At 63.8% G+C, this 50530-nt stretch carries 40 protein-coding genes; 11 read left to right on the forward strand and 29 right to left on the reverse strand.

Going from position 1 to position 50530, the window contains the following annotated elements:
• Nucleotides 1-350: 350 nt before the first annotated feature.
• From FFS45_RS34640 to FFS45_RS34685, 10 genes are all read right to left on the reverse strand, one after another.
• Nucleotides 351-1544, reverse strand: a complete 1194-nt coding sequence (locus FFS45_RS34640) for a PLP-dependent aminotransferase family protein (protein WP_137959140.1) — start codon at nucleotides 1542-1544, stop codon at nucleotides 351-353.
• Between the two features lie 169 nt (nucleotides 1545-1713).
• Nucleotides 1714-2886, reverse strand: a complete 1173-nt coding sequence (locus FFS45_RS34645) for an FAD-binding oxidoreductase (protein ID WP_137959141.1) — start codon at nucleotides 2884-2886, stop codon at nucleotides 1714-1716.
• A gap of 78 nt (nucleotides 2887-2964) precedes the next feature.
• Nucleotides 2965-4464, reverse strand: coding sequence for an aldehyde dehydrogenase family protein (locus FFS45_RS34650; protein WP_137959142.1), 1500 nt, complete (start codon nucleotides 4462-4464; stop codon nucleotides 2965-2967).
• A 260-nt stretch (nucleotides 4465-4724) separates the two neighbouring features.
• Nucleotides 4725-5612, reverse strand: coding sequence for a LysR family transcriptional regulator (locus FFS45_RS34655; RefSeq protein ID WP_137959143.1), 888 nt, complete (start codon nucleotides 5610-5612; stop codon nucleotides 4725-4727).
• 226 nt (nucleotides 5613-5838) lie between these two features.
• Nucleotides 5839-7239, reverse strand: a complete 1401-nt coding sequence (locus tag FFS45_RS34660) for an MFS transporter (protein ID WP_137959144.1) — start codon at nucleotides 7237-7239, stop codon at nucleotides 5839-5841.
• 285 nt (nucleotides 7240-7524) lie between these two features.
• A complete protein-coding gene (locus FFS45_RS34665; RefSeq protein WP_137959145.1) occupies nucleotides 7525-8331 on the reverse strand; it encodes a CoA ester lyase in 807 nt (268 codons plus the stop codon).
• On the reverse strand, nucleotides 8328-9704 hold the full coding sequence (locus tag FFS45_RS34670; protein ID WP_137959146.1) for an MmgE/PrpD family protein: 1377 nt from the start codon (nucleotides 9702-9704) through the stop codon (nucleotides 8328-8330). The genes FFS45_RS34665 and FFS45_RS34670 overlap by 4 nt, the downstream gene beginning before the upstream one ends.
• A gap of 64 nt (nucleotides 9705-9768) precedes the next feature.
• Complete coding sequence (locus FFS45_RS34675; RefSeq protein WP_137959147.1) at nucleotides 9769-10947, reverse strand: CaiB/BaiF CoA-transferase family protein; 1179 nt, start codon at nucleotides 10945-10947, stop codon at nucleotides 9769-9771.
• A gap of 19 nt (nucleotides 10948-10966) precedes the next feature.
• Nucleotides 10967-12130, reverse strand: coding sequence for an acyl-CoA dehydrogenase family protein (locus tag FFS45_RS34680; protein WP_137959148.1), 1164 nt, complete (start codon nucleotides 12128-12130; stop codon nucleotides 10967-10969).
• A 48-nt stretch (nucleotides 12131-12178) separates the two neighbouring features.
• A complete protein-coding gene (locus FFS45_RS34685; RefSeq protein ID WP_137959149.1) occupies nucleotides 12179-13021 on the reverse strand; it encodes a MaoC family dehydratase N-terminal domain-containing protein in 843 nt (280 codons plus the stop codon).
• Nucleotides 13022-13260: 239 nt separating this feature from the next.
• On the opposite strand from FFS45_RS34685, the gene FFS45_RS34690 reads away from it, so the two are divergent.
• A complete protein-coding gene (locus FFS45_RS34690) occupies nucleotides 13261-14046 on the forward strand; it encodes a 2OG-Fe(II) oxygenase (protein WP_137959150.1) in 786 nt (261 codons plus the stop codon).
• Here the strand turns inward: FFS45_RS34690 and FFS45_RS34695 are convergent.
• Nucleotides 14031-15011 carry a LysR substrate-binding domain-containing protein gene (locus tag FFS45_RS34695; RefSeq protein WP_137959151.1) on the reverse strand — a complete coding sequence of 327 codons (981 nt, stop codon included), beginning with the start codon at nucleotides 15009-15011 and terminating at the stop codon, nucleotides 14031-14033. The genes FFS45_RS34690 and FFS45_RS34695 overlap by 16 nt on opposite strands.
• Before the next feature lie 186 nt (nucleotides 15012-15197).
• Here FFS45_RS34695 and FFS45_RS34700 point away from each other — a divergent pair, with 186 nt between their 5' ends.
• A complete protein-coding gene (locus FFS45_RS34700) occupies nucleotides 15198-16292 on the forward strand; it encodes a tartrate dehydrogenase (RefSeq protein WP_137959152.1) in 1095 nt (364 codons plus the stop codon).
• Nucleotides 16293-16325: 33 nt separating this feature from the next.
• Here FFS45_RS34700 and FFS45_RS34705 read toward each other — a convergent pair whose 3' ends face one another.
• From FFS45_RS34705 to FFS45_RS34750, 10 genes are all read right to left on the reverse strand, one after another.
• Complete coding sequence (locus FFS45_RS34705) at nucleotides 16326-16754, reverse strand: AraC family transcriptional regulator (RefSeq protein ID WP_137959153.1); 429 nt, start codon at nucleotides 16752-16754, stop codon at nucleotides 16326-16328.
• Between the two features lie 11 nt (nucleotides 16755-16765).
• The gene (locus FFS45_RS34710; protein ID WP_137959154.1) at nucleotides 16766-17920 is read right to left on the reverse strand and encodes an FAD-binding oxidoreductase; all 1155 of its coding nucleotides are present in this window, start codon (nucleotides 17918-17920) and stop codon (nucleotides 16766-16768) included.
• A complete protein-coding gene (locus FFS45_RS34715) occupies nucleotides 17917-19293 on the reverse strand; it encodes an FAD/NAD(P)-binding oxidoreductase (RefSeq protein ID WP_137959155.1) in 1377 nt (458 codons plus the stop codon). The genes FFS45_RS34710 and FFS45_RS34715 overlap by 4 nt, the downstream gene beginning before the upstream one ends.
• Complete coding sequence (locus FFS45_RS34720) at nucleotides 19275-19583, reverse strand: (2Fe-2S)-binding protein (protein ID WP_137959156.1); 309 nt, start codon at nucleotides 19581-19583, stop codon at nucleotides 19275-19277. Before FFS45_RS34720 ends, FFS45_RS34715 begins: the two co-directional genes overlap by 19 nt.
• Nucleotides 19580-20374, reverse strand: coding sequence for an amino acid ABC transporter ATP-binding protein (locus FFS45_RS34725; RefSeq protein ID WP_137959157.1), 795 nt, complete (start codon nucleotides 20372-20374; stop codon nucleotides 19580-19582). The genes FFS45_RS34720 and FFS45_RS34725 overlap by 4 nt, the downstream gene beginning before the upstream one ends.
• Before the next feature lie 76 nt (nucleotides 20375-20450).
• A complete protein-coding gene (locus FFS45_RS34730) occupies nucleotides 20451-21107 on the reverse strand; it encodes an amino acid ABC transporter permease (RefSeq protein ID WP_137959158.1) in 657 nt (218 codons plus the stop codon).
• 171 nt (nucleotides 21108-21278) lie between these two features.
• Nucleotides 21279-22088, reverse strand: coding sequence for an ABC transporter substrate-binding protein (locus FFS45_RS34735; protein WP_137959159.1), 810 nt, complete (start codon nucleotides 22086-22088; stop codon nucleotides 21279-21281).
• Nucleotides 22089-22189: 101 nt separating this feature from the next.
• A complete protein-coding gene (locus tag FFS45_RS34740) occupies nucleotides 22190-23467 on the reverse strand; it encodes an FAD-binding oxidoreductase (RefSeq protein ID WP_137959160.1) in 1278 nt (425 codons plus the stop codon).
• A gap of 59 nt (nucleotides 23468-23526) precedes the next feature.
• Nucleotides 23527-24195, reverse strand: a complete 669-nt coding sequence (locus FFS45_RS34745) for a haloacid dehalogenase type II (protein WP_137959161.1) — start codon at nucleotides 24193-24195, stop codon at nucleotides 23527-23529.
• A gap of 445 nt (nucleotides 24196-24640) precedes the next feature.
• Entirely contained in the window at nucleotides 24641-26122 is a 1482-nt protein-coding gene (locus FFS45_RS34750; RefSeq protein ID WP_137959162.1) for an aldehyde dehydrogenase family protein, read from the reverse strand.
• Between the two features lie 747 nt (nucleotides 26123-26869).
• Between FFS45_RS34750 and FFS45_RS34755 the strand changes: the two genes are divergently transcribed.
• From FFS45_RS34755 to FFS45_RS34780, 6 genes are all read left to right on the forward strand, one after another.
• Entirely contained in the window at nucleotides 26870-27733 is an 864-nt protein-coding gene (locus FFS45_RS34755; RefSeq protein WP_249363039.1) for a GNAT family N-acetyltransferase, read from the forward strand.
• A 65-nt stretch (nucleotides 27734-27798) separates the two neighbouring features.
• Nucleotides 27799-28734: a glyoxylate/hydroxypyruvate reductase A gene (locus tag FFS45_RS34760; protein ID WP_137959163.1), complete on the forward strand. Its 936-nt coding sequence runs from the start codon at nucleotides 27799-27801 to the stop codon at nucleotides 28732-28734.
• Nucleotides 28735-28931: 197 nt separating this feature from the next.
• Complete coding sequence (locus FFS45_RS34765; protein WP_137959164.1) at nucleotides 28932-30311, forward strand: aspartate aminotransferase family protein; 1380 nt, start codon at nucleotides 28932-28934, stop codon at nucleotides 30309-30311.
• Nucleotides 30312-30505: 194 nt separating this feature from the next.
• On the forward strand, nucleotides 30506-30988 hold the full coding sequence (locus FFS45_RS34770) for a winged helix-turn-helix transcriptional regulator (RefSeq protein WP_137959165.1): 483 nt from the start codon (nucleotides 30506-30508) through the stop codon (nucleotides 30986-30988).
• 91 nt (nucleotides 30989-31079) lie between these two features.
• On the forward strand, nucleotides 31080-32561 hold the full coding sequence (locus tag FFS45_RS34775; protein WP_137959166.1) for an NAD-dependent succinate-semialdehyde dehydrogenase: 1482 nt from the start codon (nucleotides 31080-31082) through the stop codon (nucleotides 32559-32561).
• Between the two features lie 45 nt (nucleotides 32562-32606).
• Entirely contained in the window at nucleotides 32607-33587 is a 981-nt protein-coding gene (locus tag FFS45_RS34780; protein WP_137959167.1) for a M14 family metallopeptidase, read from the forward strand.
• 93 nt (nucleotides 33588-33680) lie between these two features.
• Here FFS45_RS34780 and FFS45_RS34785 read toward each other — a convergent pair whose 3' ends face one another.
• The 8 genes from FFS45_RS34785 to FFS45_RS34820 form a co-directional block, all read right to left on the reverse strand.
• Nucleotides 33681-34076, reverse strand: coding sequence for a cupin domain-containing protein (locus tag FFS45_RS34785; RefSeq protein WP_171029835.1), 396 nt, complete (start codon nucleotides 34074-34076; stop codon nucleotides 33681-33683).
• Nucleotides 34077-34208: 132 nt separating this feature from the next.
• Nucleotides 34209-36203 carry a hydantoinase B/oxoprolinase family protein gene (locus FFS45_RS34790; RefSeq protein ID WP_137959169.1) on the reverse strand — a complete coding sequence of 665 codons (1995 nt, stop codon included), beginning with the start codon at nucleotides 36201-36203 and terminating at the stop codon, nucleotides 34209-34211.
• A 13-nt stretch (nucleotides 36204-36216) separates the two neighbouring features.
• Nucleotides 36217-38283 (reverse strand): hydantoinase/oxoprolinase family protein, encoded by a 2067-nt coding sequence (locus FFS45_RS34795; RefSeq protein ID WP_137959170.1) that lies wholly within the window; start codon nucleotides 38281-38283, stop codon nucleotides 36217-36219.
• A gap of 71 nt (nucleotides 38284-38354) precedes the next feature.
• On the reverse strand, nucleotides 38355-40229 hold the full coding sequence (locus tag FFS45_RS34800; RefSeq protein ID WP_137959171.1) for an ABC transporter ATP-binding protein: 1875 nt from the start codon (nucleotides 40227-40229) through the stop codon (nucleotides 38355-38357).
• A gap of 1 nt (nucleotide 40230) precedes the next feature.
• Nucleotides 40231-41148 carry an ABC transporter permease gene (locus FFS45_RS34805; protein WP_349292339.1) on the reverse strand — a complete coding sequence of 306 codons (918 nt, stop codon included), beginning with the start codon at nucleotides 41146-41148 and terminating at the stop codon, nucleotides 40231-40233.
• Between the two features lie 74 nt (nucleotides 41149-41222).
• On the reverse strand, nucleotides 41223-42176 hold the full coding sequence (locus FFS45_RS34810) for an ABC transporter permease (RefSeq protein ID WP_137959173.1): 954 nt from the start codon (nucleotides 42174-42176) through the stop codon (nucleotides 41223-41225).
• 182 nt (nucleotides 42177-42358) lie between these two features.
• Entirely contained in the window at nucleotides 42359-43933 is a 1575-nt protein-coding gene (locus tag FFS45_RS34815) for an ABC transporter substrate-binding protein (protein WP_137959174.1), read from the reverse strand.
• 548 nt (nucleotides 43934-44481) lie between these two features.
• Nucleotides 44482-45630 carry a porin gene (locus tag FFS45_RS34820; RefSeq protein WP_137959175.1) on the reverse strand — a complete coding sequence of 383 codons (1149 nt, stop codon included), beginning with the start codon at nucleotides 45628-45630 and terminating at the stop codon, nucleotides 44482-44484.
• 791 nt (nucleotides 45631-46421) lie between these two features.
• On the opposite strand from FFS45_RS34820, the gene FFS45_RS34825 reads away from it, so the two are divergent.
• The 3 genes from FFS45_RS34825 to FFS45_RS34835 all read left to right on the forward strand — a co-directional run bounded on the left by FFS45_RS34825 (nucleotide 46422) and on the right by FFS45_RS34835 (nucleotide 50386).
• Nucleotides 46422-48383 (forward strand): FUSC family protein, encoded by a 1962-nt coding sequence (locus tag FFS45_RS34825; protein WP_137959176.1) that lies wholly within the window; start codon nucleotides 46422-46424, stop codon nucleotides 48381-48383.
• Nucleotides 48384-48519: 136 nt separating this feature from the next.
• Complete coding sequence (locus tag FFS45_RS34830) at nucleotides 48520-49593, forward strand: Dyp-type peroxidase (RefSeq protein ID WP_171029836.1); 1074 nt, start codon at nucleotides 48520-48522, stop codon at nucleotides 49591-49593.
• Complete coding sequence (locus FFS45_RS34835) at nucleotides 49586-50386, forward strand: family 1 encapsulin nanocompartment shell protein (protein WP_137959177.1); 801 nt, start codon at nucleotides 49586-49588, stop codon at nucleotides 50384-50386. The genes FFS45_RS34830 and FFS45_RS34835 overlap by 8 nt, the downstream gene beginning before the upstream one ends.
• Nucleotides 50387-50530 lie beyond the last annotated feature (144 nt).

Below are 50530 nucleotides of genomic sequence, written 5' to 3' on the forward strand. Positions count from 1 at the left end.
AAGATCACCGGCCATTCTTCTACACTACTGGTCTATATACCAAGGTAAGAATAGAAGGGAACCAGCCACAATCAAGCACTACGTGTCGACTGGTATGTGCACAAGCCTGTGGATATCCTGAGCACGCCTGACACAAGTGCTTGAGCGCATTGAACTTCGTCGCTGTGCACGCCTGGTATCGCCTCTAAGTAGTCGCGTCTGAATAATCCGAAGCGACTTGTGCAGCAAGGGTGTAAAGCGGGAAATTGTTGATGCATTTTCAGGAACCCGGCAGATTATGGGCGATTTCCTGGAAATTCTATCGAGATCTGGATGGGTCCGAAGACAGCGGTGAACGCAGGTAATTTGTTCTACATCTCCAACGCCCGCTTGAGTCGCAGCACACCTTCTTCGATATCGCTCACACCCGGCGCCGCAAACGACAACCGCAGCGACGCCAGGTCGACGTTGTCCTTATAGAACGCGACACCCGGCACGAACATCACGTTCTGCTCAATGCAGGCCTTCAGATACACCGACGCATCCTGTCCGCTGCTCAGCCGGCCCCACACGAACATCCCGCCAGCCGGACGGTGCAACGTGATTGCACCCTTCAGATGAGTGTCGAGCGCGTCGCACAGCGTCGTGCATTTCAGCGCGTAGGCCGCGATGATCTGCGGCAGATGCTGTTCGAGCGCACCGCTCGCGAGATACTCCACGGCGATCGCCTGAGTCCAGGGCGAACTGCACAAATCCACCGTCTGTTTCGCGACGATGCAGCGGCGCAGAATCTCGGCATGCGCGATCGTCCAGCCCACACGCAAGCCCGGCGCCACGATCTTCGAAAGACTGGAGAAATGCACCACCCAGTCCCGCGAGCCAGGCACCTGAGCGCTCAACGCCAGCAGCGACGGCAATGCCTCACCGGCAAAACGCAGATCGCCATAAGGATCGTCCTCAACCACCAGAAATTGATGACGCGCCGCCAGCTTCAGCAAGGCAATGCGCCGCTCGTAGGAGAGCGTCGCGCCGGTCGGGTTCGCAAAGGTCGGCACGGTGTAGAGCAGCTTCGGCGCACGCTTGAGCGTACCGCCTTCGAGCAAAGCCGCCAGCGCGGCCACGTCGAGGCCGTCGTGATCGACCGGCAGCGTCACCACCTCGGCCTGCTGCAGCTTGAGCGCCTGCAAGGTCGCCGGATAAGCGGGCTGCTCGACCAGCACGACATCGCCGGCGCCCACCAGCACGCGCAGCAGCAAATCGAAGCCTTGCTGCGAGCCCGTCGTCACCAGCAATTCCTGCGCTGTACATGGTGTGCCACGACGTGTCATCAGCTTTGCCAGTTCCTCTTTCAGCACCGCCAGGCCGTCGGTTGGTCCGTATTGCAGGCACAGCGTCGTTTGCAGCGATGCGCGGGCGGCCGCCGCGTCGAGGCCGGCCCGGTCGAACAGATCGCTCGCCGGATAGCCACCCGCAAACGAGATCATGCCGGGCTGAGCGAGGTACTTGAACAGCTCACGGATCGGCGAGCCAGTCGGTGCTTCGAACGCGGGCGTGAAGGTGTACATGGTGTGGTGGCTGTGATGCGCCGGCGCTAAGCCGGCAACGGGTGGCGCGGAACTGCCGGATAGCGCGGCAGTCTGGAGAAAAAAACCCGGCACGGGACCGGGTTCAAACTACGTCATCCACCTTGGGGGACCTGGAGGATGGCGGGCAGTGCAGACGCGTCCTGCGCGCCTACACCACATTCTTTTCGACAATCGGCCGGTTTTCGAGCACGCGCTCGAAGTTGAGCGACGACAGATCGAGCGTCGTATAGCGGCCGTGCAAAATCAGTTCGCTGACGCCGCGCCCGGTGGCGGGGCCCTGTTGCAGGCCGTGACCGCTAAAACCGTTGGCGAAGATGCAGTTCTCCACCTCCGGGTGATGCCCGATGATCGCGTTCTGATCCAGCACGTTGTACTCGTAGTAGCCCGACCAGCAGTTCTGCACACGCAGCGCTTCGAATTGCGGCACACGATGCGCGAGCGTCGGCCAGATCACTTCGTCGAACAAGGCGTGATCGACTTCGTCGAGCGGCAGATCGTCCGGGTCGTTATCCGCGGCTGGCGACGTGCCGCAAATAAACGATTTGCCCTCCGGGCGAAAATAGACACCGCTCGGATCGATCAGCAGCGGACAGTGTTCCAGTTGTGCAGGCGAACTGACGTTGAAAATGCTGCGGCGGCGCGCGAACACGGGCAGGTCGATGCCGATCATCTGCGCGAGCTTGCGCGACCAGGCGCCTGCTGCATTGACCAGCACGTCGCAGGATAAGGTCTCGCCGCTGGCAGTCACGACTTGCGTGACGCGCCTGCCGTCACGCTGCAAGGCAGTCACGTCGTCGGCCACGTAGCGCGCTCCGAGCGCCTGCGCTTTCTTGCGCAAGGCCTGCACCAGGCCATAGCCGTCAAACCAGCCCTCCCCGCTTTCGCCATAAGCGCCCGCCACCAGATCCTCGGTATTGAGCCACGGGAAACGCGCCTGCAGTGCTGCCTTGTCGAGCAGACTGATGTCGGCGCCAAGGCTCTTTTGCAACGCATGATTTTCACGCAGCGTCGGTTCGCCGGCGGGCGTGGCAAGAAACAGATAGCCGCCTTCATGCAGATCGATGGAAGGCTTTGCCCCGTCGATCTCAAGACGCTCGCCAATCGAGCGCAGAAACTCGATGCCGAACAGCGACATCTGGATCGAGAGCGGGGTTGAGAACTGCTGACGTATCGACGCCGCTGACAGCGCCGACGACGAGCGCGCATAGGTAGGATCGCGTTCGAGCACGGTGACGCTCACCGTCGGGTCCGAAGCACGCAAAAAATACGCAATCGAGCTGCCGATCACGCCACCGCCGACGATTACGACTTTCGAACTCACGACAAGGCTCCAGCTTAAGCACGTGCTTGCCGCGCGAAACGCGCGGCAAGCTGCGAAGCAGATTGAGGGGGACTGCCTTTAGCCGATATTGAAGTCGATGCCCTGTGCCAACGGCAGCGCCGACGAGTAGTTGACCGTGTTGGTCGCGCGGCGCATATAGGCCTTCCACGAATCCGAACCCGATTCGCGGCCGCCGCCGGTTTCCTTCTCGCCGCCGAATGCGCCGCCGATTTCCGCGCCGCTCGGTCCGATGTTCACGTTGGCAATGCCGCAATCGCTACCGGCTGCGGAGAGGAAGCGCTCCGCTTCGCGCAGGTCCGTGGTGAACACGCACGAAGACAGGCCATGCACTGCGGCGTTGTTCGCTTCAACGGCCTCGGCGAAGTCCGTGTAGCGCAGCACGTAGAGAATCGGTGCGAAGGTTTCCTTCAGCACCACCGCGGTTTGCGCCGGCATTTCCACCAGCGCCGGACGCACATAGTAGCCGCCTTCGTAGCCCTTTACCTCGACGCGCTCGCCGCCGAACACCTTGCCGCCTTCCGCGACCGCTTGCTGCAGCGCCTGCTGCATACGGTCGAACGACGGCTTGTCGATCAGCGGGCCCATCAGCGTGCCCTTTTCCAGCGGGTTGCCGATCGGCACCTTGTTGTAGAGCTGCTTCAGGCGCTCGACGGTCTGTTCATACACGCTGTCGTGCACGAACAGGCGGCGCAGCGACGTGCAGCGCTGGCCGGCGGTACCGACCGCGGAGAACAGGATGCCGCGCAGTGCGAGTTCGTGATCGGCGCTCTGTGCAACGATGCCGGCGTTGTTGCCGCCCAGTTCGAGCAGCGAGCGGCCAAAGCGCTTCGCCACTTCGACACCCACGGCGCGGCCCATTTCGGTGCTGCCGGTGGCGCTGACGATCGAGGCGCGCGGATCGGCCACCAGCTTGGCGCCCACATCGCGGCCGCCATTGACGAGCGCGGTGAGGCCGGCCGGCGCATCGCCGAATTCCTGCAGTGCTTCCGTGAGAATCTGGTTCACGGCCAGGGCGGTCAGCGGAGTCTTTTCCGACGGTTTCCAGATCACCGCGTTGCCGCATACCAGCGCCAGCGCGGCGTTCCACGACCACACGGCGGCCGGAAAGTTGAACGCGGAGATGACCACGCAGGTGCCCACGGGATGCCACGATTCGGCCATGCGGTGACCGGGGCGCTCCGAGGCAATGGTCAGGCCGTACAACTGACGCGACAGGCCGACTGCGAAGTCGCAGATGTCGATCATTTCCTGCACTTCACCCAGGCCTTCCTGGAGGATCTTGCCGGTTTCGAGCGTAATGATGCTGCCGAGCGCCTGCTTTTTCTCGCGCAGACGGTTGCCGAGCAGGCGCACCAATTCGCCACGGCGCGGCGCCGGCACATTGCGCCATACGTTGAAAGCCTGCTTCGCATTGGCGAGCGCCGCATCGACCTCGGTCACCGTGTGGCTGGCCACGCGGCCGATAAGCTCGCCCGTAATCGGCGAATGAACCGCGATGTCGCCGGCTTGCGCCGCCTGGGCGATGCCGAGATCGGCGAGGATGGTCGAAGCGTTCATAAGAAGAATCCCTTTAATTTCCAATGCGAAACAAGAGTAAGTTCGGAAACTATACACGCGGGGTTTTATGGCGGCAAGCGCAATCGCGGCAGGGGTGGCGGCGGACGCCGCCTGGCTGCTGGCCAACTCGCCCCGGAGGCTTGCAGAATATAGGATAGCCGGATTTGGCGGGGTCTGCGTGTGGCGGGGCTGACATCCCTGAACGGGAGGTTTTGTTTCTTATTGGAAAATTTTCAGAACTGGAGTGTCGACAGGAACGCTCAGCTATCCGCCATCAGCCGATCCACCAGCGCCCGGGCGAACGGCGGCAAGTCCTTGACGCTGCGCACGCAGATTTTCAGCTTGCGTTCGGCCCACGCATCGTTCAGACGCACGAGGGCGATCTGCATGGTCTTGCCGTGACGCAGCGCGACGGATTCCGGCACGATGCCAATGCCCACGCCCGCCTCGATCATCCGGCAGGCGGCCTCGAAGTTTCCGACCTGGATGCGCAGCTTGAGCCGCACGCCGAGCGCGTCCGCCGCGCTCGTCACGAATGCGTGAATCGCGCTCGAAGTAGGCAAGCCGACGAAGTTGTCTTCGAGGGTCTGCGCGAAATCGACCGAGGGCTCACGCGAGAGTGCATGGTCCTTCGAGGTCACGAGGATCAGCCGGTCGTCGCGATAGGGCAGCATCTCCAGATGCTCGGCGTGCACGTTGCCGGCGACGATGCCGATATCGGTCGCACTTTCGGCGACGCCCTTGACGATCTCGCCGCTCAGGACTTCGCGCAGGTCGATGTTGACGTCAGGATGATCGCGCAGGAAATGGCTCAGAACCGTAGGCAGAAACTCGCTGATCGCGGTGGTGTTGGCCCAGATCCGCACGTGTCCCTTGATGCCTTCGCCATACTCCTGCATGTCGCCGGCCAGGTGTTCGACCCGTTCGAGTACGAGCCGCGCATGGTGGACGAACGCCTCGCCGGCGGGCGTGGGCGTCACACCCTGGCTGGTCCGATAGAGCAGCTTGAAGCCAAGTTGCTCCTCGAGATTCTTGACGCGGTTGCTCGCCGCCGGCGCCGAGAGGTGCGAACGCTCCGCCGCGCGAGCGAGGTTCTTCGTGTCGGCAATGTTGACGATGAGCCGCAGGTCTACAAAATCGAAATGCATGACAAAAGCCGTGGGGTGAGCGCCGACGCAAAGTTCCATCTTAACCCCCTGACCCCATCTGCGACTGAAGTCACACGGCCTGAAACCAGGCAGTCCCTGGAAAATCTCACCTCAAGCCGCGTGCGACCCACGCCACACGCGGCACAAGCAAGGCAACAGCAAGGCAAAAGCAGGCAGCCCCTGGAAAGTCTCACCTTAAGGTCCGGCGCTCTCCCCTTCTTCACCCTTACGCGGATCGCTGCGCCGCACCGCCCGCCGTCACTTCAACGGTACTCGCCCCATACATCTGCGTATCCGGCGAAATCTCCTCGAGGGTCTGCCGGCTCGTCTCGATACGCAGCGCCAGAATCGCCGCGCTCATCAGCAGCAACACGCCACCGACCATCGCCAGCACACCCGTCACGCCAAAATGCGTATACAACAGCAGCGCGACATAAGGCGTGGTCATCGAGGCCGCCCGGCCGCAGGTTCCGGCCACGCCGGTGCCGCGCAAACGGTGTGCTGTGGGAAACAGCTCCGGGATATACCCAAACAGACCCAGCGTGCAGATCGTATAAATCGAGGTGACGAGCGCAAACCCGACAATCGAAATCGCTGCGGGTGCGCGCATCTGCACATAGATCAAGGCCAGCGCAATCGTCACCGCGGAAAACAGCACGAGGCCGTTGCGGCGGCCCATACGGTCCGTGACGACAAAGCCCACCACCGCGCCGAACGGCGCCCCGAACGACATCAGCAGCACAAAGCCGAGCGATTGCACGATCGTCAGCCCTTCCTTAACGAAGAACGTGGGCAGCCAGGCCACAAAGCCGTACAGCGACATATTGATCGCCATGCAGGTGAGCGCGGCCACCAGCGTGCGGCCGATCATTCCCCGGGCGAACAGCGCCGACAGCGGTGCGGCCGGCACTTCGTGACTCGCCACGCGCGCCACCGGCGGCAGCTTGCCGGCCCGCGCCTCGACCTCCCGCTCGATTGCCGCCACCGTCGCCTCGGCTTCATCGAGGCGCCCCACTGTTTCGAGCCAGCGCGGCGACTCCGGCATGCGATGGCGCAGGAACCACACGATCAGCGCACCGACGCCGGCAATCGCGAACATATAGCGCCAGCCCAGATGTGGAATCACCCAGTAACCGACTGCCGTCGCGCCGAGCAATCCCGAGTTGATGATCAGCGCCAGCAGCGAGGTCCAGCGTCCGCGCGTGGCCGGCGGCACGAATTCGCACAGCGTGCCGGCCGCCACCACCAGTTCCGCGCCGAGTCCGATGCCCATCACGAAGCGCAACAGGATCAGCCAGTAGATGTCCGGAGCGAAGCACGCGGCCAGCGACGCGAGGCCGAAAATCGCCAGGTTCGCCTGGTACGAATAGCGCCGCCCGAAGCGGTCGCCGAGATAGCCCGAGAGGCCCGCGCCGATCATCATGCCCATGAAGGTGGCGGAGATGAAAAACGAGCCGAGCCGCAAATCGGTGAAGCCGGTTTTGACCATCGCGGCAAGCGAGCCGTTGGCGAGATAGATGTCGAACGCGTCGAGAAACGCGCCGGCGCCGATCAGGCCAAGGATTTTCCAGTGAAAACGACTGATAGGCAGGCGGTCGAGCCGCGCGCCGGAATTGACGGTAGCCAAGCTTTGTCTCCTTTAGCGCTTGTTCCGGTCCCATGCAATAGGGTTGCGGATAGTGCCCATGCGGTTGGATCCGCAGGTTCGAAGAAGCGTGCGCGGCTGTCTTGGGTGGGATGACAGCTCTACTGCACGTTCCTGGGTGGCGTGGCTTCGATCGGCCTTCGCCTGAGCAGGCTAAGAGTGCAATAGCCGGCTCGAAGTGGGAATTCGCATTGTTGGAAGCCGGTGTTTTGCTGAGGTTAAGGAGAGGGGCGGCACGCGTCAGCCGCCGTTACGCGGCCCCTCCCTTCAGTTCTGGCCGAGAATCCGCTGCGCTTTGAGGATCACGGGCAGATCGACCATCTTGCCGTCGACGGCCACCGCTGCCCCTTTGCTCTGCGCCACTGCCTGCAGAACCCGCTCGGCCCACGCGAGGTCCGCCTCGCTCCATGCATACGCCCGATGCACCGCTTCAAGCTGCTTCGGATGGATGCACAGCTTGCCGCCGAAGCCGAAGCGGCGGCCGCGCCGGGCCTCGGCCTCGATGGCGGCGGCATCGTCGATCGTGGTCGAGACGCCATCCACCGGCGCGCCGATGCCGGCCAGCCGCGAAGCCAGCACGATCTGCGAGCGGAACAGATGCAGTTCCTCGCCGTCGCCGTCTATGCCCAGATCGATCTGGAAATCGAGCGTCCCAAACACGATGCGGCTCACGCGAGGCGCAGAGCACAAGGCCGTCAGGTTGGCAAAGCCATGCGCCGTTTCGACGATCGGCAGCACGGTCAAACCCGCGTGAGCCTGCGCCAGCACTGCACTCACCTGCTGCTGGGTCTCCGCCTTCGGCAACACCACGCCCGCGATACCCGGATGCCCCGCGAGTGCGGCGATATCGTCGGCAAACCAGGGCGTATCGGAGCCGTTGACCCGCACCCACGCCGGCCGCACCGGGTCTGCGGCGGCAAGCACGGCGGCGCGCGCAGCGGGTTTTTCAGCAGGCTGCACGGCATCTTCGAGGTCGAGGATCACGGCATCCGCACCCGCTGCACGCGCCTTTTCGAAGCGCTCCGGACGGTTGCCCGGCACAAACAGGTACGAGCGCGGCGGCGCGGCCCTCATGCCGTGACCTCGTCTGCAAAAACCGTTTCGACACGCGGCTGCGACGCAATCTGCCATGCGTGTTCCAGCAGCCGCGATGTTTCCTCTTCCGAGGCCGCGCCGGAAAACGCTGCCAGCCGACGCACCTTGCTCGCCAGTTCCGCACGCGTCAGCGTATTGCCAGGGTCGCCCTTAGGTTCGTCCGCACGACCGTGCAACGTGCGGCCATCGCGCGTTTGCACGCTCACCTTGCCGATCCAGCGCGCCGGATAGGCGGCGTCCACTTCGGCGTCGAAGACCATCTCCACCTTGGCGCGGAAGGCCGCAATCGCGTCGGCGTCAAACTCCTCCTCGAACTCGGTCACGCCCGCATAGCCGTGATACGCGACGAGTCCCAGCACGGTGCCCATATTGAACTTCGCCTGATGCACGGTGCGCGGCGTGACAACGGCCCCCAGCACATCGATTGCGCCTTGATGCACGTGAGCGGTGACCTTGACGATCTCCTGCGGCGCGAGCGCATGCTGCTGAACCACCGCGAGCAGCGCGTCGGCGGCCGGATGCGTGTGGCGGCAGGCCGCGTGGTACTTGAACGAGGTCTCGGCGGTGGCCCAACGGCCGCCCAGACGGTCGACGAGGCGCGCAGGATCGGCGTCGCTCGACATGCCCGCGGCCATACCCTGCGCGCCTTCGAGGATGTGCGTCGCGCCCCTGAAACCGTCGGCGGCAAGCTGCGCCGCCATCAGGCCGTTGGCGGCGGCCATCGCGGTATGCAGCTGTTTCGAATCCGCCGCATCGCGCAGAAATTCCCACAGGCCGCTCGCCTGGGTGCCCGCCGAACCGAACGCGTCGAGCATCTGGGTGGGCGTCAGGCCCAGCAGACGCCCTGCGGTGGCAGCCGCAGCGACCGTCCCGGCCGTGCCGGTGGTGTGAAACACCTTGTAGTGCGAGCGGCCAAGGAACTCGCCAATCCGGATGCCCACCTCGTAGCCCGCCACCGCTGCCGCGATAAATTCGCGTCCCGAGGCGCGATTCGCTTGCGCCAGCGCGAGCGCCACCGGAAACACCACGGTCGCCGGGTGAAACACCGAGCCGTTGTGCACGTCGTCCTGCTCGGCGAAGTGCGAGGCCGCGCCGTTCACCATCGCGGCGAAATACGGCGTGGTGCGGCTGCGGTCGATGAGGATTTCGCACGGGTCATCGGCGAGGCCACCGCCCGCCTGGCGCGCGAACCGGGCGATGGTTTCGACCGGTCGCGCGCCCTTGCCGGCCAGCGCCGAGCCTAGCCAGTCCACATACAGATTGACGGTGCGCTCGACCACCGGATGAGGAATGGCGTCGAAGTCCAGTTGCGCAGCGAAAGTCGCCAGCGTGCGGCTTGGATGGTCGGTCATGATGGGAAGGGGCTCGTGTCGAGGGGGTGAGAGTGCCGGTAAGTCTGCCTATGAGTGCGCCGGTTCAGATCGTGCCGGCGGCGCGCAAGGCATCGATCTGCGCGCTGTCGTAACCGAGTTCGCGCAAGATCGCATCGGTGTGTTCGCCGAGTGCCGGTACGGGGTCCATGCGTGGTTCGAAACCGGTGGGCAAGCCTGGCGGCAGCAACGCCGGGATCGTTCCGGCAGGCGTGCGGACTTCCTGCCAACGCTCGCGCGCCGCCAGTTGCGGATGCACCCACACGTCGTTCAGCGTGTTCATCTGCGCGTTGGCAATGCCGGCCGCTTCCAGCCGCTCGATCACTTGCGCGGCGCTCAACGGAGCAAACGCTGCGACGATCACAGCACGCAGCGCGTCGCGCGCCGCCGTGCGCCTGGAATTCGAGGCGAAACGCGGGTCTGCAGCCAGCTCCGGCTGCACCAGCACCTGCTCGCAGAACAGCTTCCATTCACGCTCGTTCTGCAGGCCCAGCATGACCGTCTTGCCGTCGCCGGCGGGGAATGGGCCATAGGGATAAATCGTCGCGTGCGCGGCTCCCGAAAGCGCGGGCGGTGTCTGGCCGTCGATTGCGTAGTAGAGCGGATAGCCCATCCACTCGACCATGCTTTCGAGCATCGACACGTCGATGCGGCAACCGCGCCCCGTGCGCGAGCGCAACAGCAACGCGCTGAGGATGTTGGAATACGCGTACATGCCGGCAGCGATATCGGCGACCGAGCAACCGGCCTTGGCAGGCTCGCCGGGTGAACCGGTAATCGACAGAAAGCCCGATTCGCTCTGGATCAGCAGGTCGTAAGCCTTCTTGTCGCGATACGGGCCATCCGCGCCATAGCCGGAGATATCGCAGACAATCAGCTTCGGATACTTTTCGCTCAAGGCCTCGTAGCCGAGGCCCAGCCGGTCCGCCGCGCCCGGCGCGAGGTTCTGCACCAGCACGTCCGCATCGGCCACCAGCGCATCGAGAATCTTCGCGGCCTCCGTCTGCTTCAGATCGAGCGCCAGGCTCTCCTTCGAGCGGTTGGTCCAGACAAAGTGCGAGGACAGGCCCTGCACCCGCTCATCGTAGCCACGCGCGAAATCGCCGACGCCCGGCCGCTCCACCTTGATCACCCGGGCGCCGAGATCGGCAAGCTGACGCGTACAGAATGGCGCCGCAATGGCATGCTCAAGTGTGATGACCTTGATACCGTCTAGAGGTCTCATCTGCGCTTCACCTTCGGAATCAGAACGAACGCGGCAAGCCGAGAATATGCTCGGCGACATACGAGAGAATCAGGTTCGTCGAAATCGGCGCCACCTGGTACAGCCGCGTTTCGCGGAATTTGCGCTCCACGTCGTATTCGCACGCAAAGCCAAAGCCGCCGTGGAATTGCAGGCAGGCGTTGGCCGCTTCCCATGAGGCATCCGCGGCCAGCAGCTTCGCCATGTTCGCCTGGGCGCCGCAAGGCTCATGCGCATCGAAGCGCCGCGCGGCTTCAAAACGCATCAGGCTCGCGGCTTCAACGTTGACGTAAGAGCGCGCAATCGGAAACTGCACGCCCTGGTTCTGCCCGATCGGGCGGCCGAACACGACCCGCTCCTTCACATAGGCCGACACCTTGTCGACGAACCAGTAACCGTCGCCGATACATTCCGCGGCGATCAGCGTGCGTTCCGCGTTCAGCCCGTCGAGAATGTATTTGAAGCCCTGGCCTTCCTCGCCGATCAGGTTTTCCGCGGGGATTTCGAGGTTGTCGAAGAACAGTTCGTTGGTCTCGTGATTGACCATGTTCAGGATCGGCTGCACGGTCAGGCCGTGGCCGATCGCCTCGCGCAGGTCCACGATAAAGATCGACATGCCCTCGGACTTCTTCTTCACGTCGGCTAGCGGCGTGGTGCGCGCCAGCAGGATCATCAGGTCGGAATGCTGCACACGCGAGATCCACACCTTCTGGCCGTTGATCACATAGCGGTCGCCGCGCCGCTCGGCGGTGGTCTTGATCTTCGTGGTGTCGGTGCCGGTGGTGGGTTCGGTCACGCCCATCGATTGCAGGCGCAATTCACCGCTGGCGATCTTCGGCAGATACTTGCGCTTCTGCTCCGCCGAGCCGTGCCGCAACAGCGTGCCCATGTTGTACATCTGCCCGTGGCAAGCACCCGAGTTGCCGCCGGCCCGGTTGATTTCCTCCATGATGACCGACGCCTCGGTCAGCCCCAAACCCGAGCCGCCATACTCCTGCGGAATCAGCGCGGCGAGCCAGCCCGCCTTGGTCAACGCATCGACAAAGGCTTCGGGATAGCCGCGCGCTTCGTCGATCTTGCGAAAGTATTCGCCGGAGAATTGCTGGCACAGATCGCGCACGGCTTCGCGAATGTCCTGGAAAGAATCGGATTGCGTGGTTTGCATGGGGTATTCAAGAGAAAGCAGTGAAGTTCAGCGGCGCCACGGTATGCCTCAGGCCAGCGCGGCGGTGGCGCGCATGGTCAGGTAGCCCTCGTGATCTTTCGCCCACAGCTCGATGGTCTTGCCGTCCGCGGAAGGCAGGCCGCAGACGGTGAACGGATGGTTCGCATAGGTCGGGCGTAGCGCCTTGAAGGCGAAGCTCTGCAGCGTGGCTTCGGGCAACTCGCGGCGCACGAGATCGACCAGCAAGGTTGCAATCAGCGGGCCATGCACGACCAGGTCCGGATAGCCTTCAACCCCGGTCACGTAGGGATAGTCATAGTGAATGCGGTGGCTGTTGAAAGTCAGCGCGGAATAGCGGAACAGCAGGACGGGATCGGTGTGGATGGTGCGCCGCCATGTTTCGCCTTCGGGCGCGGGTGCTGCTTTGGGCGCAGGCGCATCGGGATGCGGGGCGTCGCGGTAGACGATGTCGTGCTCTTCCTCGATCCTCAGCTCGCCGCCCACCTCAATGCTGTGCTGCACCGTGACGAATACGAGGCGGCCCGAGCGGCCGGTTTTATCCTCGATATTGGCGATGGTCGAGGTGCGCACCGCGCGCTCGCCGACTTTCAGCGGCTCGTGGAACGTCAGGCGCCCGCCAGCCCACATCCGCCGCGGCAACGGTACCGGCGGCAGAAACCCGCCACGCTTCGGATGACCGTCCGGACCCGCCTCCGCCAACGGTGATACCGGCAGGAAATATAGCCAGTGCCACATCGGCGGCACCACATCGCCCGTCTCCGTCCGGTCCAGCGTCGCCGCCAGCGCGTTGAGCGGAAACGCGGTGATGGTGTCCTTGACGACTTCCTGCTTGTCGAGCCAGGCGTCGAGGTTCTGGGGAGAAGCGGACATGGGGCTGCACTCCGGAAAAGCTAAATAGGGTCTTACTATGAACCTTACGGGGCGTTCCGCGAAGTTCGCATTTCGAAAGCGCGTCTTTGCTTTTGCTTAATACCCGGCCTTTCAGATTCATGACTTCTGCTGGCGCGGGGAGTTCCGCCGAATTGGAGAGCAAGACCCGGGGTGTTTGGCGGCACATAGCTTCGTACACTGAGCCCATTGAATATTGAAGCAGAACTCTGGAGCCTCGCATGAGCACCGTCCTGAAGCACGTTCACGAAAGCGCAAATGTCGTGGATACGAGCGCCGTTTCACCTGACTCATCGAGCGAGGGAGTGGCGCGCCGCGTCGACGCGGTGGCGTGGTCAGACGTCGAGCAGAATCTCGACCAGCACGGCAGTGCGCTGATTCGCGGCCTCCTCTCGGCACGGGAATGCGACGCGCTCGTCCACCTTTATCCGCACGACGAGTTTTACCGCAGCCGCGTGGTGATGGCGCGCCACGGTTTTGGCCGCGGCGAATACAAGTACTTTGCCTATCCGCTGCCGGACCCGATCGAAACTCTGCGCCGTACCGTGTACCCGCATCTCGTGCCCGTAGCGAACCGCTGGAACAGCATCATGCACATCGACACGCGCTACCCGTCGCGGCACGCCGAATTCATCCGGCGTTGCCACGACGCCGGCCAGCTAAGGCCAACGCCGCTCATCCTTCAGTACGCCCCGGACGACTACAACTGCCTGCATCAAGACCTGTACGGCGAGCACGTGTTTCCGCTACAGCTCGCCATCCTGCTCTCCGAGCCGGGCCAGGACTTCACAGGCGGCGAGTTCGTGCTGACCGAGCAGCGGCCGCGCATGCAGTCGCGCGTTGAAGTAGTGCCGTTGCGCAAAGGCGATGCCGTGGTGTTCGCGGTGCACCATCGCCCCGTGCAGGGCACGCGGGGGAGTTACCGGGTCAACATGCGGCACGGCGTGAGCCGCCTGCATTCGGGCCACCGGCACACGCTCGGGGTCATCTTTCACGATGCGTTGTGAAGGGCCCGCTTGCTTGTTCCGCTTATTCCGCTTGCCCCGCCTGTTCTGCCTGCGCCAGCCGTTCCACCCTTCCAGCCCTTGAACTCCGCCACCAGAAAGTCCACGCAGGCCCGCACCTTCGCCGAACTCGCGCGGCGCTCCGGATAGACCGCCCATACGTTCGCCGGCTGCGACGCCTGCGGCAACACCTGTACCAGCGTGCCGTCCGCCAGCAGCGGCGCGACGTCCCAGATCGAGCGCAACACGATGCCGTACCCGGCCACCGCCCATTGCACGGCGATTTCGCCATGATTGGTCGACAGCGGCCCGGTCACCTTCAACTGCGACTCCTTACCGTTGACCGTCAGCCGCCACACGCCGAACGGGTGATCGCGCTCCTTGATGACAAGGCAGCGGTGCGCCGCGAGATCCGCCAGCTCGCGCGGCCTGCCATGACGCTCAAGATAGGCCGGCGACGCACACAGCACGCGATGATTCGCCGCCAGCTTGCGCGCGATCAGATGCGGCGCGATCTCGTCGCCGATGCGCACATCCAGATCGAAGCCTTCCGCGGCGACATCGACGATCCGGTCGAACAGATCCAGACGCACGTTCAACTGCGGATGCGCCGCCGACAGGCGCGCCACCGCCGGCGCCACCACATGCCGGCCAAAGCCGAAACTGCTGGAAATGCGCAGCGTGCCGCTCGGCGTGCGCTGCGCCGTGGAGACGTCTTCGACCAGATGCTCGACGTCATCGAGAATCTTCTCGGCCCAGGCGAACACCTGGGCGCCCGCCTCGGTAATCGCGACGCGCCGGGTGGAGCGGTGCAGCAAACGCGTGCCGAGATCGGCTTCGAGCATGGCGACGCGCTTGCTGACGAAGGCCGGCGAGACGCCCAGCAACTCCGCGGTGGCACTAAAGCTGGCGTGCCTTGCGACGGTACAGAACACACGCAGATCGGCGAGATTGGGCGTTTTATTCACGATTCGTGGAAAGTGGATTAACCTGCAAAGGGCTGCCGCGCCCCCGCCAGTATGCATAGAATGGGACAGTCGCGCGGCATGACGGCCGCACTGTGTCACGCTGCGGGTCAGACCGCGGGCCGCACAGTACCAAGCCGCGCATCGTTTTGGCTCCCACGCCCCACGCCATTCTTCTGGACGTTCGACATGACCAGCAAACAGCATCGTATCGCCGTGATCCCCGGCGACGGCATCGGCAAGGAAGTGATGCCGGAAGCCCTCCGCGTCCTCGACGCGGTCAGCCGCCGCTTCGGCATCGAACTCTCGTACAAGCCTATCGACTGGGCCAGTTGCGACTACTACGCGCAGCACGGCCAGATGATGCCCGACGACTGGAAAGCGCAGCTCTCCGATTGCGACGCCATCCTGTTCGGCGCGGTCGGCTGGCCCGACACCGTGCCCGATCATATTTCACTGTGGGGTTCGCTGCTCAAGTTTCGCCGCGAGTTCGACCAGTATGTAAACCTGCGTCCGGCGCGCACCTTCGAAGGCGTGCGTTCGCCGCTCGCCGCCCATAACGCCCAGGGCATCGACTTCTTCATTGTGCGCGAGAACACCGAGGGCGAGTATTCGTCGGTGGGCGGCACCATGTTCGAAGGCACCGAGCGCGAAGTAGTGATGCAGCAGTCCATTTTCACGCGCCACGGCACCAACCGCGTGCTGAAGTTCGCCTTCGATCTCGCGCAGCGCCGCGCCCGCCGTCATGTGACGGTGGCGACCAAGAGCAACGGCATCGCCATCAGCATGCCGTGGTGGGACGCACGCGCGGCGGAGATCGCCGCCACGTACCCGGATATCACGTGGGACAAGCAGCATATCGACATCTTGTGCGCGCGCTTTGTGCTGCAGCCGCAGCGCTTCGACGTGGTAGTCGCCTCCAACCTGTTCGGCGACATTCTCTCGGATCTCGGCCCGGCCTGCACCGGCACGATCGGCATTGCGCCGTCGGCGAACCTGAATCCGGAGCGGCGCTTTCCCTCGCTGTTCGAGCCGGTGCACGGTTCGGCGCCGGATATCGCGGGGCAGCATATTGCCAATCCGGTCGCCATGATCTGGTCGGCGGCCATGATGCTCGACTTCCTCGGTGCCGGGACGGGGGCTGAACACGATGCGCATGAAGCGATCGTGGCGGCAATCTCGGAGGTGCTGAAGCAAGGACCGCATACCCGCGACATGGGCGGCCAGGCATCGACCGAAGAAATTGGCGCGGCGATTGCCGGGCGAATCGCAAGCCACGCGTAGTACATGCAGTGGGCCGCGTAACGCGGCCCAACGCTAACTGCTCGCCGCCAGATACGCGCTAGGCGTCGTACCGACGGTGCGCTTGAAGTGCCGCCCGAGATGGCTCTGATCGAAGAAGCCCACCTCCGTCGCCACGACTGAAGGCGGCAAGCCCCTACGCAGCAGGCGCTGCGCGTGCCGCACGCGAACCATGCACACGTAGCGGTGCGGCGAGATTCCCACTTCCGCGCGAAACAGCGCTGCAAAACGCGACACGCTCAACTCGGCCTGGGCCGCGAGCGTGGCGAGCGTCACCGGCTGGGAGAACGACGCTTCGATAAACTCGATCGCCCGCTCGATGGGCCGCGTCGCGCGACGCGATGCCCCGGGCGTGGCGGCCAGGGTGAGCGATTGGTCGGACTCCTCACTGCCTGCCTCCTCTGCAAACAGGCCTGCGGATTCATCCAGATGAGCGGTCAGCATGATCGCGGTCCCTATGCGGCCTGCGGCGCGTGAGCGGCGACGCTGGCGAAGCGGCGAATATCGAACGGTTCCAGCGGCGTGCTGGTCGCGCCGGTATCGATCAGCTCGGCCATCGTATCGCCGACGCCCGGTCCGAGCTGGAAGCCATGCCCGCAGAAACCGAACGCGTAATACAAGCCGCTGACGTTGCCGCTCGGGCCCATGATCGGACGGTCGTCGGGCATGTAACCTTCAATCCCGCTCCAGACACGGATGATATTGAGCTTCGACAACGCCGGCGCCACCCGGTACAGCTGGCGAAACTGCAGCAGCGTGTTTTGCGGCAGCACGTAGGCGCGCCGCAGGTCCGGATAAGCCGGTCCCCGCGCGCAACCGCCAATCACGATGTTGCCGCGCGCAATTTGCCGGAAGTACGCCACTTCCTCGATCAACGGCGACGAGACACCGACCACAGGGCGAATGCCGTAGGTGGTCGGCTCGGTCACGGCCATCTGCGGACCGTGCACCGCAATCGGCACGGGCTCGCCGAACTGCTCGCTCAGCAGGCTACCCCATGCGCCCGCGGTCACCAGCAGCAGCGGGGCGTGAAAGCTGCGGCCATCGGTGCTGGTGGCGCGGAACTCCGCGCCTTCTTTTTCGATGGTGGCAATCTCGGTGTTCTCGATAACCTGCGCGCCCAGACGCGCAGCGGCACGGCCGAACGCAGGCGCCGCGAGCCGCGGATTGGCATGGCCGTCCTTCTCCGAGTACGAACCTGCCAGCACTTGCGGCCCGAGGAACGGGAAACGCGCCTTCATCTCCGCGCCGCGTACGAGTTCGAGGTTCAGGCCGTAGTGAGCCGCTTCTTTCGCATAGATCTCGAACTGATCCGCCTGCTCCTCGCGATAGCAAACGCGAATATGGCCGGACATCAGAAACTCCGCGTCGTGGCCGATCAGTTCGGGCAGCTTGCCCCAGATCTCTCGCGAGCGGTTGGCGAGCGGCAACTGCGGCAGGAAACGCCCCTGGCGCCGCACATTGCCGAAGTTGGTGCCGCTCGCCTGCTGCCCCACGAGGCCGCGCTCGAGCAGGATCACCGAGCGGCCCCGCCTGCGCAGGAAAAACGCCGTGGCCGCACCCATGATGCCGCCGCCGACAATGATCACATCTGCTTGCGCCCGAGTCATTCGACCTCCTCAACCGTCGCGATGGAAAGCGGCTTGACGGGCGCTTGCCCGCGCAGCCGGCCGACCTGCCCGATCGGCACACTCGCCGCAGCCGCGATGATTTCCGCCGCCGCGTGGCCGCAATAGCGCCCCTGGCAGCGCCCCATGCCGACGCGGCTGAAGGCCTTCGCGCGATTGGCTTCGCAGGCGCCTTCTTCGCGGATCACGCGACGCAATTCGCCCACCGTTACGCCTTCGCAACGGCACACCACGGTGTCGTCCGAGAGATGTGCGGCCTGCGCGGCGGGCCAGGGAAATGCTTCAAGCAGACCGAGGCGGAAACGGTCCATCTTCTGTTGCTGGCGCTTCAGGTCGTCCAGCGTCGCGGTATCGATGGTGTGGCCGAGGTCCTGCAATGCCGCGTAGGCAGCAAGACGGCCAGCCAGCTCAGCGCCATCCGCGCCGAGCACGCGTACGCCGTCGCCTGCCAGATACACGCCGGCTTCCGAGCTGCGGCCCAGTTCGTCGATTTGCGGCAACCACTGGCGCGACGGCTCGTCGAAGCGAAACGCGCAACGCGCGAGATCGGCAAGCTGCGTTTCCGGGCGCAGGTGATAGCCGAGCGCCACCGCATCGCAGCTCACCTGCTGCACCCGTCCTTTGGCGTCGCGATAGTTCACGCCCTGCACGCCTGCCGCATCCGAGCCAATAATTTCCAGCGGTTCAATGCCGTTCTCCACGACGACGCCCGCCTTCTTCAGTGATGAAACAAGCGCGGCGCCCTTTTTCAGCACATCAGGCCGCGCCAGCAGTTTCGGCAGCGCGCGCAGGCGCTGGCCACGCCTCGACGTATCGAGCACCGCCGCCACTTGCGCACCGGCCTGCACGTACTGACTCGCCACCAGATACAGCAGCGGCCCCGAGCCCATGAACACGACCTTGCGGCCAATCGATACCGCTTGCGCCTTCAACGCGATCTGCGACGCACCAAGGCTGTAGGTTCCCGCGAATTGCCAGCCCTTCACCGGCATCAGGCGGTCCGTCGCACCGGGACATAGGATCAATGCGTCATACGGCAGCGCGCTGGCATGGCCGTCACGCACGACATGCAGCTTGCGCTCGGCGACATTCCACGCAAGCGTTTCCGGCCGGTAATCGATCTGTGCGCGCAGACGCTGGAACGTGCCATGCAAGTCCTCTGCGCGTGCAGCCTCGGTCCCATACAACTTCGCATAGGGCCGGGAAAAGTTGTCCGGCTGCCGGCGATAGATCTGTCCGCCATCACGGCGGCCCTCGTCAATGACACTCGGACGGATACCTGCGGCCAGCAACGTCTGCGCGCAGCGCACGCCGGCCGGCCCGGCACCGACAATGATTACGCGAGGTTCGCCCATTGCTCCTCCGCTTGAGTCGTCACAATCTGCAGGCCATCGCTGACCACGGTGGTGCAGGCGCGCAGCCGCTCGCCATCGGTCGTCCGGACCCAGCAGTCCTGGCAGGCACCCATCAGGCAGAAGCCCGCGCGCACCTCGTTGCCGAACTCGGACTGCCGCACGTGGTCCACCGAGCAGAGCATCGCCACCAGCAGCGTGTCGCCCGCCAATGCCTCCACCGCCTTGCCGTCCACGCGGATCGTCACGCTCTTGCGTCCGGTCTCACCGAGCCGGATGAATCGTCCACTCATGCTGTCGCTCCCTGCGCACGGCCATCGTGATGAATGGCCGCACTATCGTTCACCGGATCAATCCTGTTCGTCAGCACATGGCGCAGAAACTCGCGCGTGCGCGCCTCGCGCGGCGAGCACAGAACCTGCTGCGCGCTACCCTCCTCGATAATCTGGCCGCCGTGCAGAAAGCACACGCGGTCGGCCACTTCGCGGGCGAAGCCCATTTCATGCGTGACCACCAGCATCGTCATACCCTCGCGCGCCAGCGTGCGCATCACCGCGAGCACTTCGCCCACCAGTTCAGGATCGAGTGCGGAAGTCGGCTCGTCAAACAGGATCGCTTTGGGCTTCATCGCGAGCGAGCGTGCAATGGCTACCCGTTGCTGCTGCCCGCCCGAGAGTTGATGCGGATACGCATGCAGCTTTTCGCCGAGCCCCACCTTACCGAGCAGTTCAATGGCTTCGCGATGCGCCTCATGCTTCGGCTCGCCCTTCACATGCACGGGGCCTTCCATCACGTTCTCGAGCGCCGTGCGATGCGGAAACAGATTGAAGCGCTGGAACACCATGCCGACTTGCGTGCGCAAGCGGTTGATCTGGCGCGAGCGTTGCTCGACGCGCTGATCCATCAGCTTGATCTCGCCGGTATCGTACGATTCGAGCGCGTTGATACAGCGCAGCAGGGTCGACTTGCCCGAGCCCGACGCGCCGATCAGGCACACCACTTCGCCCTGCTTGATGTTCAATGAAATGCCCTTCAGCACCGGAACGGCGCCAAAGCTCTTGTGCACATCAACGATCTCGATCATGGCATCCTCGCCTGAGGTCCGGCTTGAAGCCTGGCTTGTGGCCTCGTTCAGCGTTCGCATCGCCTTCATATCGTCTTCACTTCGCCTTGTGCTTGCCGAAACGCTTTTCCAGACTGCGTGTCAGGCTCATCAACGGCAGGCTCATCGCCAGATAACCGAGCGCCACCAGCGTATACACGGTGACGTTCTGGAACGTCGAGGCGGCGATCAACTGGCCCTCGCGCGTCATCTCGGCCACGGTGATCGTCGAGGCGAGCGACGAGTCCTTCAACATCATCACCAGCGTGTTCGCATACGGCGGCAGCGCGACGCGCACGGCCTGCGGCAGGATCACGCGGTACATCGTCTTCACGCGGCCCATGCCGATCGACTGGGCCGCTTCAAACTGGCCAGGGTCAACGGCTTCGATGCCCGAGCGGATGATCTCCGCCACATAGGTCGAATAGCCGAAGCCCAGACCGATGATGCTCGCTTCGAGCGCCCCCATCTGAATACCGATATCGGGCAGCACGAAGTAGATATAAAACAGCAGCACGATCATCGGCAGGCCGCGCACCACGTTGATCATCGCGCTGACCACCGTCACGACGCCTGGGTGGCGCGACATTTTCAACAGCGCCCAGACGAGTCCGAGCGCGGTGCTCAATACCAGGCAGCCCAGCGTGATGATGATGCTCATCAGGGCGCCGCTAAACAGGATCGGAACAAAGTCAGTTATATCGCGCCAATGCATGCGGTGTGCTCTTCAGAATCAGGGCCGTCGCTCACTTCATAACGAAGCCGAAACGCGACGGACGGGACGTGAGGAACAACCCGTACACCGGCCAGGCGCGCTTGCCGGCGACGGGTTTTCGTCACACGAGGTTCGCGTTCAGGTCATGAACCGCTCACGCTCAACTCGTGATCAACTCGCGAGATTCCACTTTTTGAGGATCGCGTTCAGCGAGCCGTCGGCCTTCATCTTCGTCAGCGCATCGTTGATCTTGGCGAGCAGAGCGGCGTTGCCCTTCTTCACCGCAATCGCAATGTCGAACTTCTGCATCGGCACGTAATCGTCCACCACGCGTGCACCGCGCAAACCGCCCGAGGCTTCCTGCGCCTTCAGGATCGGATAGTCGCTAAAGCCCGCGGTAATGCGGCCCAGCACCACGTCGCGCGTCATGTCGGCGGGGCTGTCGTACATCTTCACTTCCTTGAAGATGCCGAGCTTGACCAGCTGGTCGCCGTAGTCGGTGCCGGTCGGCGCGCCCACGACGGTGCCCTTCAGGTCCTGCACCGACTTGTAATCCGTCTTGTTCGAATCCTTGACGATGATGCCTTCGCCGAATGCGGTGACCGGCTGCGAGAAGTCGACCACTTCGGCGCGCTTCGGTGTTGGCGTCATGCCGGCCACGATGATGTCGATCTTGCCCGACACTGCCGACTGGATCAGCGCCGAGAACGGCACCGCGTCGAACGACACGTTGAAGCCTTCGCGCTTGCCGATGGCATCCACCACATCGGGCATCAGGCCTTCGATCTTCTGCGTCTTCACGTCCATAAAGGTGGTCGGCGCGCTCGACGGCGGTGAACCGGCGGTGAGCGTCGGCGCGTCGGCAGCATGGCTCAGGCTTGCACCGAGCATCACGGAGAAGGCGACGCCGGCCTGGAGAGCCAGGCGTTGAACGGCTTGCAGGCGTGCTGCGGGGCGAAGCTCACGGGTGAAACGCAACATGGTCATCCTTGGAGTGTGGTGGTGAAAACCATCGCGGCGCCTCGCACCGCAACGGCAAACAACGGGTACTGCTCCTTCTGCACCGGTTCAATGCAACCGGTTCAATGCAGAATGTCCTGCAAACGGTAATAGGCGCCGACCAGCGGCAGGAACCACGCATGACCGAAATGGCCGGGAATCGCGGGCCATTCGAGCGTGCGCCACGGGTTGCGGGCGGCGGCGCCGAACATCACGTCGGCCATCATGCGCCCCATGTGCACCGACATCTGCACACCATGGCCGCTATAGCCCATTGAGTAATACAGGCCCTCATGCTGACCGGCGCGCGGCAGCCGGTCCGCGGTCATGTCGACAAGGCCGCCCCAGCAATAGTCGAGCCGCACGTCGGCCAGTTGCGGAAAGTAGCTGGCAAGGCCGGCACGCAGAATCCGGCCGCTCTTTTCGTCGGAGCGCGGGTTCGACATCGCGAAACGCGCACGGCCGCCGAACAGCAGACGGTTATCCGCGGTGGCCCGAAAATAGTTGCCGATGTTGCGCGTCGTCACATAGGCGCGCCGCTTCGGCACAAGCTCGTCGAGTTGCGCTGTAGTCAACGGCTCGGTCACGACGATAAAGCTGCCCACCGGGGCGATGCGGCGCCGGAACCATTGCAACGGGCCGATCTGCGATGCGCCGGTCGCAACCAGCACGCGCCCCGCCCTGATCGTGCCGAACTCCGTGCTAACCTCATAACGCTCGCCGTCCAGACGCTTCAGCCCCGTCACCGGCGTGTGCTCGAAAATGCGCGCACCGTGTCTGACTGCAGCAGTCGCGAGGCCGACGCCGAACTTGCCCATATGCATCTGCGCACCATTGCGCTGCACGAGGCCGCCGTAAAAACCGTCCGAACCGACCTCTTCGCGAATCCGTTCGGGCGGAATCAGTTCGACCTCGGGATCGACATTACGCACCAGCGAGTCGTAGGTCCTCGCGAGCTTGTCGAAGTGCTGGGGTTTCGCTGCGAGCTTGATCTTGCCGCCGCGAAAAAAGTCGCAGTCGATCTTTTCTTCGCTGACGATCGACGCCACGGTCGCCACCGCGTTCTCATACGCACGATAGAAGTCGCGCGCCTTATCCGCACCGATGCGCTCGGCCAGCGCCGCGTAATCGTGCGCAAGACCGGTGTTGCACTGGCCGCCGTTGCGGCCCGACGCCTCACCGGCAATGCGGCCGGCTTCCAGCACCGTCACCGGAATGCCGCGCCTGCCCAGCTCGAGCGCGGCGGACAGGCCAGTGAAGCCGCCGCCGATCACCACCACTTCGGCACCGCCCTCGAGCGGGCCTTGCTGCCCGTCGAGAAACGGCGGAGCGGTGTCGAGCCAGTACGAATCGAGCTTCATCGGGTTCCTTCACGCATCGGGACTTATCGGGGCTTGAGTTGAGGGCGTCAATCCAGAGCTTAAAGACCGACGACGCCGGCAAGACCGCCGATGTCCTTGATCTCGGTGTAGTTGTAGAACGGTGTCGACGGTTCATGACCACGCGAGACAAACACCTTGTTCTTCACACCGAGATCGTTGGCCGACATCAGGTCATAGCGCAGGCTCGACGACACATGCAGGATGTCTTCCGGGCCGCAGCCGAGGTTGTCCAGCATGTATTCGAACGCGTGCAGACGCGGCTTGTAGGCCTGCGCCATCTGCGCCGTGTACACCGCATGGAACGGTGCGCCGAGCTTGTCGACATTGCTCTGGATCTGATCGTTCGATGCGTTCGACAGAATCACCAGCGGGATTTCCTTTGCGACCTTGGCGAGACCTTCCGGCACATCAGGGTGCGGACCCCAGGTCGGCACGGCGTCGTAGAAGCGCTGCGCTTCGGCGTCGTCGTACGTGAGGTTCCAGCGCTTGAGCGTGCGGCGCACGGCATTCTTCACGACGTCCTGATACGGCTTCCATGCGCCGAGCACTTCGTCGAGGCGGTACGCGGCGAAGTCACGCACGAACTGTTCCATCTGCTCGGCGCCAACGCGGTCGGCGAAGATTTCGCGAGCCATGTCGCCCATACGGAAACGGGTCAGCGTGCCGTAGCAATCGAAGGTGATGTATTTGGGCCTGAAGCGGGTCATGTCTATGTCCTGTAGTCGGCAATAGTCAGCGATAAAGCCGTCATTGCGTGCGCAGCGACGGCTGCTGAAATGAATTACACCACCGCAAAAAATGCGGGTTGTCGTGTTATGAACGCCGCTGAACACACAATCCGCCGTTTTGCGCCGCCCGCGCAGCACACTATGCGGCGGCACTTCGGGGGTGCCGGGGATGCGCGCCGGTGGTGCGGGTATGCCCTGATACAGGCGCTCGCAGCAAGGCCAATCAAGGCTCAGCGGGTTGCGTGACGGGTTGGTGCAAAGTGCCGTGAAAACGGCAACGGCCGCGTCGGAGATCGACGCGGCCGTCTTGTGAAGCTGAAAACACCGCGTTCAGCAGCAGATCGTGCTGTGTGCGGCTGGTTTTATGTCTGAGGTTTGAAGTTTGACCGAGGTGTTTGCGCTTTGGCTTGCTTCCTGTGTGGATTCAGGCGCCCTGATTCAGATCGATCAGCACGCTCTTGAAACGCAGATTGGCCTCGAACGCCTGGCGTCCCAGATCCTTGCCCAGTCCCGACTGCTTGTAGCCACCGGTCGGGATGACGAAATCGGCGGTCCGACCATAGCGGTTGATCCACACCGTGCCCGCTTCGATACTACGCATCGCTCGCAAGGCACGGCTCAGATCCGCAGTGTGCACGCCCGCGGCAAGCCCGTACTTTTCGTGGCCGGCCAGTGCAAGCGCCTCGTCTTCGTCGTCGAAGGTCTGCACTGTCAGCACAGGGCCGAACACCTCTTCGCGCACCGCCTCAGAAGCAGCGTTCACGTTAGTCAGGATGGTGGGCGCATAGAAAGCGCCCTCGCCGGCGACCGGCAGCCGCATGCCGCCTGTGGCAATCTTCGCGCCCTGCTCGACGCTGCGCTCGACAATGGCTTCGATACGTTGCGCCTGCTTCACCGAGATGATCGGCGGCAGCGTCGTGCCGGCGGCCCACGTGTGGCCAGGGCGCAATGCGGCGAACGCCGCGCCGATGCCGTCGATCAGGCGCGGCGCCGCCGAGTGTTCGACGATCAGCCGCGATCCCGCCACGCAGACCTGCCCGGCATTGCCGGCAATCGCGCCGGCGATGCGGCGCGCCACCAGGTCGAGATCCGGCGCATCCGCGAACACCACTTGCGGGCTCTTGCCGCCGAGTTCGAGCGTGACGGGCTTGGTGCCCGTTTGCGCGCAGGCCGCCATGATGGCCGCGCCGGTCTGGCTCGAGCCGGTGAAGGTCACCTTGGCGATCCTCGAATGGCGCACCAGCGCGTCTCCCGTGACGCGCCCATCGCCCTGCACGACGTTGAAGATGCCCGGCGGCATGCCGGCTTCGATGGCGAGTTCGGCGAGCCGCAAAGCCGAAAACGGTGTCATCTCCGAGGGCTTCAGTACCACCGCGTTGCCGGCCGCGAGCGCCGGCGCGATTTTCCACGACGCCATTACCAGCGGGAAATTCCACGGCGCGATGGCGCCGATCACACCATAAGGCTCGGCGACGATCATGCCGAGATGGTCCGGACGGGTTGCTGCGACCTCGCCGCCGATCTTGTCGGCGAACTCGGAGTAGAAGCGAATGCCTTCGGCTGTGAACGGCACGTCCCACGCGGCGGCGTCGCGGATCGGCCGGGTCGAGCCGAGCGACTCCAGACACGCCAGCGTCGCCACGTCTGCTTCGATCAGCTCAGCCCAGCGACGCAGCGTACGCGCGCGTTCGCGCGGCGCACGGCGGGCCCAGTCGCTGGTCTTGAAGGCATGCCACGCGTTCTCGACCGCACGATCCACGAGTTCGGCATCGGCCACGGGCAACTCCGCGTAGACGGCGCCGTCCGAGGGGCGCGTCACATCGAGTGCGGCGGCACCGTCCACATAGCGGCCACCGATAAAGTGCGCGCTGCGCACGGCGATCAGAGCGGGATCGAAGCTATCCATTGGGTCCATTCCAGTTCGCAGACGAGATGCGAATCATGGTACGGGCGATGCCGCAGCATTTGCTGCCATGATGGGCGGGCGCGACCGCCAGAAGTGCGCGTTATGGAGGGGGTGGGCAGTGGAGCATGCGGTGTGGCTCGTGCAACGGGAATGCCTTGACCGCTACGGGTGGAAATTCCGAACTATGGGGCTGTGCGGTGTCGCTTCGCGATATACCGGAACGCCGCAATGTTGCAAAGGAGGACAACACAGCCAGCGAAAAGGACAGATGCAGCCAAAATAGCCGTCATTCCAAGTACTTCGAGGTCGACAGGATTATTGAGCGCGTTGCTCCCTGTCATTGTTATGGCGCTGAGTACCGGATATTCGATGAACGGCGGCACCTCTTCGAACCAGTTATAGATAGCCCTTGCGAGGTACCAGCCGCAAGCCAGGCTTATCACGACATTGAAGCAGATCAGAACAATCCGCGGGACGTATTTCATCACCGTACGGTCACTGTGCCATATGCCCTGAATGTGGCTCCAGGGACGGGTAGATCAGGTTTGTGTGAACGGACAATTGCCACTGCACGGGCAACCCTAACAGCCCAGATACCTGTAAATGTTGAAATGTGTAAAAGCGTCAGCAAGGCCATCTGAGACCTGGGCGGCGGCATTCCGCCGAACGCCTCGCGCAATAAGATCGTCCTAGCCGCCACGAACGACAGATGCGACATTACCCAGGCATACTGAAGAGGAGTGGAAAGTGACCCAACCGCCTGCTGAAGCCTCCGTCCGGTTTCGTCCGTTGACAGCCGGCGATCTGCCCGCCGCACACGAACTGTCGGTAGCGGTCAAATGGCCGCATCGCCGCGAAGACTGGGAATTCGCGCTGAATCTGGGCGCGGGCGTCGGCGCCGAGGACCCAAGCGGACTCCTCGGCACGGCGTTGCACTGGAAATTCGGCGCGGATCACGCCTCGCTCGGCATGGTGATCGTCGCCCCCGAGCAGCAGGGCCGCGGCATTGGCCGCGATCTGATGACCCGGACCATGGACGCGCTCGGTGAGCGCACCACCTTCCTGAACGCCACGCGAGCCGGCCAGCCGCTCTACGAAAAGTTCGGTTTCAAGGCAATCGGCAGCATCCACCAGCACCAGGGCACGGGCGGCGCGCATCCACCGGCCGTACAACTGGCGCCCGGCGAGCGGATTCGCCCGCTCGGCGCCCGCGACCCCGACCGCCTCGCCGCCCTGTTGAACCGGGCGGCCGGTTATGACCGCGCGGCCGTGCTCGCCGCCTTGCTGAACGTCGCCGAGGGCGTCGTACTCGATCGCGACGGCGAACCGGTCGGCTTCGCGCTGCTGCGCCGCTTCGGCCGCGGTCATGTGATCGGACCGCTGGTGGCGCCGCATGTCGAGGGCGCCCAGGCGCTGATCAGCCACCTGGTCGGTTCGAACGAAGGCAAATTCGTCCGTATCGACGTCGACGGCGGCTCTGGTCTGTCCGACTGGCTCGACGGACTCGGACTGCAGCAGGTGGACGCCGTCGTCACCATGGTGCGAGGCGCTGCACCACAGCCGGAAGGCACGGCACGGATATTCGCCATTACCAACCAGGCGCTGGGCTAAACGCCGGCGGCTTTCAACCAGTCCGATCCCGGCAAACCGCAACCCACCCTAACGGACCCCACGAGATGACCTTCCTCTACAAGGCCGACCCCGTGCGCGGCGCGCAATGGGCACGTCTGTTTGCCGAGAAAGCGCCGCAGATTCCCTTCCGCATCTGGCCGGACGGCAGTTCCGGTGACGAAGCCAGCGCAGTTCGCTACCTCGCCGTCTGGGAAGCGCCGCGCGATCTCGCTACGGCCTTCCCGAATCTGGAAGTGGTGTTTTCGGTGGGCGCAGGCATCGATCAGTTCGATCTCTCCGCCATTCCCGCCGATCTGCCGGTAGTCCGAATGATCGAACCGGGCATCGTGGCGGGCATGGTCGAATACGTGACGCTCGCCACGCTCGCACTGCACCGCGACTGGCTGACCTACGCCGCGCAGCAACGCGAGGGCCGCTGGCAGGCGCTGCGCACTCGCGTCGCAAGCGAGCGGCGGGTTGGTGTGCTGGGTCTCGGCGTACTCGGCCAGGCCGTGCTGACGCAGCTTGCCAGTTTCGGTTTTCAGTGTGCGGGCTGGAGCCGTTCGCCACGCACGCTCGATGGCATCGAATGCTTCGCGGGCGCCGAGGCACTGCCGCAATTCCTGGCCCGCACCGACATTCTGGTGTGCCTGCTGCCGCTTACCGGCGCGACGCGTCATATTCTGAACCGCGATCTGTTCGCCCAGTTGCCGCGCGGAGCCGCGTTAATCAACACGGGGCGCGGCGGCCATCTGCAACAGGACGATCTGCTTGAAGCGCTCGATAGCGGGCAACTGAGCGCCGCGGTGCTCGATGTGGCGGACCCCGAACCGCTCCCGGCGGACCATCCGTTGTGGCGGCACCCGCGCGTCATGCTGACGCCGCACGTTGCCAGCATGACCCAGCCGGACAGCGCGGTCGAAGTCGTGCTCGACAATCTGCGCCGTCATCGCGAAGGCGAGCCGCTGGTGGGACTCGTGGATCGCGCGCGCGGATATTGAAGTTTCCGCCGCAGCACAAAATGCTGCGCCGCCCGCAAAAACACAATTCCCGCCTTCCAGCAGCGCCGAATCCCAACGTCTTCGTTGTTTCTGTCCCGCTACCATGGTTTGCATGCGGTTCGCGCCCGCGGCACGCGTTGCGCGCACCTTTCCGGCACTCGTGCCTTGCTGCGCGCACAACTCACGCACTCCAGACCATGTCCACGTCCTCACTGATCGAATCCGACCGCAAACATCTGATCCACCCGGTTGCCAGCCTGCGCGCCCATGAGCAGCGCGGCGTCACCATTCTCGAATCGGGACGCGGCGCCTGGCTGCGCGACAGCGAAGGCAAGGAACTGCTCGATGCCTTCTCGGGCCTGTGGTGCGTGAATACCGGCTACGGCCGCGACAGCATCGTGCGCGTGGCGACCGAGCAGATGAGCCGCCTGCCCTACGCCACCGGTTATTTCCACTTCGGCTGCGAACCGGCCATCCGTCTCGCGGAACAACTGGTCGAACTGGCGCCTGGCTCGCTGCGTCACGTGTATTTCACACTGGGCGGCTCGGATGCCGTGGATGCGGCGATCCGCTACATCACGAACTTCTACAACGCCACCGGCCGGCCGCAGAAGAAGCAGTTCATTGCATTGGAGCGCGGCTATCACGGCTCGTCGTCGGTGGGTGCGGGACTCACTGCGCTCAGCTCGTTTCATCAGAACTTCGATGTGCCGCTCTCGAACCAGCATCACATCCCGTCGCCGTATCTGTATCGCAGCGAGGCAGGTGACGATCCGCAAGCGCTCATCGACACCTCGGTTGCGGCGTTGCGCGCGAAGGTCGAAGCACTCGGCGCCGAACGTGTGGCCGCCTTCTTCTGCGAGCCGGTACAGGGTTCCGGCGGCGTGATCGTGCCGCCCAAAGGCTGGCTCAAGGCGATGCGCGATGCCTGCCGCGAACTCGACATCCTGTTCGTCGCCGATGAAGTCATCACCGGCTTCGGCCGTACCGGTCCGCTGTTCGCCTGTGCCGCCGAAGACGTCGAACCGGACCTGATGACCGTCGCCAAGGGACTCACGGCCGGCTATGCGCCAATGGGCGCCGTGCTGATGTCCGACGAGGTCTATAACGGCATTGCCGACGGCGCGGGGACCGGCTCGGTTGTCGGTCACGGTCAGACCTACTCGGCGCATCCGGTCAGCGCGGCCATCGGTCTCGAAGTCCTGCGGCTCTATCACGAGGGCGGCCTGCTCGCCAACGGCGTGGCTCAGGCGCCGCGCTTCGAAGCCGGCCTGCGCGATCTGCTCGACCACCCGCTGGTGGGCGACGCCCGCAACCGCGGCCTGCTCGGTGCGCTCGAACTGGTCGCCGACAAAGCCACCAAACGCCGCTTCGACCCGGCGCTGAACCTGAGCGAGCGTATCGCCACCACCGCCTATCGCAACGGGCTGATCTTCCGCGCCTTCAACGACAACATCCTCGGCTTCGCGCCCGCGCTGTGCTATCAGCGCGAAGAGTTCGACGTACTGTTCGAGCGCCTGCGCAAGACACTCGATACCGTGCTGGAAGCGCCCGACGTGCGCGCCAGCGTTGCCTGAGTCCGTGCGCGGGCGTTAGCTCAGGCATGGGCTCGGGCCTCGGCCGCGCGAGCGTCCCGCGCGGCCTCGTATCCGCCGAAAGGCTTGCTGCATAAGGGTTTGCCGTGAAATTTTTTCGTGACCGGGCGTGCTACGATAGTTCCGTCACCGCGCTTCCATAGGGCATTGCCTCCGTGTCAACCAACGCTAGTTCAATGAAGCTGGACCGCATCGACTTGCGCATCCTGTCCCAGCTCCAAAAGAAGGGCCGCATAACCAACGTCGACCTGGCGGATGCGGTCGGCCTGTCGCCGAGCCCCTGCCTGATCCGGGTCAAGCGGCTCGAGAAGGCCGGGTATATCGCGGGCTACGGCGCGCATCTGCAGCTCAACAAGCTCGGCGACGTCCAGCTCGTGTTCACCGAGGTCACCTTGCAGGATCATCGGCGCGAAGACTTCGCCAAGTTCGAGGCCAGCATCCGCACGGTGGATGAAATCGCCGAATGCCATCTCGTGAGCGGCGGCTACGACTATCTGCTCAAGTTCGTCACGCGCAGCGTCGTGCATTACCAGACCGTGATGGAAAATCTTCTGGAACGCAATATCGGCATTGAAAAGTACTTCAGCTATGTCGTCATCAAGTCGCCGTTCGTCAAGAACCATTATCCGATCGAGAGCCTGTTTCCGCTGTCCGACTAATTGACTGACGCACGGCGAGTGTCATCGCATCGAGGTCCGCCGCGAAGACATATTGTTTCGCTATCCTTAACTCTCACTCACGGCGGTTGCCATGCCACTCACCCTTCAGCGCCCCGAGCTCTCCCGTTCACACAACTTCATCAACGGCGAGTGGTGCGATGCCGCCGACGGCGCGCGCTACCCGGTCAGCGATCCAGCCAGCGGCGCCGAATTCACCAGCGTGCCCGATAGCGCCGAGGCCGACGCCAAAGCCGCTACCGATGCCGCATACGCTGCCTTCGACACGTGGCGCGAGCGCACTGCCCGCGAACGTGCGCAGTTTCTCAAGCGCTGGCACGCAGCGATCGTCGCCAACGGCGAAGACCTGGCCCGCATCATCTCGCGCGAACAGGGCAAACCGCTCGCCGAAGCACGCGGCGAAGTGGCCTATGGTGCGTCGTATGTGGAATGGTTTGCGGAAGAAGCCGTGCGCAGCTACGGCGACATGATCCCGGCCTTGATGCCCGGCAAACGGATGATGGCGGTGAAGGAACCGGTCGGCGTAGTCGCCGCCGTTACACCGTGGAATTTCCCGCTGGCGATGATTGCCCGCAAGATCGCTCCTGCTCTCGCGGCAGGCTGTACCGTCGTCGCCAAGCCGGCGGAAGACACGCCGCTCACGGCGCTCGCCCTCGCGCGTCTCGCGCAGGAAGCCGGGTTGCCGGCGGGCGTGCTGAACGTCGTCACCGCCTCACGCAAGCACACGCCCACCACCGTCGCGAACTGGCTTGCCGATCCGCGGGTGCGCAAGATCACCTTCACGGGCTCGACGCCGGTCGGCAAGCACCTGGCGCGCGAATCGGCGGATACGCTCAAGAAGCTTTCGCTGGAGCTGGGCGGCAACGCTCCGTTTATTGTTTTCGACGACGCCGATCTCGACGCCGCGGTCGACGGCCTGATGGCCTCGAAGTTTCGCAACGGCGGCCAGACCTGCGTGTGCCCGAACCGGATCTACGTGCAAAGCAGCATATACGACGCTTTCGCCCGCAAGCTGGTGGACCGCGTGGCGGCCCTGCGGGTAGGGCCGGCTACGCGCGAGGACTCGCAGATCGGCCCCATGATCAACGCTCGCGCAGTCGACAAGATCGAGCGCCACGTGCAAGACGCCCTGGCTCATGGCGCGGTGGCGCTGACCGGTGGGCACCGGCTGCAAGGCGATGGGCTGGACGGCCCGCACTACTACGCGCCTACCGTGCTCGGTGACGCCAATCGCGAGATGATGCTGTTCAGTGAAGAGACCTTCGGTCCGGTCGCTCCCCTGTTCCGCTTCGACAGCGACGCCGACGTGCTGCGCGAAGCGAACGACACGCCTTTCGGACTCGCGGCATACTTCTACTCGAGCGATGTGCGCCGTATCTGGCGTGTCGCCGGACGGCTCGAAAGCGGCGTGATCGGCATCAATGAGGGCGCCGTCGCGAGCGAGGCTGCGCCGTTCGGTGGCGTCAAGGAATCGGGCTACGGGCGTGAAGGCTCGCGCTATGGGCTCGACGATTACCAGCACATCAAATACCTTTGCCAGGGTAGTCTTGCCTGAACCCTGCAAAACACCTGTTTTTATCGACTGCGAATGGACGCTCTCATGACAACCCAATCCCCGCAGCACAACCACGCTTATCCGGTCGATGTCGAGTTTCCCGATCTGAGCGGCTACGCGGCAGGCAACACCGGCATTCCGTACGTCCACACGTTCGACAGCGGCACGCCAGGCCCACACGTGATGATCAACGCGCTTACCCACGGCAATGAGGTGTGCGGCGCGATCGCCGTCAAGGCGCTGCTTGATCTTGGCGTGCGGCCGCGTCGCGGCAAGCTCACGCTCGCGTTCGCAAACGTCGAAGCTTATTTGAGCTTCGATGCATCCGAGCCGGACAAATCACGCTTCGTCGATCAGGATTTCAACCGCGTATGGACCGCAGCCAAACTCCATGATGCAAGTGCGGATTCAAGCGAGCTGCGTCGCGCAAGAGCCATGCGTCCGGTGATCGATACCGTGGATGCGCTGCTCGACCTGCATTCGATGCATGAACGCAGCGCCCCGCTGATCGTTTCAGGGCCGCTCGACAAAGGCATCAAGCTGGCTCGTGCGCTGGGCACCCCCGCCACGGTGATCAGCGACGAAGGGCATCCCGAAGGACGGCGCATGCGCGACTATGCGGATTTTGGCGATCCGCAAAGTCCGCGCAATGCGCTGCTGGTGGAGTGCGGCCAGCATTGGGAGGCGTCGGCCGTCGTGGTCGCGAAGGACTGCACCGCGCGCTTTCTGGTGCTGACGGGTGCGCTCGATGAAACCGACTTGCCCGCTGACTGGTTTGCGCCGAAGCCGGATACGATGCGCGTGATCCGCGTCACGCAGCCGGTGGTGGCGAGGAGCATGGATTTCCGCTTTGCCGATGCCTATACCGGTCTGGAGACCTTTGCCAAAGCGGGCACTGTAATCGGCTGGAACGAGGGTGAACCGGTGACCACGCCTTATGATAATTGCGTGCTGGTCATGCCGTCGTTGCGGCAACTGAGACCTGGGGTCACGGTGGTGCGCCTCGGACAGTTGCTGGAGAACTGAGTGGGGAACCAGGCAGGAAGCTGAGCGCGGGCGGTCAGTCCCCGCGCGAGGCGTGAAGCGGCGCTCGAAGCGGCCCGCTTCACGCCGGCTCACTCAGACATTTTGCACAAACATATACTGCTTCGTGACCTTCTCGGTCACTTCGAACACGCCGCGAAAGCCCTCCGGCACCATCACCGCATCGCCGGGCCCGAACGGCTTGCGCTCGCCTTCATCGGGCACGATCGCACCGATGCCTGAAAGCACGTGAAAAAACTCGAACTGCCCCTGTGGGAAGTCGATCCGCCACGCGCCTGCGGTGCCGCTCCAGATACCGGTGCTGACCTTGCCGTCGGCGCGCTCGAAGACGGGCCAGTCGCGGCGCTCGGGCTGACCGCGCAGCAGCCGCCCGGGACTCAGCGAGAGCGGCGTGCCCTCGCCCTGCGGCTGGTTGAAACATACGCTCTGCACGGAGCTGACAAATAAAGACTGAGACGAAGACTGCGACATGGCTTGATGCTCTCTCTCACAAGTAATTCGATAAGGGTGTTCACGATTCCAGCCAGCGCACGCACCTATCCGATTGCGTTTTGCGGGCCTGCTACAGCACGACATGGCAACCATGCCCGTGCCCAGGGCTTCTCAACTCGCGCGCCGCAATTCCGGCCACGAGGCACACAACTGCGCAAAGATCGCTTCGATAACTTCAGCGCCCCCGCCCGGCGCTTCGACGTGTGCGTCCAATGCGTCGAAGATGCGATGTTTGATGAAATAGCGCCATTGCACCGGCACATCGGCCAGTATCGCGGTCAATGCGGCGTAACGTTCGCGCGTCCATTTCGCCTCGAACGCGTCGCGATACGGGCCGAACTCGAATGCGGGGGCCGGCATGCTACGCGTCATGGCCTGTGCCTGATCCCGTAGCGCGACGGTTTCGCGCAAGTCGATCTCGCCGTCCACGATCGCCACCGCGTAGATCTCGCGTGCTTCCTGCGCGGTGACATAACCGCGCCGCACGTCCTCGCACACCCGCTGAACATCGCGTTCGATCGGCCGGCCATAGCCGCCCGCACCCGCTCCCACCAGGCGGATCACGTCACCCGGATTGCAGATCACCAGATCGGTGTTGCCGAGTTCCTCTGCCTGCGGCGTGTCGGGATTTTTCGTGAAACGGGCGTTGGCGCCGGCGTGGCCACCGCGCACACCCCACGAGGCAAAATGCGTGCGGTCGCGGTTACGCGCCGTGACCAGCGTATTCGGCGAGAACACCTTGAACTCCATCACGAGCCCCTGGCCGCCGCGAAACTGACCGGCGCCGCCCGAACCGGGCGCCACGCCATAACGCGTGATACGGATCGGCACCTCCGCCTCGTTGATCTCCACGGGCGTATTGCGCAGAAACGCGTTGTTCGCGCCGGAGCCGTCTTCGCCGTCATCGAAAGACATGCCGCCTGCGCCGCCGCCAATCGGTCCGATCGACGCCATTACCGTGCTGCCGTTGCTGTCCATCGTCTTGACGCTAAGAATCGACAGGCCACCTGCGGGGCACGCTGCAAGACGCTCGGGAACGGCTTGCGAAAAGGCGCCGAAAGTCAGCAGATGCAGCAGCTTGCAGGTGAGGCTGCGCATGCCGACGGCGGCCGGCCGCTGCGCGTTCACGACCGTGCCTTCCGGCAACACGCAGCGCGCGACCCGCAGCATGCCGCTGTTAAGCAGAATCCCGGGATTGAGGGTGTACAGCACATAGACGAAGCCAACGAGTGCCAGCGCGTGCCGCTCACGGCCTCCGGTCGGGATGTTCAGCGACGACTGCAACTGCGGGTCGCTGCCCGTGTAATCGAATTCGACGCTGCCGTCGCGAATCCGCAGCGTCAGCGCGACGCGCATCGGCTTGCCGCGCACCGAGTCCTCGTCGGCGTATTCGGCAAAGAAATACTCGCCGTCGGGAATACCGCGTATGACAGTGCGCGCCTGTTCCTCCGAGTAATCGAGCAGCGCCTGCATTCCTGCCTTGAAGCCGTCGATGCCGAAGCGCCCGATAATCTCCAGCACACGCCGCTCGCCCGTGTGCAGCGATGCCAGTTGCGCATGCAGGTCGCCGACATTCTGCTCCGGCACGCGGACATTGGCGGCCATGATCCGCAGCAGATCTTCATCGAGCACGCCGCGGCGGACGATCTTGGTGGGCGGAAAACGGATGCCCTCCTGCTCGATTTCGGTCAGCGTGCGCGAGAGCGACGCGGGCACGGCGCCGCCCATATCCGTGTTGTGAATGTGGCCGCCGACAAAGCAGACAATCTCGCCGTTATAGAACACCGGCTTCCACAGCACGATATCCGGCGTGTGCGTGGCGACGAAGCCGCTGTAGGCATCGTTGGTCATGCCGATATCGCCGGGCTCGTAGTGATCGATCATGCCGATCACCGGACCATAGTCGAGGCCAACGTACCAGGTCGCGCCGAGTGTCTTGGGGGAAGCGAATGTAAGGCCATCCGGCGTCGTGATCGCGCACGAGAAGTCCTCTGTCTCTTTCACAAAAGTCGAGTGTGCGGTGCGCACCAGCGTGTACGCCATGCTTTCCGCCGCGGCGACGCAATAGTTGGCAAAAATCTGCAGCACGGCCTTGTCGAATTGCATTTCCGGCTCCGTTTCAGTTGGCGCCAACATGACCAAGAATCAGATTGCCCCAGGCATCCACGCGTCCCGTGAAACCGGGCAGCACGCAGGTGGTGCAATCGTCCTGCGCGATAACGGCCGGCCCGGCGATCTGCTGACCGGCCAGCAGTTTGGCGCGGTGAAACAGCGCCGCGTCACGGAACGCGCCGTCCATCCAGACCTTCACCGACGCTTCCGGCACCGGCGCCAGTTCGCTCGCTTCGATGGGCCGCAAGACGGGTTTGGGCGTCACCGAGGCAATCACGAGGCGCAAGGCCACTACCTGGATCTTTGCGTTCAGGTCACTGTGGCCATACAGCCGTGCATGCTCGCGGTGGAACGCTTCGCTCAGCGCGCTCATGTTCCGCTCTTGCAGCCACGCGAGTTCAAGCGGAGTGTCGATCTCGAACGACTGGCCCTTGTAGCGCATGTCCGCCGAGACCGTCATGCGTGCCGCGCGCTCGCCTTCCGCCCGCGCGGACCCGGCCGTCTCGGCCGTTATCCACGCACGCGCCGCGGCTTCCAGCGCACGGGCGTCGTCGCGGAGCGCGTCGAGCGCGGCGGCATCGAGGTCGTAATAGGTGGTCTTGACGAAATCGTTCTTGGTGTCCGCAATCAAACCGCCTAGCGCGCTCAGCACGCCCGGCGTGGTTGGCACGACAATCTGCTCCATGCCGAGCGCACGTGCGAAATAGCACGCCAGCATCGGCCCTGCGCCGCCGAACGGCAGCAGCGAGAAGGTGCGCGGATCGATACCGAAGCGCGAGACAATCCGGCTCACGCCCGCATACATGCCCGACACCGAAACGTTGACGATCGCTTCGGCGGTTCGGTAGATATCGGAACCGAGCCGCTGGGCCAGCGCATCGAGCGCGCGGCAGGCGGCGTCATGGTCGACTTTGACCGAGTTGTAGCCGAGGCTGGCGTTGCCGATCACGCCCATCACGGCAAAGGCGTCGGTGATGGTCGCTCGCGTGCCGCCGCGTCCGTAACAGACCGGGCCGGGGTTCGAGCCCGCGCTTTCCGGCCCAACCTTGAGCACGCCGAAGTCGTCCACCCATGCAATCGAGCCGCCGCCGTCGCCAATCGACGACACCGAGACCGACGGAATATGAATCTGGAAATCGCCGATATATTCGCCGGTCGCGTATTGCGGCTCACCGTCGACGATCAGCGCGACGTCCGCCGTCGTGCCGCCGATGTCGAGGCTCATGCAATGCTTGAGGCCGCACAGTTGCGCAACGTAAGCCGCGCCGATCACACCGGAGGCGGTGCCCGACAGGATCATCTGCACGCAGTTAGTCTTGCCGGTCTCAGCGCTCATTACGCCACCGTTCGACTTGGTGACCTTCATGTCCGCCGCGATGCCGGTTTCGCGCAGCGCGCGCTGCAGCGACGACAGATAGTGCGACACCTTCGGCTGCACATACCCGCCGATCACCGCCGTCGAGGTGCGTTCGTACTCGCGGATAATCGGCCAGACGTCGCAGGAACAGGAGACGAAAAGACCGGGCATGGCACGCGCGATGATCGCCTTGACCTCATGCTCGTGCGCCGGGTTGCGATACGAATGCAGCAGCGCCACCACCACGCCTTCGCAACCCGCACGGCGCAGCCTGTCGAGCGCATCGAGCACACTGCCCTCATCCACCGGCGTCTCGACGCCGCCGTCCGCGGCCAGCCGCTCCACAACGCCGAAGACGCGCTCGCGGGGCACCAGCGGCGCGGGGCGCTTCGACATCAGGTTATACATATCGGGGCCTTTCAGCCGCGCGATATCGAGCACGTCTTCGAAGTGGCGCGTGGTAATCAGGCCAAGCTTCAAGCCCTTGCGTTGAACCACGGCATTGACGCCCACGGTCGTGCCGTGCGTGAAATAGTCAACTTCATGGGGATCGACACCGTAGCGTTCGGCAAGGCCCTCCATGCCGCGCAAGACCTCAGCGCCGGGGTTATCCGGCCGGGAAAACACCTTTAGCGTTTGTAGTTCACCAGTCCCATCATTCAGTACTGCGAAGTCGGCAAACGAGCCACCGATATCCACACCGATTCTCAAGCCCATGAAGTTTTTCCTTTAGATCGGCTCGGGTGAGTTCAGGTTGGGCGAGGCGCCAACGACGCACATGGCCCGGCTCATGCGACTGTGCCTTCGCGCACTGCCGAGGTCTGCTGCAAGCTCAGCAGATCGGGTTCCGTGCGATGGCACAAGACTTCGGCACCGTTCGACAATTGCCGGCGTGCCGGCGCCGTGATGTTGCACAAACCATCCACACGCAACGGGCAGCGTCCAAGGAACGTACACAGCTCCGAATGCTCCGCACGTGGCCCGATGGGCGGCAACTCGCCGTGACAACGGACGGTGGCTTCGTCGAGCCAGCCGGTTCGCAACTCGGGCGCCGACGAGATCAGGAGATCGGCATACGGATGGAACGGCGGCGCGCACAGCGCCTTGCGATCGCCTGCTTCGACACGATGCCCCGAGTACAACACGACAATGTCGTCGCTGATGGCGCGCATCTTGCCGATGTCGTGGGTGATGAACAGGTACGACACGCCCAGCTTGCGTTGCAGATCGGCGAGCAGATCGAGAATCGCCGCGCCCACTACGGTATCGAGCGCCGAGGTCACTTCGTCGCACAGAATCAGGTCAGGTTCGGCCGCCAGCGCTCGCGCCAGGTTGATACGCTGCTTTTGCCCACCCGACAGTTCACCCGAGCGGCGCGTGGCGAGCGCCGCGGGCAGACGCACCAGATCGAGCAGTTCGGCGACACGCTGCCGGGCCCGCTCGCCCTTCATGCCGTGATAGAACGCGAGCGGCCTCGACAGAATCCGTTCAACGGTATGCACCGGATTCAACGCCGTATCGGCATTCTGAAACACGATCTGGATGCGCCGGAACTGCTCCTTGGTGCGCCGGTTCAGGCGGGCGGGCATCGGCTCGCCGTCGAGCAGCAACGAGCCGCCCGCGACCGGCACCAGTCCCGCAATGACCTTCGCCAGCGTGGTCTTGCCGGAACCGGACTCGCCGATCACGCCGACCGTCTTGCCGCGGTGGATTACCAGATCCACGTCGTCCAGAATGCGCGCAGCGGGAAAACCCTTTGCATCGACCTTGCCGTAACCCGCTACCAGACGTTTGACCTCCAGCAAGGGCCGTTCGCCGGCGCTGTCGCCAGCCGCGGGCGCGACCTCAGGGCGCGCGCCGCGCGGTGTCGGCATCACCGCGGCAATCAGGCTCTGGGTGTAGGCATGGGCCGGCGCACTGAGAATCTGCGCCGTGCCGCCCACCTCGCGGATTTCGCCGTCGCTCAGCACGACGATGCGATCGGCCATCTGCGCGACCACCGCCAGGTCGTGCGACACGTACACCGCCGTCGTGCCGAGCTCCTTCACGACCCGCTTGAACGCCTGCAACACGTCAATCTGCGTGGTGACGTCGAGCGCCGTGGTCGGCTCGTCGAGAATCACCAGCTCGGGGTCCGTAATCAGCGCCATGGCCGCCAGCAGGCGTTGCAACTGTCCGCCCGATACCTGGTGCGGATAACGCTTGCCGATCCGCTCCGGGTCGGGCAGCGCCAGCGCGCGAAACAATTCGACGGCTTTGGCCTGCGCCGCCGCCTTGCTCATGGTGCGATGGATCAGCGCGCTTTCGATTACCTGATCGAGAATCGTGCGCGCCGGATTGAAGGCCGCCGCCGCGCTTTGCGCAATGTAGGCAACCTTGCGGCCGCGCAGCGAGGCAAGCGCCTCGGGCGACAAGGCCCGTACGTCGCACTCGCCCACCCGGATCGAGCCGCCGGCAATCCGGCAGCCGGTGCGCGCGTGTCCCATCAGCGACAGTGCAATCGTCGTCTTGCCCGAACCGGATTCGCCGATCAGCGCGAGCACCTCGCCGCGCGCCACCGTAAAGTCGATATCGTGCACGATGGTGGTCTCGGGCCGCCCTTCACTGCTGCCCACTACGCGCAGGCCGCGCACTTCAACGAGGTTGTCGTGGGTCGTATTCATCTCAACGAGCCTCCGCGGCACGACGCAAACGCAGACGCTTGCCACGCCCAGGCAGACCGTCGATCAGCAGGTTGACGCCGACCGTCAGGATGGCAATCGCAATCGCCGGCATCAGCACCACGGGCGCGCCGTCGCCGAGTCCCGCGATGTTTTCCCGCACCAGCGAGCCGAGGTCCGCATACGGCGGCTGCACGCCCAGGCCAAGGAAGCTCAGGCTGCTCAGCAGCAGCACCACGAACACGAAGCGCAGGCCAAGATCGGCGAGCATCGGATGAATCATGTTCGGCAGGATTTCCACGCAGCAGATATAGATGGCGTTTTCGCCGCGCACCTTCGCCACCTGCACATATTCGAGCGCGCTGATGTTCACGGCCAGTGAACGCGCAATGCGATAAGCGCCCGGCGTGTAGCTGATTCCTGCCGTCAGCACCAGCAAGGTCAGTGACGAACCGAATGCCGCCACGATCATCAACGCAAACATCTTGGTCGGAATCGAACTCACTGCATCGAGCACGCGGCTCATCGTTTCATCCACCGCACGGCCCGCGACCGCGGCCAGCAGGCCCAGTCCGGTGCCGCACAGGGCGGCGAACATGGCTGCGGCGAGCGCCAGCAGCACAGTAAGGCGCGTGCCGTACATGATGCGGCTCAGCATGTCGCGGCCCAGGTAGTCCGAGCCGAGCGGCAGATGGGCGCTGAACGGTGCGAATACATCCTGCGTGACAATCGCGCCTACCGGGTACGGCGCGAGCGACGGCCCGAAGATTGCCACCACCAATGCGAGCGTCACCATGGCAGCACCGATCCACCCGCTCAACGAGAGTGCCGGCACACGGCGCGAGCGGCGCACAGGCCGTTTGGCCGGCGGCGGCGGCGCAGAACCGCCGCCGGGCGGCACGGGTGAATCGGGAGCGGGCATGGCAGAACTCCTTCTGAGCGCCGCATCGGCATGCGCCGGCAGGCCTGAATTGACGGGGGACGTGTGGGGAATGTTCATGTCCGCAGCCTCGGGTTGGAAACGATCGCGCACAGGTCCGCCAGCAGCACCAGAATCAGATAGCCGAGGCAGAAGATCAGCGTGCAGGCCTGTACCAGCGGCATGTCGCGATTGCTGACCGCGTCCACCATCAAACGTGCGAGGCCCGGATAGTTGTAGATCGTCTCGACGATGATCACCCCGCCCAGCAGATACGACAGGCTCAGCGCCACCGCATTGGCAATCGGGCCGATCGCGTTCGGCAGCGCGTGCAGCAACACCACGCGCGCCGGGCGGGCGCCCTTGAGAATCGCCATCTCCACGTACGAGGAGCCGAGCTGCTCGATCACCGCCGCCCGTGTCATGCGCGCCATCTGCGCGATGATCACGCAGCACAGCGTAATGACCGGCATCGCATAGGCGCGCATGAAGTGCTCGAAACTGTCGATCTCGCCGCCGTACGACAGGGCCGACAGCCAATGCAGCTTGACCGCGAACACCAGCACCGCAAACGTGGCGATCAGAAACTCGGGCGTCGCCACCAGCGCCAGCGTACCGAGACTGACAATGCGATCGAGCAGCGAGCCGCGCTTCACCGCGGCGAGGATGCCCAGAGAAATCGCAATCGGCACCGAGACGAGCGTCGTGATGGCGGCAAGTTCGAGCGACTTCGGCAAGCGGCCGGCAATCATCTCGCTGACCGGCAGGCTGCTCGACAGCGACAGTCCAAAGTCGCCGCGCAACAGGCCCGTGAGCCAGTGCAGATAGCGCAGGTAGGCCGGCTGATCGAGGCCGAACTGCAGCCGCAAGGCAGCGATTGTTTCAGGCGTCGCCGCCTGGCCGAGCGCCTGTTGCGCGGCGTCGCCGGGCAGCAGGTTGGTAATCGTGAAGATGATCATCGACACGATCAGCAGAATCAGCAGCGTCAGCGCAATGCGCCTGACGATCAACGCTGCAACGGTCTGGTTCATCGCACGGGCCTCCTCGGAGGAATGCAGGGGCCGGCGGCGAAGCTCGCGCTCCACCGCCGGAAAACCGGATAGACCGGACAAGCCGGATAAGCCAGGTTGCCAGCCAACCGGCGGGTACCCAACCGGTACTCGGCGAATCAGCGGCGGATGACCGGCCAGCCGCCCGGCAAGCGTCTAGCGGATCAGGCTTCCCACCAGACGTTCTCGGCAAACGAAAAGCCCATCATGCCGCCGGTCGGAATCGAGCCGAGCCCCTTGAGGCGCTTGTCGTAACCGTCGAGCAGGCTGATGAACGACGGAATGCCGATACCGCCCTGGTTGCTGACGATGGTCTGCATATCAGCGTACATCTGCTTGCGCCTGGCGTCGTCGGTTTCGGCGCGCGCCGCGAGCAGCAACTGGTCGAACTGCGGGTTCTTCCAGCCGGATTCGTTCCACGGGGCATCCGATTTGAAGAACTGTGTGAACAGCACGTCGGCGCTGGGACGCGGATTGATGCTGCCGAACCCGAGCGGATGCTTCATCCAGTGGTTCGACCAGTAACCATCGGGCGGTACGCGATTCACCGTCAGGTTGACGCCGATTTTCTGCGCCGACAACTGCATCATCTCGGCCATTTCGATCGAACCGTTGGCGTCCGAAGTCGCGTAGACCGGCGGCAGCGCCAGACCCACGGCGCCGGCTTTCTGCAGATAGAACTTAGCCTTGTCCGGGTCGTACGGGCGCTGCGGCAGACCGGCAAAGTAGTAGCGATGGCCCGGAGGAATCGGCTGATCGTTGCCGATCACCGCATAGCCGCGGAACACCGCCGTGCGGATCTGCTCACGGTCGAACAGGTACTTCATGCCCTGCACGAAGTCCGGGTTGCCGGTGAGCGGATTGTCGCGCCGCATGATGAGGTCGGTGTAGAGACCCGATTTGGTCTCCTTGATCGCATAGCCGGGTGTCGACGCCACGCGCTGCGTCGCACGCGGATCGACCGCGCTGATCAGATGCACGTCGCCCGAGAGCAACGCGTTCACACGCGCCGAGTCGTCGCCGATGCCGATCAGTTCCACCTCGTCGAGGTAGGGCTTGCCCGGACGCCAGTAGTTGTCGTTGCGCGCGCCCACCGTGCTGACACCCGGCTTGAAGGTCTTGAGCTTGTACGGTCCGGTGCCCACCGCCGTCGAAAAGTCCGTGGTGCCGTCCTTGATGATGACGAGCTGCGGCGTGGCGAGAATCGCCGGCAAGTCGGCGTTCGGCACCGTCAGCGTGATCTGCACTTCGTCCGGGCCGCTCGCCTTGACCTCGTCGAACTGGTCGGCCACCGACTTCACTTTCGAAGCCGTCGCCGGGTTCTTGTGGCGCATCAGCGAGTACGTCACGTCGGCGGGCGTCAGCGCCTTGCCGTCATGGAAGGTCACGCCTTTGCGCAGCTTGAGGGTCCAGACCTTGGCGTCGCTGCTGCTGAACGACTCGGCCAGCGCCGGCTGCGGCGTCAGGCTGCTGTCGAACTGCGTAAGCCCGCTATAGAACATGAAGAAGCGGATGTAATCGGCGCCGGTCGAGCCCTTGGCCGGGTCCAGCGTGTCCGCGGTCGAGCTGGATTCATAGGCAGCCCGAACCTTGCCTCCCTTCTTCGGCGTGTCGGCGAACGCGCTGGTCGCGCCGGCCAGCATCCCGGTAGCGCCCGTGGCCAGCATGCCGCCCGCGGCCAATACACGCATCATGTCGCGGCGGCTGAAACCGGCTCGTTTGATTTCGTCGTCGTTCATGGACTCTGCTCCTGGGACCAAGGAAGAATGAATCTGGGTTGTATTGGACTGCTTGCCCCGTCTAGGTACGAAACGTTGCGGGTTGAATGAATTTAAGCACCGCAAAATTAACGGAATGTCCTGATTCGGCATCGCCTGCAAGCGAAACGAATCGTTTTGATGGCGCTTCACAGCATGAATTGCTGTGCGCGTGAAGGCATGCGGCTCTCAGGCCGGTGGGATGGGCGTTGCAGGGATTGCGCGGCGCGCGGAGGCGGGCTGCGGGGCTTTGCGCGGGTATTCCCGAACGCGTGAAGGCGCCTCGGATGGCAGTTATCAGCCGCAGGTCAGCCGTAGAAAGCGCCTGAAAGGCAGAATTAAACGTTTACTGCGGCCCGCGGCAGCATGATATGCCGCGTTCGCAACGGCAGGCCTCGACGCGCCACTCTGCCGCAACGCGATCGCTCAAAAAAAAGCTCACCGCACATCTTTCAATGCACGATGAGCCGACTAAAGACATCACGTCACACGGATCGCGTCACGTAATGCCGCGTGGTGGAGCAAAAAATTTAGAACTGGTGGCGCAGGGCAACACGAACGACCGTCTGGTTCGAGTTCGAGGACGGTGCGTCGGTACCGAGCACAAAACCGCCGTCGAGAACCGAGTTCGTCTTGTCGCCGCCCACGTACTGGTACACGCCCTGGATGTAGACGTCGGTGCGCTTCGAGAGGTTGTAGTCAGCCATCAGGCCGGCTGTCTGAATCTTCGGCTTGACGTTGCCCGTCGACGCATCGAAGTTTTCGAGCGTGTAGACATATTCCGCGCCAACGTAGAACGCCGGGGTGATCTGGTACTTGCCGTTCACTTCGAAGTTCTGGAACTTCAGGGTATTCAGCGTTGCGCCCGTTACGAGGGGAGCGGTCGTGCTGATATAGCCGTTCGCCGTCGGGTTCTTATAGTTCGAGTTGGTGTACGCAAAACCCACCGTAGCCGGGCCGAACGTGTAGTTGATACCGGCGCCGAACACGCGCATGCGCTCGGCGATGAAGCTGGCGTCGTTGGTGGTGATCGCACCGCCGGTGGTCACGCCGGGATTGTCGGCTTGCATATAGGCGGCTGCCACCAGCAGGCCGCCGTTGGTGTACTGGCCGCCGAAGCTGTAAGCACGGTCGTTGGCAAAGTTGGTGTCGTTACTGAACGCATACGCGCCGCCGAACTGGAAGCCGCCGATATTCGGGCTCGCGTACTTGACGGCGTTGTCCAGACGGAACGAGTTGTCGGTGTTGTCGTTGTCGTACGGGTGGGCGAACAGATAGCCGGCCCAGTTGCCGTTAGCCGTGGTTTGCGCAAGATAGTCGACCACGGAGTCATACTGGCGGCCGAACGTGAGCGTACCGTAGGTAGCGTCAGCCAGGCCCACGTAGGCCTGACGGCCGAACTCGCGGCCGCCTTCGGCGAGTTTGCCGGTGTTCGCGTCAAAGCCGTTTTCCAACTGGAAGATCGCCTTCAGGCCGCCGCCCAGATCTTCCGTGCCCTTGAGACCCCAACGGCTGCCCTGTGCATAGCCGCTCTCCATTTCGTACGCAGCGTGGCCGCCGACGTTGCTTGTGTAGTTAAAGCCTTCGTCGATCACGCCATACAGCGTAACGCTGCTTTGAGCGAATACAGGGGCGGCAAATGCTGCGGATACAGCCAGTGCAATGACTTGCTTTTTCATTACGATCTCCGGGCTCTTGAATATTTAAAGAAGCGTTTTTCGAACTGCCATTGCGGGTCAACGGCAAACTCGGTTGGCAATTGCGGGTTTGGAAACTCACAACGGAACGGATGCTTGCACGCCGTTAGTGGGTCGTCCATCCGGACACGACGCGAAGCGAAGAAAGCGTTGTGAAATACCAACCGGAAGAGATGCAATCCTCAGGATTGACTTCGCCATAAGGCCTTGAATGAAGTCATTTCCGCGCTTTGCCACCGTTGTTCAGGCTTGCGCAATGCACAAAATCAGGATCATCGAAAAGCTCGCTTCAGTTAAATGATCGATCTAATCAATTTGATAAGGATGGCGTATTAATTGCCAATGAATAATGGGCAGATTTCGTTTTTTGCGATCTCGCCCGGCAAGCCGTCGACTCCTCTGCGCGTCTGCGGTTGACATCACTCTTTTAGACGCTCCCGGCCGAGTACGGAATCGACCCTGGCTATTCGCCCCGTCAGACACCTTTCAAAATGCCTTCATCCGGCACCGGAAATTTGTCTCACTTTTCTGGACACAGCCAATTTTGAGCAGATATGATCCGGGAAAACCCGAACATGCCGCCGCTCCGCAGATGCGTTTCCCTGCGGCCGATGCGGTCATGCGCGGGTTGTCGTTTGTCGTCGAACGGCCTGTTAGCCGGTGATCCCGGCTGACAGGCCAGTTCGTCGGCCTGAAGCAAGCGGGTCTCACGCCCGTTCTGTCGCAGTCGGCCAAAAGCCGGTCTCGACCTCTTAGCCTGGATATCATCGATCATGATTGCTGTCGCGTTTTCACGCGTCGCCGGCCGCCTGCTGGTTGCGGACCCCGGACTCATACGCCTGCAGACCGCGTTGCGCGCCGCGCTGGCCTGCCTGTTGAGCGGCATTGCCTGCGTAGCGTGGACGACCGCTCACCACCTGCCGATCACCCTCGCCGCCCTGGGCGTCCTGTTCAGCATGGTCGCGCCGCTGTTCGTGCGCGACGCACGCCGCAGTGCGTGGTTCACCACCCTGCTCTACCTCTATCTGTGTGGTTGCGCGAATTTCGCCGTTGCCGCGGCACTGAGCCGCTATCCGCTTGCGGGCGACGCTGGCTTTCTGCTCGTGATGTTTACCGGCATGCTCTGCCAGGCGTGCGGCCCACGCGCGCTCGGCTGCGCGCTGATCGGCGTCGTCACCTTCTATCTCGGACTGTATCTGCGCCCGAGCGCGCTCGAGGCCGGGCAATCGCTGGCTCTATCGCTTGCCGGTCCCGCGATGGTGGCGCTGGTCGGGCGCGTGCTCGTCCCCATGCAGACAGCGCGGACCTTGCGACTGGCCGTGCATACCGTCACGCTGCGCGCCGAGCGCGTGCTGGCCGCCGCGCGCACGGCACACGCGCGAGGCATGGCCGCCGCGGTGCGCGTCTCCGGGCTGAACGAGGCCGCGCTCGCGCTCGAAGAACAGCTCGCGCTGCTCAATCCGCCCGACGCGGCCATGCTTCGCGAACGGCTCGTCGAACTGGAAGTGGCGGCCGGCCAGAACAGCTTTGACGCGGCTTCGCTCACGGCTGGGCCTGACCCGCTGCGTCGCGCCATCGAACGGCTCAAGGAGGCCGCCCGGCAGCCACGAGCCGCGTCGAAACAGCCGGTGGCGCGCGGCATGAAAAGCCCTGCCGTATGGTTTGGCGAGATCCGCGCCAAGCTCGCCTGGCTGCCGGCGGCTCGCGCCACCACCGCGGCGCTGCTGGCCATGCTGATCGGTCATTCGCTGTCGCCGGAACGCTGGTTCTGGGCGGTGATCACCACCTTCGTGGTGTTTCTCGGCACGCGCTCGCGCGCCGACACCGTCTACCGCGGCGCGCAACGGCTTGCCGGGACGTTCGCGGGGGCGCTTGCCAGCGTGCTGCTGGCATTGTCGCTGCACGACTCGCCCGCGCTGATGGCCGTAGCGATGGTGCTGTGCGTATTCGGGTGGGCGTACTACATCCTCAACGCCTATGCGCCAGGCGTGTTCTTCATCACCGTGCTGGTCGGCCTCGTCTATGGACAACTGGGCTTTGCGATGGGGCCGCTCGTCGAGCTGCGCATCGAGGAGGTGCTGGTGGGCTGCATCGTCTCGTTTGCCGTCGCGATCCTGATGATGCCGCTCGCGGCCACGCGGCACGTCGAGGCCCGGCTCGCCGCCGTGCTCGTGGCGCTCAGACAGGCGGTGCGGCTCGCAACTATTACAGATGCGGCCACGGATACCGCAGCAGACACCGCAGCGGCAAGCACCGCAATGCGCGCACTCGACCGGAGCTGGCACGACCTGCGAGTCGCCTTGCGGCCGCTGCAAACCCAGCGGGTCTTTGTCTGGAATCCGGGGGTCGAGCTCGCAACCGGCTCGTTGCTCAGTTGCCTGCACTGGGCACGTGTGCTGAGCCGCCGCGATGAAACGACGCATGCGCTCAGGGAAGATAGCGATCCGGTATCGAAGGCTGCGGGCCTCGCGCATGCCGCGTCGATTCTCGCGCGGCTCGATGCCATGATTGCCCGCTATCAGACGAGCGCCGCGGTGCCGGCTACGGGCGAACAAGGAGCGCTGGTGCCCCAAGCCGCCCGATATGCGCCGGGCCTGAGCGCAAGCAACCCCGGCTACGCCCACACGCTCGTGCAACTGGACAGCGCAGTGGCTCAGCTTGCCGAGCGCCTGGCGCACCCCAACGCCAGCATGCACAAACGCTTGAACTGGGCCCTACGCGCGAGGAGCGCGTAACACCTCCCCGTTATAGACTCGGCGCAGCAAAACCCACTCCCTGCTGCGCTTGTCATTCTCAGTTCCTTCAGGTGTTATATCCTGTGGCCCAGTGCCCCGTGGCCCTGCCACTTCCACGCCCTGAAAGGCCGAAGCGATGTCCGACACCCCGATTCCCGCCGCTGTCACCCCTGAACCCCAGGCCGTCTCCACACAAGTGAGGCGCAGTGCGATCTTCATCGTCGCCACCGTCAACCCGGACCCTGCCAGCCACGAAACCGTCCGCGCATGGTGCGCCGATATCGCCGCATTGGTGCGGGCGGTCGGCAAGCGCGTACCGTACGGCGGCCTCTCTTGCGTCTGCGCGTTCAGCTCGGACGCCTGGGATACGCTGTTCGGCGCGCCACGCCCGGCCGGCCTCCACCCGTTCCGCGAATTCGGTTCCGGCGAGCGGCTCGCGATGGCGACACCCGGCGATATCCTGCTGCACATTCGCGCCGACCAGATGGATCTGTGCTTTGAACTGGCCACGCAACTGATGGGCCGGCTCGGCACCGCTGTGACCACCGTCGATGAAGTGCACGGCTTTCGCTTTTTCGATCAGCGCAGCATTATCGGCTTTGTCGACGGCACCGAGAACCCGACCGGCAACGAAGCCGTCACATTCACCGTGATCGGCACGGAAGACCCGGAGTTTGCCGGTGGCAGCTATGTGCTCGTGCAGAAGTATCTGCACAACATGACTGCCTGGAATGCGCTCACGGTCGAAGCCCAGGAGCGCGTGATCGGTCGCACCAAGCTTGCCGATATCGAACTCGACGAATCGGTGAAGCCCACCTGCTCGCACAGTTCGCTCACCACACTCGAAGAGAACGGCCAGGAAATCAAGATCCTGCGCGACAACATGCCGTTCGGCCGGCCGGGTTCCGCCGAGTTCGGCACGTACTTTATCGGCTACGCGCGCTCGCCCGCGCCGATCGAACAGATGCTCGAAAACATGTTTGTCGGCCTCCCGCCAGGCAACTACGACCGGCTGCTCGATTTCAGCCGCGCTGTCACCGGTGGCCTGTTCTTTGTGCCGTCGGAAACGCTGCTCGAAGCGCTGGCCGAGCGCAGCCCCGCTGCTACAGCAAATGCGTCGGACAGCCCCGAATCCCTGCCGTCTGCCGAGTCCGTCAGCGATGGTTCGCTGAAGATCGGCTCTCTCAAAGGAGCACCTCAGCATGAATAACCTGCATCGCGAACTCGCCCCCATCTCTGCGACCGCCTGGTCGGAAATCGAGGAGGAGGTCGCGCGCACCTTCAAGCGTTCCGTAGCGGGACGCCGCGTGGTCGATCTGAAAGGCCCCGGCGGCGCCGGTCTGAGCGCGGTTGGCACCGGTCATCAGTCGGCCATCGTGGCGCCTCAGGAAGGCATCAGCGCACGCCAGCGCGAAGTCAAGGCACTGGTGGAACTACGCGTGCCGTTTGAATTGCAGCGCGACGCCATTGACGACGTGGAGCGCGGCGCGCTCGACTCCGATTGGCAGCCCGCCAAAGATGCCGCGCAAAAGCTGGCCTACGCGGAAGACCGGGCGATTTTCGACGGGTATAAGGCAGCCAATATCGTCGGTATCCGCGAAGGTTCGTCGAACCCCACGCTGCCTTTGCCGGCGAATGTCAGCGACTACCCGGCCGTGATCGCGAAGGCACTCGAACAGTTGCGTCTTGCCGGTGTGGACGGCCCCTACTCGGTCCTGCTCGGCGCCGATGCCTACACGGCGGTCAGCGAGGCGAGCGATCAGGGCTATCCGGTGCTCGAACATCTCAAGCGGCTGGTGAACGGCGAGATTATCTGGGCGCCGGCGATTGACGGCGGCAGTGTGCTGTCCACCCGCGGCGGCGACTTCGAACTGCATATCGGCCAGGATCTGTCCATCGGCTATCTGAGCCATACGGATCAGGTGGTGCGTTTGTACCTGCAGGAGACACTGACCTTCCTGCTGCTGACGAGCGAGGCGTCGGTGGCGGTGCTGCCGGAATAAGCAAATTATCCGCAGGCAAAGTTCTCCACAGTTTTCTTATAGCGGACTGTAGAGAAATGGCTGCGTACCCCATAATTGGGGGGACTTACTATGCGCCAGTAGCGGGTATCCGTCAGCGTGCGTGTCGATTTTTTCTTCTTCGTA

The sequence above is a fragment of the Burkholderia sp. 4M9327F10 genome (genome assembly GCF_005503145.1).
Classification (GTDB): Bacteria; Pseudomonadota; Gammaproteobacteria; order Burkholderiales; family Burkholderiaceae; genus Paraburkholderia.

Coding starts and splice junctions, on each gene's coding strand:
- FFS45_RS34640 (WP_137959140.1), bottom strand. CDS start 1,544: ATGTACACCTTCACGCCCGCGTTCGAAGCACCGACTGGCTCGCCGATC.
- FFS45_RS34650 (WP_137959142.1), bottom strand. CDS start 4,464: ATGAACGCTTCGACCATCCTCGCCGATCTCGGCATCGCCCAGGCGGCG.
- FFS45_RS34655 (WP_137959143.1), bottom strand. CDS start 5,612: ATGCATTTCGATTTTGTAGACCTGCGGCTCATCGTCAACATTGCCGAC.
- FFS45_RS34665 (WP_137959145.1), bottom strand. CDS start 8,331: ATGAGGGCCGCGCCGCCGCGCTCGTACCTGTTTGTGCCGGGCAACCGT.
- FFS45_RS34670 (WP_137959146.1), bottom strand. CDS start 9,704: ATGACCGACCATCCAAGCCGCACGCTGGCGACTTTCGCTGCGCAACTG.
- FFS45_RS34675 (WP_137959147.1), bottom strand. CDS start 10,947: ATGAGACCTCTAGACGGTATCAAGGTCATCACACTTGAGCATGCCATT.
- FFS45_RS34680 (WP_137959148.1), bottom strand. CDS start 12,130: ATGCAAACCACGCAATCCGATTCTTTCCAGGACATTCGCGAAGCCGTG.
- FFS45_RS34685 (WP_137959149.1), bottom strand. CDS start 13,021: ATGTCCGCTTCTCCCCAGAACCTCGACGCCTGGCTCGACAAGCAGGAA.
- FFS45_RS34690 (WP_137959150.1), top strand. CDS start 13,261: ATGAGCACCGTCCTGAAGCACGTTCACGAAAGCGCAAATGTCGTGGAT.
- FFS45_RS34700 (WP_137959152.1), top strand. CDS start 15,198: ATGACCAGCAAACAGCATCGTATCGCCGTGATCCCCGGCGACGGCATC.
- FFS45_RS34705 (WP_137959153.1), bottom strand. CDS start 16,754: ATGCTGACCGCTCATCTGGATGAATCCGCAGGCCTGTTTGCAGAGGAG.
- FFS45_RS34710 (WP_137959154.1), bottom strand. CDS start 17,920: ATGACTCGGGCGCAAGCAGATGTGATCATTGTCGGCGGCGGCATCATG.
- FFS45_RS34715 (WP_137959155.1), bottom strand. CDS start 19,293: ATGGGCGAACCTCGCGTAATCATTGTCGGTGCCGGGCCGGCCGGCGTG.
- FFS45_RS34720 (WP_137959156.1), bottom strand. CDS start 19,583: ATGAGTGGACGATTCATCCGGCTCGGTGAGACCGGACGCAAGAGCGTG.
- FFS45_RS34725 (WP_137959157.1), bottom strand. CDS start 20,374: ATGATCGAGATCGTTGATGTGCACAAGAGCTTTGGCGCCGTTCCGGTG.
- FFS45_RS34730 (WP_137959158.1), bottom strand. CDS start 21,107: ATGCATTGGCGCGATATAACTGACTTTGTTCCGATCCTGTTTAGCGGC.
- FFS45_RS34735 (WP_137959159.1), bottom strand. CDS start 22,088: ATGTTGCGTTTCACCCGTGAGCTTCGCCCCGCAGCACGCCTGCAAGCC.
- FFS45_RS34740 (WP_137959160.1), bottom strand. CDS start 23,467: ATGAAGCTCGATTCGTACTGGCTCGACACCGCTCCGCCGTTTCTCGAC.
- FFS45_RS34745 (WP_137959161.1), bottom strand. CDS start 24,195: ATGACCCGCTTCAGGCCCAAATACATCACCTTCGATTGCTACGGCACG.
- FFS45_RS34750 (WP_137959162.1), bottom strand. CDS start 26,122: ATGGATAGCTTCGATCCCGCTCTGATCGCCGTGCGCAGCGCGCACTTT.
- FFS45_RS34760 (WP_137959163.1), top strand. CDS start 27,799: ATGACCTTCCTCTACAAGGCCGACCCCGTGCGCGGCGCGCAATGGGCA.
- FFS45_RS34765 (WP_137959164.1), top strand. CDS start 28,932: ATGTCCACGTCCTCACTGATCGAATCCGACCGCAAACATCTGATCCAC.
- FFS45_RS34770 (WP_137959165.1), top strand. CDS start 30,506: ATGAAGCTGGACCGCATCGACTTGCGCATCCTGTCCCAGCTCCAAAAG.
- FFS45_RS34775 (WP_137959166.1), top strand. CDS start 31,080: ATGCCACTCACCCTTCAGCGCCCCGAGCTCTCCCGTTCACACAACTTC.
- FFS45_RS34780 (WP_137959167.1), top strand. CDS start 32,607: ATGACAACCCAATCCCCGCAGCACAACCACGCTTATCCGGTCGATGTC.
- FFS45_RS34785 (WP_171029835.1), bottom strand. CDS start 34,076: ATGTCGCAGTCTTCGTCTCAGTCTTTATTTGTCAGCTCCGTGCAGAGC.
- FFS45_RS34790 (WP_137959169.1), bottom strand. CDS start 36,203: ATGCAATTCGACAAGGCCGTGCTGCAGATTTTTGCCAACTATTGCGTC.
- FFS45_RS34795 (WP_137959170.1), bottom strand. CDS start 38,283: ATGGGCTTGAGAATCGGTGTGGATATCGGTGGCTCGTTTGCCGACTTC.
- FFS45_RS34800 (WP_137959171.1), bottom strand. CDS start 40,229: ATGAATACGACCCACGACAACCTCGTTGAAGTGCGCGGCCTGCGCGTA.
- FFS45_RS34805 (WP_349292339.1), bottom strand. CDS start 41,148: ATGCCCGCTCCCGATTCACCCGTGCCGCCCGGCGGCGGTTCTGCGCCG.
- FFS45_RS34810 (WP_137959173.1), bottom strand. CDS start 42,176: ATGAACCAGACCGTTGCAGCGTTGATCGTCAGGCGCATTGCGCTGACG.
- FFS45_RS34815 (WP_137959174.1), bottom strand. CDS start 43,933: ATGAACGACGACGAAATCAAACGAGCCGGTTTCAGCCGCCGCGACATG.
- FFS45_RS34820 (WP_137959175.1), bottom strand. CDS start 45,630: ATGAAAAAGCAAGTCATTGCACTGGCTGTATCCGCAGCATTTGCCGCC.
- FFS45_RS34825 (WP_137959176.1), top strand. CDS start 46,422: ATGATTGCTGTCGCGTTTTCACGCGTCGCCGGCCGCCTGCTGGTTGCG.
- FFS45_RS34830 (WP_171029836.1), top strand. CDS start 48,520: ATGTCCGACACCCCGATTCCCGCCGCTGTCACCCCTGAACCCCAGGCC.
- FFS45_RS34835 (WP_137959177.1), top strand. CDS start 49,586: ATGAATAACCTGCATCGCGAACTCGCCCCCATCTCTGCGACCGCCTGG.